The sequence below is a fragment of the Sphingomonas arenae genome, from assembly GCF_016924655.1.
GTDB classification, from domain to species: domain Bacteria; phylum Pseudomonadota; class Alphaproteobacteria; order Sphingomonadales; family Sphingomonadaceae; genus Sphingomicrobium; species Sphingomicrobium arenae.
This window is the reverse complement of record NZ_JAFFJU010000001.1, coordinates 1,113,622-1,169,195: the sequence shown is the minus strand read 5'-3', so window position 1 is coordinate 1,169,195 and position 55,574 is coordinate 1,113,622. Positions and strand designations below refer to the sequence as shown.

57 protein-coding genes (2 of these 57 only partly in view) are annotated in these 55,574 nt (G+C 66.2%); 32 read left to right on the top strand and 25 right to left on the bottom strand.

Annotated elements, in window-relative coordinates:
- Positions 1-100: the final stretch of an amidase gene (locus JT720_RS05920; RefSeq protein WP_237219663.1), read on the top strand. 1,475 nt of this gene lie to the left of the window's left edge; only the last 100 of its 1,575 coding nucleotides appear in the window; the start codon falls outside the window, past its left edge; it ends in the stop codon at positions 98-100.
- On the opposite strand, the gene JT720_RS05915 is transcribed toward JT720_RS05920, so the two are convergent.
- Genes JT720_RS05915 through ispG form a run of 4 tightly spaced genes read right to left on the bottom strand, consistent with a single transcriptional unit; the run spans position 97 to position 3,118 of the window.
- A complete protein-coding gene (locus JT720_RS05915; RefSeq protein ID WP_205480016.1) occupies positions 97-411 on the bottom strand; it encodes a DMT family transporter in 315 nt (104 codons plus the stop codon). The genes JT720_RS05920 and JT720_RS05915 overlap by 4 nt on opposite strands.
- 9 nt (positions 412-420) lie before the next feature.
- A complete protein-coding gene (locus tag JT720_RS05910) occupies positions 421-1,326 on the bottom strand; it encodes a DMT family transporter (protein WP_205480015.1) in 906 nt (301 codons plus the stop codon).
- 39 nt (positions 1,327-1,365) lie between these two features.
- Positions 1,366-1,935: a retropepsin-like aspartic protease family protein gene (locus JT720_RS05905; protein ID WP_205480013.1), complete on the bottom strand. Its 570-nt coding sequence runs from the start codon at positions 1,933-1,935 to the stop codon at positions 1,366-1,368.
- Positions 1,936-1,981: 46 nt separating this feature from the next.
- Complete coding sequence (gene ispG / locus JT720_RS05900; protein WP_205480011.1) at positions 1,982-3,118, bottom strand: flavodoxin-dependent (E)-4-hydroxy-3-methylbut-2-enyl-diphosphate synthase; 1,137 nt, start codon at positions 3,116-3,118, stop codon at positions 1,982-1,984.
- Between the two features lie 124 nt (positions 3,119-3,242).
- Between ispG and JT720_RS05895 the strand changes: the two genes are divergently transcribed.
- From JT720_RS05895 to JT720_RS05875, 5 genes are read left to right on the top strand one after another with little or no spacing between them, the layout of a single operon-like run.
- Positions 3,243-5,414, top strand: coding sequence for a toll/interleukin-1 receptor domain-containing protein (locus JT720_RS05895; RefSeq protein WP_205480010.1), 2,172 nt, complete (start codon positions 3,243-3,245; stop codon positions 5,412-5,414).
- 3 nt (positions 5,415-5,417) lie between these two features.
- Positions 5,418-5,849: a hypothetical protein gene (locus tag JT720_RS05890; protein WP_205480009.1), complete on the top strand. Its 432-nt coding sequence runs from the start codon at positions 5,418-5,420 to the stop codon at positions 5,847-5,849.
- An 18-nt stretch (positions 5,850-5,867) separates the two neighbouring features.
- Positions 5,868-6,350 (top strand): hypothetical protein, encoded by a 483-nt coding sequence (locus tag JT720_RS05885; RefSeq protein ID WP_205480008.1) that lies wholly within the window; start codon positions 5,868-5,870, stop codon positions 6,348-6,350.
- A gap of 10 nt (positions 6,351-6,360) precedes the next feature.
- Positions 6,361-8,199 carry a DUF4231 domain-containing protein gene (locus tag JT720_RS05880; RefSeq protein ID WP_205480007.1) on the top strand — a complete coding sequence of 613 codons (1,839 nt, stop codon included), beginning with the start codon at positions 6,361-6,363 and terminating at the stop codon, positions 8,197-8,199.
- A gap of 57 nt (positions 8,200-8,256) precedes the next feature.
- Positions 8,257-9,105: a S1/P1 nuclease gene (locus tag JT720_RS05875; RefSeq protein ID WP_237219786.1), complete on the top strand. Its 849-nt coding sequence runs from the start codon at positions 8,257-8,259 to the stop codon at positions 9,103-9,105.
- Positions 9,106-9,158: 53 nt separating this feature from the next.
- Here the strand turns inward: JT720_RS05875 and JT720_RS05870 are convergent, their stop codons facing one another.
- Complete coding sequence (locus JT720_RS05870; RefSeq protein ID WP_205480006.1) at positions 9,159-9,362, bottom strand: type II toxin-antitoxin system antitoxin; 204 nt, start codon at positions 9,360-9,362, stop codon at positions 9,159-9,161.
- Between the two features lie 5 nt (positions 9,363-9,367).
- Entirely contained in the window at positions 9,368-10,270 is a 903-nt protein-coding gene (locus JT720_RS05865) for an SPFH domain-containing protein (protein ID WP_237219662.1), read from the bottom strand.
- A gap of 102 nt (positions 10,271-10,372) precedes the next feature.
- Between JT720_RS05865 and JT720_RS05860 the strand changes: the two genes are divergently transcribed.
- A complete protein-coding gene (locus JT720_RS05860) occupies positions 10,373-11,281 on the top strand; it encodes an isoaspartyl peptidase/L-asparaginase family protein (protein WP_205480005.1) in 909 nt (302 codons plus the stop codon).
- Here JT720_RS05860 and JT720_RS05855 read toward each other — a convergent pair.
- Both JT720_RS05855 and JT720_RS05850 read right to left on the bottom strand, forming a co-directional pair.
- Positions 11,278-12,876, bottom strand: a complete 1,599-nt coding sequence (locus JT720_RS05855; RefSeq protein WP_205480004.1) for a cisplatin damage response ATP-dependent DNA ligase — start codon at positions 12,874-12,876, stop codon at positions 11,278-11,280. The genes JT720_RS05860 and JT720_RS05855 overlap by 4 nt on opposite strands.
- 41 nt (positions 12,877-12,917) lie before the next feature.
- On the bottom strand, positions 12,918-13,223 hold the full coding sequence (locus JT720_RS05850; protein ID WP_205480002.1) for a hypothetical protein: 306 nt from the start codon (positions 13,221-13,223) through the stop codon (positions 12,918-12,920).
- Between the two features lie 195 nt (positions 13,224-13,418).
- On the opposite strand from JT720_RS05850, the gene rpmG reads away from it, so the two are divergent.
- Positions 13,419-13,586 (top strand): 50S ribosomal protein L33, encoded by a 168-nt coding sequence (gene rpmG, locus JT720_RS05845; RefSeq protein WP_192585310.1) that lies wholly within the window; start codon positions 13,419-13,421, stop codon positions 13,584-13,586.
- Positions 13,587-13,692: 106 nt separating this feature from the next.
- Here rpmG and JT720_RS05840 read toward each other — a convergent pair whose 3' ends face one another.
- On the bottom strand, positions 13,693-14,073 hold the full coding sequence (locus tag JT720_RS05840) for a response regulator (RefSeq protein WP_205480214.1): 381 nt from the start codon (positions 14,071-14,073) through the stop codon (positions 13,693-13,695).
- Between the two features lie 45 nt (positions 14,074-14,118).
- Between JT720_RS05840 and JT720_RS05835 the strand changes: the two genes are divergently transcribed.
- The 7 genes from JT720_RS05835 (at position 14,119) to JT720_RS05805 (ending at position 19,062) form a co-directional block, all read left to right on the top strand.
- The gene (locus tag JT720_RS05835) at positions 14,119-14,391 is read left to right on the top strand and encodes a DUF3572 family protein (protein WP_205480000.1); all 273 of its coding nucleotides are present in this window, start codon (positions 14,119-14,121) and stop codon (positions 14,389-14,391) included.
- Positions 14,388-15,005, top strand: coding sequence for an HAD family hydrolase (locus tag JT720_RS05830; RefSeq protein ID WP_205479999.1), 618 nt, complete (start codon positions 14,388-14,390; stop codon positions 15,003-15,005). The genes JT720_RS05835 and JT720_RS05830 overlap by 4 nt, the downstream gene beginning before the upstream one ends.
- Positions 15,002-15,748: an SDR family NAD(P)-dependent oxidoreductase gene (locus tag JT720_RS05825; RefSeq protein WP_205479997.1), complete on the top strand. Its 747-nt coding sequence runs from the start codon at positions 15,002-15,004 to the stop codon at positions 15,746-15,748. The genes JT720_RS05830 and JT720_RS05825 overlap by 4 nt, the downstream gene beginning before the upstream one ends.
- A gap of 111 nt (positions 15,749-15,859) precedes the next feature.
- Positions 15,860-16,321, top strand: coding sequence for a RidA family protein (locus JT720_RS05820; protein ID WP_205479995.1), 462 nt, complete (start codon positions 15,860-15,862; stop codon positions 16,319-16,321).
- Complete coding sequence (locus JT720_RS05815; RefSeq protein WP_205479994.1) at positions 16,296-17,006, top strand: glycerophosphodiester phosphodiesterase family protein; 711 nt, start codon at positions 16,296-16,298, stop codon at positions 17,004-17,006. The genes JT720_RS05820 and JT720_RS05815 overlap by 26 nt, the downstream gene beginning before the upstream one ends.
- The gene (locus tag JT720_RS05810; protein WP_205479992.1) at positions 16,993-18,123 is read left to right on the top strand and encodes a GNAT family N-acetyltransferase; all 1,131 of its coding nucleotides are present in this window, start codon (positions 16,993-16,995) and stop codon (positions 18,121-18,123) included. Before JT720_RS05815 ends, JT720_RS05810 begins: the two co-directional genes overlap by 14 nt.
- A gap of 126 nt (positions 18,124-18,249) precedes the next feature.
- The gene (locus JT720_RS05805) at positions 18,250-19,062 is read left to right on the top strand and encodes a class I SAM-dependent methyltransferase (protein WP_205479991.1); all 813 of its coding nucleotides are present in this window, start codon (positions 18,250-18,252) and stop codon (positions 19,060-19,062) included.
- Between the two features lie 70 nt (positions 19,063-19,132).
- Here JT720_RS05805 and JT720_RS14005 read toward each other — a convergent pair whose 3' ends face one another.
- On the bottom strand, positions 19,133-19,990 hold the full coding sequence (locus tag JT720_RS14005) for a cold-shock protein (protein WP_205479990.1): 858 nt from the start codon (positions 19,988-19,990) through the stop codon (positions 19,133-19,135).
- 220 nt (positions 19,991-20,210) lie between these two features.
- Between JT720_RS14005 and JT720_RS05795 the strand changes: the two genes are divergently transcribed.
- The 5 genes from JT720_RS05795 to rpoN are packed head-to-tail and all read left to right on the top strand — an operon-like array spanning position 20,211 to position 24,332.
- Positions 20,211-20,831: a ribonuclease D gene (locus JT720_RS05795; RefSeq protein ID WP_205479989.1), complete on the top strand. Its 621-nt coding sequence runs from the start codon at positions 20,211-20,213 to the stop codon at positions 20,829-20,831.
- Positions 20,824-21,549 (top strand): LPS export ABC transporter periplasmic protein LptC, encoded by a 726-nt coding sequence (gene lptC / locus JT720_RS05790; RefSeq protein ID WP_205479988.1) that lies wholly within the window; start codon positions 20,824-20,826, stop codon positions 21,547-21,549. Before JT720_RS05795 ends, lptC begins: the two co-directional genes overlap by 8 nt.
- A gap of 5 nt (positions 21,550-21,554) precedes the next feature.
- Positions 21,555-22,094 carry an LptA/OstA family protein gene (locus tag JT720_RS05785; protein WP_205480213.1) on the top strand — a complete coding sequence of 180 codons (540 nt, stop codon included), beginning with the start codon at positions 21,555-21,557 and terminating at the stop codon, positions 22,092-22,094.
- A 4-nt stretch (positions 22,095-22,098) separates the two neighbouring features.
- A complete protein-coding gene (lptB, locus tag JT720_RS05780; RefSeq protein ID WP_205479987.1) occupies positions 22,099-22,872 on the top strand; it encodes an LPS export ABC transporter ATP-binding protein in 774 nt (257 codons plus the stop codon).
- 11 nt (positions 22,873-22,883) lie between these two features.
- The gene (gene rpoN / locus JT720_RS05775; RefSeq protein ID WP_205479986.1) at positions 22,884-24,332 is read left to right on the top strand and encodes an RNA polymerase factor sigma-54; all 1,449 of its coding nucleotides are present in this window, start codon (positions 22,884-22,886) and stop codon (positions 24,330-24,332) included.
- A 77-nt stretch (positions 24,333-24,409) separates the two neighbouring features.
- On the opposite strand, the gene JT720_RS05770 is transcribed toward rpoN, so the two are convergent.
- The 3 genes from JT720_RS05770 to JT720_RS05760 all read right to left on the bottom strand — a co-directional run bounded on the left by JT720_RS05770 (position 24,410) and on the right by JT720_RS05760 (position 26,583).
- Positions 24,410-25,216 (bottom strand): endonuclease/exonuclease/phosphatase family protein, encoded by an 807-nt coding sequence (locus JT720_RS05770; RefSeq protein WP_336511945.1) that lies wholly within the window; start codon positions 25,214-25,216, stop codon positions 24,410-24,412.
- 101 nt (positions 25,217-25,317) lie between these two features.
- Complete coding sequence (locus JT720_RS05765; RefSeq protein ID WP_205479985.1) at positions 25,318-26,214, bottom strand: methionyl-tRNA formyltransferase; 897 nt, start codon at positions 26,212-26,214, stop codon at positions 25,318-25,320.
- A 132-nt stretch (positions 26,215-26,346) separates the two neighbouring features.
- The gene (locus tag JT720_RS05760) at positions 26,347-26,583 is read right to left on the bottom strand and encodes a DUF6894 family protein (protein WP_205479983.1); all 237 of its coding nucleotides are present in this window, start codon (positions 26,581-26,583) and stop codon (positions 26,347-26,349) included.
- 301 nt (positions 26,584-26,884) lie between these two features.
- Between JT720_RS05760 and JT720_RS05755 the strand changes: the two genes are divergently transcribed.
- The gene (locus JT720_RS05755) at positions 26,885-29,170 is read left to right on the top strand and encodes a GumC family protein (RefSeq protein ID WP_205479981.1); all 2,286 of its coding nucleotides are present in this window, start codon (positions 26,885-26,887) and stop codon (positions 29,168-29,170) included.
- Between the two features lie 141 nt (positions 29,171-29,311).
- Here JT720_RS05755 and JT720_RS05750 read toward each other — a convergent pair whose 3' ends face one another.
- The 7 genes from JT720_RS05750 to JT720_RS05720 all read right to left on the bottom strand — a co-directional run bounded on the left by JT720_RS05750 (position 29,312) and on the right by JT720_RS05720 (position 36,316).
- On the bottom strand, positions 29,312-30,049 hold the full coding sequence (locus tag JT720_RS05750) for a LuxR C-terminal-related transcriptional regulator (protein ID WP_205479979.1): 738 nt from the start codon (positions 30,047-30,049) through the stop codon (positions 29,312-29,314).
- 168 nt (positions 30,050-30,217) lie between these two features.
- On the bottom strand, positions 30,218-30,901 hold the full coding sequence (locus tag JT720_RS05745) for a PIG-L deacetylase family protein (RefSeq protein WP_336511944.1): 684 nt from the start codon (positions 30,899-30,901) through the stop codon (positions 30,218-30,220).
- Positions 30,898-31,470, bottom strand: coding sequence for a sugar transferase (locus JT720_RS05740; RefSeq protein WP_205479977.1), 573 nt, complete (start codon positions 31,468-31,470; stop codon positions 30,898-30,900). Before JT720_RS05740 ends, JT720_RS05745 begins: the two co-directional genes overlap by 4 nt.
- A 2-nt stretch (positions 31,471-31,472) precedes the next feature.
- Entirely contained in the window at positions 31,473-32,648 is a 1,176-nt protein-coding gene (locus JT720_RS05735; protein WP_205479975.1) for a glycosyltransferase, read from the bottom strand.
- Positions 32,649-32,703: 55 nt separating this feature from the next.
- Positions 32,704-34,032, bottom strand: coding sequence for a lipopolysaccharide biosynthesis protein (locus tag JT720_RS05730; RefSeq protein WP_205504672.1), 1,329 nt, complete (start codon positions 34,030-34,032; stop codon positions 32,704-32,706).
- A 57-nt stretch (positions 34,033-34,089) separates the two neighbouring features.
- A complete protein-coding gene (locus JT720_RS05725) occupies positions 34,090-35,406 on the bottom strand; it encodes an O-antigen ligase family protein (RefSeq protein WP_205479972.1) in 1,317 nt (438 codons plus the stop codon).
- Between the two features lie 148 nt (positions 35,407-35,554).
- Positions 35,555-36,316 carry a LuxR C-terminal-related transcriptional regulator gene (locus JT720_RS05720; protein ID WP_205479971.1) on the bottom strand — a complete coding sequence of 254 codons (762 nt, stop codon included), beginning with the start codon at positions 36,314-36,316 and terminating at the stop codon, positions 35,555-35,557.
- A 398-nt stretch (positions 36,317-36,714) separates the two neighbouring features.
- On the opposite strand from JT720_RS05720, the gene JT720_RS05715 reads away from it, so the two are divergent.
- The 10 genes from JT720_RS05715 (at position 36,715) to JT720_RS05670 (ending at position 48,022) form a co-directional block, all read left to right on the top strand.
- A complete protein-coding gene (locus tag JT720_RS05715) occupies positions 36,715-38,841 on the top strand; it encodes a polysaccharide biosynthesis protein (protein ID WP_205479970.1) in 2,127 nt (708 codons plus the stop codon).
- Positions 38,838-40,088 (top strand): DegT/DnrJ/EryC1/StrS family aminotransferase, encoded by a 1,251-nt coding sequence (locus JT720_RS05710; RefSeq protein ID WP_237219660.1) that lies wholly within the window; start codon positions 38,838-38,840, stop codon positions 40,086-40,088. The genes JT720_RS05715 and JT720_RS05710 overlap by 4 nt, the downstream gene beginning before the upstream one ends.
- A complete protein-coding gene (locus tag JT720_RS05705) occupies positions 40,085-40,927 on the top strand; it encodes a sulfotransferase family protein (RefSeq protein ID WP_205479969.1) in 843 nt (280 codons plus the stop codon). Before JT720_RS05710 ends, JT720_RS05705 begins: the two co-directional genes overlap by 4 nt.
- 50 nt (positions 40,928-40,977) lie before the next feature.
- Positions 40,978-41,553 (top strand): polysaccharide biosynthesis/export family protein, encoded by a 576-nt coding sequence (locus tag JT720_RS05700; RefSeq protein WP_205479968.1) that lies wholly within the window; start codon positions 40,978-40,980, stop codon positions 41,551-41,553.
- A gap of 14 nt (positions 41,554-41,567) precedes the next feature.
- Positions 41,568-42,773, top strand: a complete 1,206-nt coding sequence (locus JT720_RS05695; protein ID WP_205479967.1) for an outer membrane beta-barrel protein — start codon at positions 41,568-41,570, stop codon at positions 42,771-42,773.
- Between the two features lie 107 nt (positions 42,774-42,880).
- Positions 42,881-43,708: a glucose-1-phosphate cytidylyltransferase gene (gene rfbF / locus JT720_RS05690; protein ID WP_205479965.1), complete on the top strand. Its 828-nt coding sequence runs from the start codon at positions 42,881-42,883 to the stop codon at positions 43,706-43,708.
- Complete coding sequence (rfbG, locus tag JT720_RS05685) at positions 43,701-44,834, top strand: CDP-glucose 4,6-dehydratase (RefSeq protein ID WP_205479963.1); 1,134 nt, start codon at positions 43,701-43,703, stop codon at positions 44,832-44,834. The genes rfbF and rfbG overlap by 8 nt, the downstream gene beginning before the upstream one ends.
- Positions 44,825-46,060: a DegT/DnrJ/EryC1/StrS family aminotransferase gene (locus JT720_RS05680; RefSeq protein ID WP_205479961.1), complete on the top strand. Its 1,236-nt coding sequence runs from the start codon at positions 44,825-44,827 to the stop codon at positions 46,058-46,060. Before rfbG ends, JT720_RS05680 begins: the two co-directional genes overlap by 10 nt.
- 13 nt (positions 46,061-46,073) lie before the next feature.
- Positions 46,074-47,006, top strand: coding sequence for an NAD-dependent epimerase/dehydratase family protein (locus JT720_RS05675; RefSeq protein WP_205479959.1), 933 nt, complete (start codon positions 46,074-46,076; stop codon positions 47,004-47,006).
- On the top strand, positions 47,006-48,022 hold the full coding sequence (locus tag JT720_RS05670; RefSeq protein WP_205479957.1) for a glycosyltransferase: 1,017 nt from the start codon (positions 47,006-47,008) through the stop codon (positions 48,020-48,022). Before JT720_RS05675 ends, JT720_RS05670 begins: the two co-directional genes overlap by 1 nt.
- Here JT720_RS05670 and JT720_RS05665 read toward each other — a convergent pair.
- On the bottom strand, positions 47,973-49,556 hold the full coding sequence (locus JT720_RS05665; protein WP_205479956.1) for a hypothetical protein: 1,584 nt from the start codon (positions 49,554-49,556) through the stop codon (positions 47,973-47,975). The genes JT720_RS05670 and JT720_RS05665 overlap by 50 nt on opposite strands.
- A gap of 169 nt (positions 49,557-49,725) precedes the next feature.
- On the opposite strand from JT720_RS05665, the gene JT720_RS05660 reads away from it, so the two are divergent.
- Entirely contained in the window at positions 49,726-50,889 is a 1,164-nt protein-coding gene (locus tag JT720_RS05660) for a glycosyltransferase family 4 protein (RefSeq protein ID WP_205479955.1), read from the top strand.
- Here JT720_RS05660 and JT720_RS05655 read toward each other — a convergent pair.
- The 4 genes from JT720_RS05655 to JT720_RS05640 all read right to left on the bottom strand — a co-directional run.
- The gene (locus tag JT720_RS05655) at positions 50,881-52,296 is read right to left on the bottom strand and encodes a pectate lyase (protein WP_205479954.1); all 1,416 of its coding nucleotides are present in this window, start codon (positions 52,294-52,296) and stop codon (positions 50,881-50,883) included. The two genes, JT720_RS05660 and JT720_RS05655, sit on opposite strands and share 9 nt — an antisense overlap.
- Before the next feature lie 10 nt (positions 52,297-52,306).
- Positions 52,307-53,497, bottom strand: a complete 1,191-nt coding sequence (locus JT720_RS05650; protein WP_205479953.1) for a glycosyltransferase — start codon at positions 53,495-53,497, stop codon at positions 52,307-52,309.
- A 23-nt stretch (positions 53,498-53,520) separates the two neighbouring features.
- On the bottom strand, positions 53,521-54,879 hold the full coding sequence (locus JT720_RS05645; protein ID WP_205479952.1) for a UDP-glucose dehydrogenase family protein: 1,359 nt from the start codon (positions 54,877-54,879) through the stop codon (positions 53,521-53,523).
- Between the two features lie 100 nt (positions 54,880-54,979).
- A protein-coding gene (locus JT720_RS05640) for a hypothetical protein (protein WP_205479951.1) crosses the window boundary here: on the bottom strand, positions 54,980-55,574 show its 3' portion. The gene runs 239 nt beyond the window's last position; only the last 595 of its 834 coding nucleotides appear in the window; the start codon falls outside the window, past its right edge; its stop codon occupies positions 54,980-54,982.

Sequence of the window (55,574 nt, the reverse complement as noted above, 5' to 3'; positions counted from 1 at the left end):
TGCGTATGAGAAGGCCCGCGGGCCGCTTGCCCCACCACAATTCTACCGCTCGATCGAGGAGAGCCCGGCTATTGCGCCAGCGCTGCAGCCGCAGCGCTAAGCGGTCATTCTCAATCCGGCGATGGCGCCGACGATTACCAGAATGAGCAGCAGGCGGACGGTGGTGGTCGGCTCGTTGAAGAAGGCCATGCCGACGATCACCGTCCCGACCGCGCCGATGCCGCCCCAAACGGCATAAGCGGTGCCCATGGGGATTGAGCGGGCAGCAACTTCCAGCAGGCCCATGGAGAGGGTAACGGAGGCCAGGAACCCGGCAGTCCAGGGCAGGTTGCGGAAGCCCTCGACGAAGCGGAGGCAGGTGGTGAAGCCGACCTCGAACAGGCCGCCGAGGATAAGAAGGAACCAGGCCATGCGCGTCTCCTAGGCGGTGGTGGCTTCAAGGGCCGGGCTCGCCTCCTGCGGGCGGCGGGCGGCAAGGATGCAGCCGATGACAATCAGCACGGCTCCCGCCATGGTGTAGGGTGACAGCTGCTCGCCGAAGAACAGCCAGCCGAACAATGCCGCCCACAGGAAGGCGGTGTACTCGGTGGTTGCGAGATAGCTCGCCTCTGCCCGAGCGTAGGCCCAGCTCAGCAGCAGCATGGAACAGGTCGATAGCGCGGCGGCGATCGCGAGGAACGACCATTGGGTGTCGGGCGGAACGCTGGTGCCGATCAGCGGCAGGACCGCCAGCAGGACCAGGCCAACGGTCATGTTCTGGAAGAATGCGATCTCGACCGGTCCGGCCGCGAGGCTCTGTCGCCGCATCATGATGATGTTGACAGCATAGCAGACGGCAGAGGCAAGCACCGCCGCCGAGCCGGTGAGGGCACGCGGGCCAAGGTCGGTCTGCGCCTGGCCGAGCAGGATGACGAGAACCCCGGCAAAGGCGAGGAAAGACGCGCTGATCGTGCGAGGGCCGACCTTCTCGTGAAGCCAGATCGCGGCCAGGTAGAGCGCGATCAGGGGCGCGATGAAGGCCAGGGCGACGGCCTGCGCCAGGGGCACCCGGCCGATGCCCCAGAAAAACAGCACGCCCATGATCGTCGACAGCACGCCGCGGGCGATGTGCAGGCGGAGCACAGGCCCGCTCGGCCACCCGTTACGCCAAGGAAGATAGAGTGCGCCCGCCAGGCTGACGCTGAACAGACTGCGCCAGAGCATGGTGGAGTAGGCGCCGATTGCGAGTACCAGGCTCTTCATCACCGCGTCCATCGCCGAGAACAAGGCGATGCCGACGGTGCCGACCAGGAAAGCAATCAGCGGGGAGTGGCGGGGAGGGTGCATGGCTGCCCGCCGGTAGCCGGACGGGCCGCGGAAGTCAGCCTACCGCAGTGTCATTGTGTCACCCCGGATCTCGACCGACCCGAAACGCTCAAGGAAGCTCTGGCCGAGCAGCGATTGCGTGCCCCCGTCCATCACGATGCCGGACACTCCCGTGGCCGTTTCGTGGCCGAGCTTCACTTCGTCCATCCGGACGACCTGCCCCCTTACGGGTCCCGATGCCCCTTCGCCGACCGTGTAGAAGTTGGCGCGGTTGACCTCGATCCCGGCGCGTTGCGCATCCCTGTAGGAGAGCGCAATGCCGCTGGCTCCCGTGTCGACGAGGAACTCGATTGCTCGGCCGTTCACCTTTGCGTTGGCGTAGAAATGGCCGTCGGGTCGGCGGGTCAGCCGAACGGTGCCGCCACTTGTCGATGTGCCATCACTGCTGCTGCTCGCTGTTCGGCTGCTGTAGCTCGGGCTGGCCGACGTCACCTCGGGCTCGCCGCTGCCCCAGTCGTCAGGCGCCGTGGACGTGTTGGCCCCGCCGTCCTCCGGGGCAACGTGTCGTGAAGGCATCATCGCCCCCACGAATGTCGCCACGAACAGGATGATGACAATGCCCCGCCACATAGGGCGCCGTTAGCATCGTCGCGGTGAAACAATCGTTAGCGGCTGCTCACTCGGCGGCGTGGAGCACCTCAGGCTCGGCGGCGCCAGCGGCCTCGATTTCGGCCGCCTTTGCTTCGACGAGCTTGACGATGTGGTCGATCATGCCCTCGTCCGAAACGTGGTGGTCAGTCACTCCGGACAAATAGACCATGTGCTTGCCATTGCCCCCTCCGGTGATGCCGATGTCCGTCTCGCGCGCTTCGCCTGGCCCATTCACGACGCAGCCGAGCACCGACAGCGACATGGGCGTGCGGATGTGCTGCAGCCGCTCCTCCAGCTTCTCCACCGTGCGGATCACATCGAAGCCCTGGCGAGCACAGCTTGGGCACGAGATGACCCGCACACCGCGATTGCGAATGCCGAGGCTTTTGAGGATCTCGTAGCCGACCCGGACTTCCTCCTCAGGCTCGGCCGACAGGGACACACGGATGGTGTCGCCAATGCCGCTCCACAGCAGCATGCCGAGACCGATCGAGCTCTTCACCGTGCCGCCGATGAGCCCGCCGGCTTCGGTGATCCCGAGGTGAAGCGGGCAGTCGAGCTCGCTGGCGAGCTGCGTATAGGCGGCTACTGCGAGGAAGACGTCGGACGCCTTCACGCTGATCTTATATTCGCGGAAGCCATGGTCCTCGAGAATGCGGACGTGATCCATCGCGCTTTCGACCAGCGCCTCGGGGCAAGGCTCCCCGTACTTTTCGAGCAGGTGCTTCTCAAGACTGCCGGCATTGACGCCGATCCGAATGGCGCAGCCGTTCGCCTTCGCCGCGCGGACGACCTCCGCAACACGCTCGTTGGAGCCGATGTTGCCCGGATTGATGCGCAGGCACGCCGCGCCGGCATCCGCCGCCTCGAGCGCTCGCTTGTAGTGGAAATGGATGTCCGCGACGATCGGCACACTGGCCGCGCGCACGATCTCCTTGAGCGCCGCAGTGCTGTCCACGTCGGGACAGGACACGCGGATGATATCCACGCCCACCTCTTCGCAGCGGCGGATCTGGTCAATGGTTGCAGCCGCATCAGACGTCGGGGTGTTGGTCATGGTCTGCACGGTGATGGGCGCGTCGCCGCCCACCGGCACATTACCAACCATGATCTGGCGGGACGGACGGCGATCGATGGTGCGCCAGGGGCGGATTGCAGACATGCCGCCGATATAGAGCCGACCGGTGACAGCGCCAAGGCAAGCCTTGGAGGCGAGCGGCCGGGTGCTGCTTTCCGCATAAATCTGTTATTGATGCAGGCTTGGACTCGGCTCGGGGGTCACGGGCATGGAAGGTTCGGTCGTCCTTCAGCAGCGCCCCAATGCCGCGCGCAATCGGCGTGCCGGCAGCCGGTTGTCCTCGTCGCAGCGCTACTGGGCGTTCATCAGCTACGCTCACGAGGACGCGGAAACGGCCGAGTGGCTGCAGGAGGCGCTCGAGCAATATCGAGTCCCCGACGGGCTGGTGGGAAAGCTGACCGATGTGGGCCCGGTTCCACGGCGCCTCAGCCCCATCTTTCGCGATCGCAGCGAATTGCCTGCAGCCGGAAGCCTCAGCGACGAAATCGAGGAAGCGGTCCAGGGCTCGCGCTTCCTGATCGTCCTGTGCTCGCCCGCCGCTGCCCAGTCCCGCTGGACCAACGAAGAGATCACCTGCTTTAAGAAGCACCATTCCGAAGACCAGGTGCTGGCCGCGATTCTTTCGGGTGAACCGTTCGCGAGCGAAGTCCCCGGCCGCGAGCATGAGGAATGCTTCCCCCCGGCCCTGCGTACGCACTTCAATCGCCGGGGACTGCCGACTTCCCGACGGGCGGAGCCCGTGGCCGCCGACCTCAGGGAGGGCGGAGACGGTCGCCGCGCGGGCTTCCTCAAGATCGTGGCGGGCATGTTGGGCGTCGGCCTGGACGACGTGGTTCAGCGTGAGATCGTCCGAAGGCAGCGGCGGACCAACCTGATCGTCGGCGGTTCGGTGCTGGGGATGCTGGTCACCAGCAGCCTGGCCGTTGCGGCGATCCAGGCCCGTGACGCGGCCCGCGATCAGCGCCGGGAGGCGGAAGGACTGATCGGGTTCATGCTCGGCGACCTGCGCGAGAAGCTGGAACCGATCGGACGCCTCGACGCCCTCGACGCCGTCGGCGCGCGAGCGCTCAGCTACTATGCCAAGCAGGACGCCGGCGGGCTCGGCGACGAAAGCCTGGCGCAGCGGGCACGGGCGCTCACCCTGATGGGGGACATCGCACAGCGTCGCGGCGACCTGGACGGAGCCCTCAGCCGGTACCGGCAGGCCGCGGCCAGCACGTCGGAACTCTTGCGTCGCCACTCCGACGAACCGCAACGCATGTACGACCACGCGCAGAACCTCTTCTACTTCGGCTATGTTGCCTGGCAGCGCGGGCGGACAGCTGAGAGCCTGGCCAGCTTTCGCCAGTACAAGCAGCTCGCCGAACGTATGATCGCGCTGGACCCGCGGGAGCAGAAGTGGCGACTGGAGGGCATCTACGCCGATACCGTCCTCGGCACCGTGCTGCTGGAGCAGCAGAAGTACGACGAGGCTTTGCCGCTTTTCTCGTCCACGCTCGGGAACACGGATCGCCTGCTCGCCGGCGACGCGAACAACGCCGAATACCAGTATCAACTCCTGGAAACACAGGCCTACCTGGCCGACGCTTACCGCGGGGCGGGACGCCTGGCCGAAGCCTTGATGACGCGCCAGAGCCAGCTTGCCCTGCTTGATCGGCTGCAGCGCGAGCGGCCCGACGACATGGCTCTGCAGCGCAAGGCGGCACGCGCACACGAGTCACTGGCCACCCTTCTGCTCATGCGGGGCGCAACCGAAGCTGCGAATGACGAAGCCTCCAAGTCGCTGGCGCTCGGCGAGCGGTTGCTTCGTACCGAACCCGACAACACCGAATGGGTGGATCGGATCAGCCAGGCCTATCTCACGGCGGCCAGCGCCCGGCTCGCGGCGGATCAGCTCGACGACGCGCGCCGGTTTGCGGACGCCGGCTGCGCACTGGTGAACCGACTGATCGCCCGCGACGACAGTGTCGTTTTCTGGAGTGAGACCCTGCGCCGCCGCTGCCTGCTGCAAAAAGCGGCCATCGATCTGCGCGCTGGCCAGCCGATGCAGGCGTTCGCCTGGACGGAACAGGCTGCCGGCAATGTCTTGAGCGCAAGAGCCCGGACTCCCGGGGGGAGCAGCGATCTTGCTCGTGCGCGCTTGCTCGGCGGAGATGCGCTGAAAGCCATGGGTCGCCCCGCCGACGCCCAGCGACAATGGACCCTTGCCCTGCGGGAGTGGCCAGCAGGAGCGACGAGAAGTCCGGAGAACCTCGCCACCTGGGCACTTCTGTTGCGCCGCACAGGCAGCGACGATCAGGCTGCGGCTCTGGCCGGCAAGCTGCGGGAGATGGGCTATCGGGAGCCCGATTATACCCGGGGCATGCGGCAGGGAGGTTGAGACATGAGTGGTCCCGTTCAAACCACGGTCAAGGTCAAGATTCTGGCTAGACTGGTCGCCGGGATTCTCACGTGGAGCTACACTGCAGGCTTCATCCCGCCGGCCAACGGGTTCAACCAGGGCAACGGCCATGAGGGGCGGATCCACATCATCGCGCCCGGAGAAGCGGAGATCGTCTTCGATCTCGACGACCGGACCGGATGGCGACTGCGGTTCATCCCGAACGAGTCAGAGGCAATTTGGATCTCACGGGGGAGCGTCTGCCCAATAGGCCCCGGTGATGGAGACGGTCAGTTCATCATCAATCGGCCGCAGAACATGCGCCTGACCATCACCAACCTGAACACCGTCCAGGGGGAATATTGCTACGCCCTCCGCTTCGATAGCGATCAGGGCGTCCAGACATTCGATCCGATCATCAAGAACGGACCATAGCGTGGAAGGGGACGTGAAATGGACAGCATCCTGCCTAATCAAGCCGGCGATCTTGGAAGCACAGGAGGAGAAATCAGTCTTGCTCCCAAAACAAGGGTAGACGTCGAGATACGCGCTTCATGGAGTTCGAGATTGGGAACTGTGGTGTTTGGGTTGGGCGGAACCGTTGATCCCTCCACCAACGGGGACATCAAAGGCTCCACCATCCGAATTGATAAGGGAAAGAGCCCTACCGAGATCAGATTCAAGCTGAAGGACGACACGCAACGTGATCTCGAGTTCGTCGAATCTGATCCAATTTGGGTAGGCTTGAGAAAGGATTGCGAAGAAGAAGGTTGTCCGTCGAGCGGTCTGTCGGGCTTTCAGTTAGTTAGGGTGTCTGAGCGTAAGCTGACGGTATCCCGAGCTGATATTGATGATGAGTATGTATACATGCTCCGATTCATTGACGAGACCGGCAAGCCCTTCGAGTACGATCCAATCATCAAGAATCGACTCTGATAGAAGCGGCATGTTGGGAGCGGAACGTGGGGGCTGGGGGCAGCACGTGCGAGGCGCGAACGCCCATCCCCCCAGTCCCCGCTTCGGCCTGACGGTCGGCATCACGGGTCACCGGGCGGAGGCCCTGCCGGCGGAGTTGCTCGGAAGCATCGAGGGGCGCCTCGCGCTTGGACTCGACCTCCTGAAGGACCAAGCACTCGCGGTGTTCGAGCGTGAAGCTGCGTTCTTCACCGACGAGGAGCCCGTGTTCACCCTTGTGTCGCCCCTGGCCAGCGGGATCGACCAGATGGCAGCCGCGATCGCGCATGAACGCGGGTGGGGTCTCCAGGCCGTGCTCCCCTTCGAGGCGCGTCCCTACCGTACGGACCAGCGCCACTCGGACGACGAGCTCTTCGACCGCCTGCTTTCCGAAGCCCGCTGCCTGCTGGAACTGCCGGGCGATCCCCAAGACCCGGTGGACGCCTACGTCATGGCCGGGCGGGCAACGGTGGCGCACTGCGATCTGCTGGTCGCCGTGTGGGACGGGCTTCCGGCCCGCGGACGAGGCGGAACGGCCGAAACGGTGGACCTTGCGCTGCTTCGGGGAACGCCGATCCTCCATATCCCCGTCGACCCCCAGCAGGAGCCCGCCTTCCTTTGGGCGGCGTTCGACCCGACAGTCATCACCCATGTCGGCAATCGCGGCGCCGGACGGCCTGCGAACGCGGCGGAACTCCAGCGGGTACTCGGCGCGCTGCTGGCTCCACCGCCCTCCGAGCAGGAGCGCAAGTTCGTTCGTCGTTTTCTCAGCGAGCGGGAGCGCCGTGGCCGGCTGCGGATCGAATATCCGCTGATGATGATGCTGGCCGGCGCGCACCGACTGACAAGGCAGGACGTTAGTGCCCGTCCCGCGCTCGAGGCGATCCGCTCCGAATGGCAGGGCTACCGCGAAGACTGCGTCGAGCGCCACGGGGTCAGTGCTCCGCTGGAGACGCTGGAGGAGGCGTACGGGTGGGCCGACCGGCTCGCTACGCACTTCGCGCAGACTTATCGCAGCGGCCACGTGTTCAACTTTATCCTAGCGGCTGTCGGGGTCCTGATCGGCCTGTCGAGCCTGGTGCTCGACACGGCGCCCTTGCCATTCGCGGTGGCCGAGTTCGTGACGGTGCTGGCCGTGGTCGTGAATACGCTGGTGGGCTCCAGGCGGTGCTGGCACCAGCGCTGGCTGGACTACCGGCAACTCGCCGAGCGCTTGCGGCCCATGCGCAGCCTGAAACTCCTGGGAATCGCTGGTCCCGATCCGCCGGGCGACGCGGCGGAGCCCGTCGCGCGTCGCTGGGTGGACTGGTATGCGGCTTGCATCTGGCGGACGCTCGGCTGCCCTGCCGGGCGCCTGTCACGCCCTTCCGTCAACGCGCTCGCACAAGCGGTCTCGGCGCGGGAGTTCGAGCCGCAGATCGCCTACAACCTGCGGGCCGCTCAGCAGGCCGAGCGCTTCGACGGCCGCCTCGAGGTTTTTGGCCTCGGCTTGTTCATGGCCACGGTGCTGATCACCTTGGCGACCATCGTCGCACTGATCACGGGTGCCGACTGGGTGAACACCTATTCAAACCTGACGCTGTTCCTTTCTGCCGGCCTTCCGGCCGTCGGCACCGCGATCTTCGGGATTCGGGTTCAGGGCGATTATGGCGCGCTGGCCGCTCGGTCCCGGAACACTGCGAGCCTCCTCGAACGCATCTCCGCAGAGCTTCGCTCGACCGACGACCTCCCCCGGGCGGCAGACCTCGCCGAGCACGCCACCCGGGTCATGCTGGCGGATCTTGGCGAATGGCGGCTGGTGAACGAACTGCACGAGCTTTCGCTAGGCTGACGTCAACGCTAAAGCGCAGCTGTGCCGATCTTCCGACTGTTTCTCGCGCTTGCCGCGATGGTGATTGCCGCGCCTGCAACGGCTTACTGGGACTATGGTCACCGCAGCGTCGCCACGATCGCGTGGGAAGCCGTCCGTCCGGAAACTCGCGTCCAGATCCGCAGCCTGTTGCGCTACGAAGCGTTACTGGACACGCCCGATTGTCCGGTCCGTAGCCTCGAGGATGCCAGCGTCTGGCCGGACTGCATCAAGCCGCTCGGTGATCGGTTCAACTACGCGAGCAGCTGGCATTATCAGAATGTCGACATCTGCAAGCCATTCGACCTGAAGAATGCCTGCAAGGACGGGAACTGTGTCTCCGCGCAGATCGAGCGCTCCGCACGTCTGCTGGCGGACAGGACCGTGCCGCGGCGCGAGCGGCTGCAGGCTCTAGCCTTCCTTGCCCACCTGGTCGGCGACCTGTCCAATCCGATGCACGCCGGGGACCGCGGGGACCGGGGTGGCAACGACGTGGCCGCCAATTACGGCCTCATCGGCGGACGAACAAACCTCCACAGCATCTGGGACGGTTACCTGGCGGAACGGGCGATCACCACTCCGCCCGGTGGCGCACGCGGTCTCCTTGGCGGCGTTTCAGCAGCGGAGCGGACGGCGCTCGCCGGGGGAACGGTTGAAGACTGGAGCCGCCAAAGCTGGGCGGCTGCCCGGGATCTCGCCTACACGTCGCTCATCGGGGATCCTTGCGGCCCGCTTCCCAAGGAACGACCGACCCTGACCGAAGCAGATGTCCGGGCTCTGATCCCGCATGTCCGCCGGCAGGTGATCGTCGGCGGCTTGCGGCTGGCACGCCTGCTCGACGAAGCTCTGGTCCAAGGCAAAGCTCCCGGCCAGCGCGAGCGCCGCTAGCTGTTTTAAGAGCCGACCCGTCCTGGTGGTCGCCGGCACGCCACCTCGGACGATCATCCATCGGATTTCTCCTTGGGCGGCCGTCCGCGCTTGACCGGCCGGGGCGGGTCGAGCCGGATACCCCGCTTCTGCAAGGCCTCACGCAGGAGGCACTCGATCTCGGCATTGGCGGAGCGCAGGTTGGTGGTGGCGCAGCGCTCCACGGCCGCCCACAAAGCGGGATCGATGCGTAGCGGAAAGGCCTTGCGCTCCGCCATGGCTCTTACTGGTAGAGGCTGCCCGTATTCACCACCGGCTGAGTGTCGCGCTCGCCGCAGAGCACGACCATCAGGTTCGACACCATTGCGGCCCGGCGCTCGTCATCAAGATGGACCACGTCCTTCTCCGACAATTGCTCCAGCGCCATCTCGACCATGCCGACCGCGCCTTCCACGAGCGTCTTGCGGGCCGCAACGACCGCCTGCGCCTGCTGGCGGCGAAGCATCGCCCCGGCAATCTCCTGAGCATAGGCCAGATGGGTGAAGCCGCATTCGTCCACGGTAATCCCCGCCACGGCAAGCCGGGCATTGAGTTCGGTGCGCAACTCCAGGCCGACCTCGTCGTGGTTGCCGCGCAGCGTGACTTCGAGATGTTCGAAGTCGTCGTACGGGTAGCGCGAGCCAATCGTCCGGATGGCAGCTTCGACCTGGACGGTGACGAACGCCTTGTAGTCGTCGACGTCGAACAGCGCCTGGGCCGTGTCCACGACGCGCCAAACGATCTGCGCCGCCATCTCGATGGGGTTTCCGCGCAGGTCGTTCACCTTGATCCGGTCGGAGATGAAGTTGTTGGCCCGCACCGACACCTTCTGCCGCATCAGCCACGGCAGAACCCAGCGCAGGCCGGTAACCCGATCCGTTCCCCGATAATCGCCGAACAGGGTTATCGCCGCCGCCTGGTTGGGCTGGAGCATGTAGAAACCGCACAGGATGAACACGAGCAGGAACGGCGCAACCACGACGGCCGCGATCTGCAGCGCACCATGATTGTCGCGAACCAGGCTGACGATCCCGTATACCTGCAGCGCGACCGCCAGCACGAGAAGGAGCAGCATGATGTAGCCGCTCGAAGTTGCCGCGCCCCGCTCCCGGCTCGCATTCAGGTGAACCATGCCCCTGTCGTCCATCTTTGCCTCCATAATCTGATATCATAGTTATATGGTGTGCGCGGGTGATGCAACTGGATTCAGCGGTGGCGAAAGAAGCCGACGACGGCTAGGGCGCCGGCCATGACAAGCTGGCGCCTGGTGATCCATGGGGGCTGCGGCGCGATGCGCCTGCGGCCGGAAGAAGAACGGGCTGGCCTCGCGGGCCTCAACGATGCACTCGATGCGGGCAGCCGGCTCCTGCATCGCGGAGGGTCGGCAATCGATGCCGTTGAAGCTGCGGCGCGGGTGCTGGAGGACGATCCGGCCTTCAATGCCGGCCGGGGAAGCGTCCTGGCCCACGACGGGCATATCGAGCTCGATGCCGCGATCATGGACGGGCGCTCGCGCTCGGCAGGCGCGGTAGCTGGCCTCCGCAGGGTGCGCTCACCGATCTCCGCGGCGCGCGCGGTCATGGAGAATAGCCCACACGTCCTGCTGTCCTTTGGCGGAGCCGAGGAGTTCGCGCGCGAACAGGGGCTGGAATCGGTGGACCCTAGCTGGTTCGAGATCCCGGAGCGCCGTGGTCAGCTGGAGCGCGTACTGAAATCCGGCGGCGGCTTCGACGCGGACGTGAAATTCGGAACGATCGGCGCAGTGGCCGTGGACGTCCACGGGCATGTCGCCGCCGCCACCTCGACGGGCGGGCTGACGGCCAAGCGCTGGGGCCGAATCGGCGACTCGCCCCTGATCGGCGCTGGAACCTACGCGGACGACCGTGCGGCCGCAGTGAGTGCAACTGGAAGCGGCGAGTATTTCATTCGCGCAGCCGCGGCCCACGAGGTGGCCGCCCGGATCCGAATGCTTGGCGAATCGCTTCAACAGGCGATTGATGCCGTTCTGCAGGACATACAGTCGCTCGGCGGCACGGGGGGGCTTATCGGCGTGTCACCGGATGGCGACGCTGCCTGGGGCTTTACCACGGCCGGGATGTACCGTGGCCGCGCCGATGCAGAGGGACGCGAAGTCGCAGTTCACGGAGCGGCAACCTAGGTCACCATCGACTGCAGCGTCTCGACACGGTCGGCTTCGTGCGCGGGCTTGTCGCGGCGGATGCGGCTGATCCGGGGAAAGCGCATCGCCAGGCCCGAGCGATGGCGCTTCGACAGGTGGATCGAATCGAACGCCACCTCAAACACCAGGCTCTTCTCCACTTCACGGACGGGCCCGAAGCGCTGCACCGTATTGTTGCGGACCCAACGATCGAGCCAGCGGAGCTCCTCGTCGGTGAAGCCCATATAGGCCTTGCCGACCGGCAGCAGCTCGCCGTCGTCGGCCCAGCAGCCGAACGTGTAGTCGCTATAGAAGCTGGACCGTTTGCCTGACCCGCGTTGCGCATACATGACCACGCAATCCGCAATCAGCGGATCGCGCTTCCACTTGTACCAGTGGCCGACGCGCCGCCCTGCAACGTAGGAGGAGTCGCGCCGCTTCAGCATCATGCCTTCGATGGATGCATCGCGCGCTCCGGCCCGGATCTCCTCCAGCTGCTCAAAGCTGTCGGCTTCGATCAGCTGGGACAGGTCGAAGCGCGATGAATCCAGGGTCGGAACGAACGCTTCCAGTCGCGCCCGCCGCTCTGTCCAGGGCCGCTCCCGCAGGTCTTCGTCGCCCTCGAACAGCATGTCATACAGCCGCACGAATGCCGGATATTGCTCCTGATGCCTGGCGCTGACGACCTTGCGCCCTAGCCGTTGCTGGAGCGCGTTGAAGCTTGCCGCAGCCCCGCCATGTTCGTCTGCGCCTTGCCCTGCGCCGCGCACGAGCAATTCCCCGTCTAGCACTCCCGCGCTGGCGAAGGCTGCGGCGATCTCGGGAAAGCTGCGGGTGATGTCGTCCCCGGTTCGGCTGTAGAGTCGGGTCTCGCCGCCGGCCCGAACCAGCTGCACGCGGATGCCGTCCCACTTCCACTCCGCCGCATAGTCCGAAAGCTCGACGGCGCCATTCTCCAACGGGTGGGCGAGCATGAAAGGCCGGAACACCGGCACATCGCGAGCCGTGGGCTGGCCCGCGCGCCCCTCGCCCCAGTCGAACAGGGGGATGTAAGGCGGAGCGAGCCCGTGCCAAACCTCCTCCACCGCTTCCACATCGACGCCGAACGCATCCGCAAACGCCTGTTTGGCGAGCCGAGCGCTGACGCCGACCCGAAGTTCACCGGTGGCGAGCTTCAGCAGGGCGAACCGGCCCGACGCGTCGAGATGGTCGAGCATGCCCGCCAGCACCGCGGGCGCATCGGAACGACTGGCGGAACGCAGTCGCGCCACGGCTTCCGCGATGCCGATGGTGCCGTCGTCCACTTCCGGGGGTTCGCCTTCCGGAACCGGCCACAGCAGCGACACCGTCTCCGCCAAGTCGCCGACGTAATTGTGACTCATGCGAAGGAGCAGGGGATCGACCCGTTCTTCGGCGAGGCCCCTGATCACCGCGCTCTTCACAGCCGGGATGTCCAGCGCGCCTGTCAGTGCCGCAAGGGCGATACCGCGATCGGGATCGGGCGTGCGCTTGAGGTAATCGCCGATCAGCTTCAGCTTGGCGTTGCGCGACCGGGTGTAGACCAGCGCATCGAGGAGCTGCGAAAAGTCGCGCATGCCCGCTTAATGCCCGAGATTGGGCAGCGGGTCCGTAACGATCAGTGCATCCGCACTGCAATGGCCGCGAGGATCGTCTGACGGTCCGCGGACGACCCGCTTGCCACTGCATCGGCAGCATGAGCGAGGCATCCAGGCACCGTTACCCGGCAGCCGGGGAGAAGCGCCATCTGCGCCGTCCGGCCGGCCAACCCTTCCAGCGCAGAGAGCCCCGCGCGGCCTGCTTCGTCGCGGATCGCATCCATGCGGCGGTGCATGTCGAGCGGCGAGAGGCGGTCCGCGCGGGTGCGAATCTCCGCGAGGCGGGCACCAAGATCGTGGCGGAGCTGATCGAGCGACTCGGGCATGTTCACCCTCCGTTGACTTGCCGATGGTCAGCCAGGAGCCTTAACGAAGGCCTAAGGCCTTGAGGTGACTTCGCGATGAGAGCGGAATGACGATCCCGCGACCTTGACAGCGCAGCTCGTGCGCGTCATTGGGGCGGCCGACCTGAGCGGCGCTTTTGCCGCTCTTTTGTTTTGCAGATATTCGGGACTGGAACGATGGCCAAGCCGGCAACCGTCAAGATCAAGCTCGTCAGCACGGCCGACACCGGCTTCTTCTATGTGACCAAGAAGAACCCGCGCAACCAGACCGAGAAGCTGACCTTCCGCAAGTATGATCCCGTCGCGCGCAAGCACGTCGAGTTCAAGGAAGCCAAGATCAAGTGACCTCACGCCCCTGAAGTCCACGCCGGGCTCCGGCCCGGGATCCAGCACGGATCGCCGCGGGAGCGGCACACGGGCGCTTCGGCGCCCGTTTCCGTTGCAGCCGAGCCTAAACCCCGGCCCTTGCCGGCTCCTTGCGCTCCAGCAGCGCGGTGACCTCTTCGACGAACCGCACGACCGAGATCGGCTTCGAGACATAGGCCTGGGCGCCCGCGTCCCGGACCCGCTCCTCATCTCCCGCACCAGCGTAGGCGGTCACGGCCATGATGGGCACATCGGCGAGGTTCGCGTCTCCCCGCACCTGCTGAATCAGCTCCAGTCCCGTAACGTGTGGCAATTGGATGTCGGTAATGATCAGCTCCGGCCTGAACGCCTGCGCCCGCTCCAGTGCGATACGGCTGTCGGTCACCGCTTCGGGCTCATGGCCGTGCGCGGCGAGCAGGTCGCAGAACAGCTTGATGTTCAGCGCATTGTCCTCGACAACCAGGATCCTGGCCAAGCAACTGCTCCCCGATACACGATAACAACATAGGCGATGATGCGAGCCGTCACAAACGAGCCCGAGGCACTGGTGGTTGCGTTGCAGGCGCTGGGTGCCACATTATCGGACGATCGGCGTGCCCAGCGCCTCCTCGACATGAGCGGGATTGATCCTTCGGACCTGCGCCAGAGAGCCAGCGATCCGACCCTCCTCGCCGCCGTCCTGCGCTTCCTGGAGGCGCACGAGCCAGATCTCGTGGCGGTCGCGGAAGAGATTGGGCGAAAGCCGGAGGAACTGGTGGCGGTCAGGACCGCTCTCGAGGCATGAACCGTCCCCTGCTGATTTCCGACTGCGATGAAGTGTTGCTGCACATGGTCAGCCACTTCGCAGACTGGCTTGGCGAAGAACACCGGATCACATTCAGTCTCGACCAACCGGATTTCAGCAGGGCGCTGACCTTTGCCGAGGACGGCGCCCCGGTACCAGCCGAGCGGGTCTGGCCCCTGCTGGAAGGCTTTTTCCGCTCCGAGATGCACCGTCAGACCCTCGTACCGGGAGCTGTCGAGGCGCTCGGCCGGATTGGAGAGGTGGCGGACATCGTCATTCTGACCAACCTTGGCGACGAGGCCCACGCCTGGCGGGTCGATCAGCTGAGTCGCCATGGCATCCGCCACGAAGTGGTCTGTAACCGGGGCGGCAAGGGCGAGCCGCTCAAGTCCATCGTCGAGCGGCATGGGGCCACGGCGAGCCTGTTCGTCGACGACCTCGCCGCGCATCACGCCTCGGTCGCCAAGCACAGCCCGGAGACGTATCGACTGCACATGATTGCGGAGCCGAGGCTCGCTGCGGTCATTCCGCCAGCTGAACATGCGCATGCGCGGATCGACGACTGGCCGACCGCGACCGAATGGATCCTCGACCGCTTCAAGGACGCAGCATGAACAAGACCGCACTTATAACCGGGGCAACGGCGGGCATCGGCGCCGCTTGCACCCGCCTGTTCATCCGCAACGGATGGCGGGTCGTCGGCACCGGCCGAAGGGGCGACCGGCTTCGCCAGCTCCAGGAGGAGCTTGGGAGCGCTTTCCTGCCGTTGGAGCTGGACATGCGGGACATTCCCGGGGTGCGGGAGCTCGCCCGATTGGACGCGCCCTGGGGTGACATCGACCTGCTGATCAACAATGCGGGGCTCGCCCCACCGATGGCCGACCTGCAGGATGCGGAGTGGGAGCAACTCGAGACGGTGCTGCAGACCAACATCAGCGGCCTCGTCGCGCTGACCAATGCGCTGCTGCCGAAGCTGATCGCGCGCAAGGGGGGCATCGTGAACCTGTCGTCCGTCGCAGGCAGCTATCCCTACCGCGGCGGTGCCGTGTACGGCGGGACCAAGGCTTTCGTCCGACAATTCTCCCTCGCGCTTCGGTGCGATCTCGCCGGGACGGGCGTGCGGGTCACGTCCATCGAACCCGGCATGGCGGAGACGGAGTTCACGCTGGTCCGCACGGGGGGTGACCAGGCGGCTTCCGACAAGCTCTACTCCAACATGGACCCGATGACGGCGGAGGATCTGGCGGAAACGATCTGGTGGGTGGCGACTTTGCCCCCCCATCTCAACATCAACGCGCTGGAGCTGATGCCCACGACCCAGAGCTTCGCCGGGTTCACGGTGACCCGGAAAGACTAGGCAGTTGCGCTCACGCTGAGCTTGTCGAAGCGTGGTCCCAACACCTTCAACGTGCTCAAGGTGAGCGCTGAAGGGTTGACCGCGCGCACGGCAGCGTATTCAGCAACCCCCATGAGCATCGACAATCGCCTTGCCGAAATTGGCATCACCCTTCCCGAACCCGCCGCCCCTGTCGCGGCGTATGTCCCCGCCGTAGAGGTGAACGGCCTCCTCCACATCTCAGGCCAGATCAGCTTTGCCGAGGATGGTAGTCTGATCAAAGGGCGGCTAGGCGAGGACGTGGACCTGGACGGCGGCTACCAGGCCGCACGGCGCTGCGGGATCATGCTGCTGGCACAGATGAAGGCGGCGCTCGGCTCGCTTGATCGGGTCGAGCGAATCGTGAAGCTCGGCGTATTCGTGAACTCGGCTGGGTCCTTCACCGACCAGCCCAAGGTCGCCAACGGCGCCTCCGAGCTGATGCAGGAGGTCTTCGGGGAAGCCGGGCGCCACGCCCGCTCGGCCGTCGGCGTGCCAGTCTTGCCGCTCGGCGTCGCCGTCGAGGTGGATGCGGTCGTCGCCGTCCGGCGCTGATCCGCTCGACCCCGGACCCAAGGGGTTCGCGCACCGGGGGCTGCATGCCGGCCCGCCGTTCCCGGAGAACAGCCTCCTCGCCTTTGCCGTCGCGCTGGAGCTCGGCGCCGGGATCGAGTGCGACCTGAGGCTGACTGCGGACCGCCGGGTGCTGGTGTTCCATGACGCAGACGCGTGGCGGATGTGCGGCAGCCCGATGGAGATTGGCCGGTCGACCTACGCTGAGCTGGCTCGCCTCCATGTCGGCGAACACCCGATCCCGGCGCTCGAAAGCCTGCTCCACCTCGTTGGGGGCCGCGTGCCGCTACTGCTCGAGGTCAAGGTCGAGCGCGATCTGTGGCGGTGGGTGCCTGCCCTTCGGCGGGCGCTGGCCGGTTACGAAGGCGCGTTCGGGATCATGAGCTTCGATCCCCGACTGATGCGGCTGATGAAGACCAACCTTCCAGCGGTGCGGCGCGGATTGGTAATGCCCGATGGGTGGACCCGGTGGAAGCGCCGCGTGGCGCTGTGGCTCGCCGACCCGGACTTCCTGGCGGTGGAGACCAGCGCTGCCGCTCGGCCGTGGGCGCAGCGAGAGCGACGCCGGCGGCCGGTCTACAGCTGGACCGTGCGCACGCCGGATCAGCGGAAAGCACTGGCGGATCAGGTGGATGCGCTTATCTGGGAAGGCGATGGCCGACCGTGAGTCCGAGATCATTGCCCGCCTCGCTCCCGGAGTCGGCTCTGTGCCCACAGCCGAGTGGGATGCATTGGCAGGTCCAGCTGACCCTTTCCTCAGCCACGCTTTCCTGACCGCCCTGGAGGAATCCGGCAGCGTCGGGGACGGGACAGGCTGGTCGCCGCTGCCGATCCTGATCGAGGAAGACGGGCGGGCTGTTGCCGCTGCCCCGGCCTATCTCAAGAGCCACAGCCAGGGCGAATATGTGTTCGATCACGGCTGGGCCGACGCGTGGCAGCGTGCCGGGGGTGAGTATTACCCCAAACTACAGATCGCCGTGCCGTTCACGCCCGTTCCTGGACGCCGACTGCTGGGAGAGCGGCCGCAGGCGGTGCTGGCCGCGGCGGAGGCGGTCGTCGAACAGAACGGCCTCTCCTCAGCGCATGCGACCTTCATCGCAGAGGACGAGGTCGCGGTGTTCGAGGATCGCCGCTGGCTGATCCGCGACGGGATCCAGTACCATTGGCGCAACCGCGACTACGGCAGTTACGAGGACTTCCTCGGCGCCCTGTCGAGTCGCAAACGCAAGGCCCTACGCAAGGAGCGCGCAACCGCCCGCGAAGGACTGGAGTTCGTGGCCCTGCGCGGCGGCGAGATCCGGCCCCGCCACTGGGACGCGATGTGGACCTTTTATCAGGACACTGGCAGCCGAAAGTGGGGTCGCCCTTACCTGAAGCGCGCGTTCTTCGACCGGATCGGCGAGACCATGGGCGACCGCGTCCTGCTGTTCCTGGCCCTGCGCGACTCACAACCGATCGCGGGCGCGCTGAACCTGATTGGCACCCATGCCCTGTACGGTCGCTACTGGGGCTGCACCGAGGACGTGCCGTTCCTCCACTTCGAACTCTGTTATCATCAAGCGATTGACTGGGCGATCGCGCACGGCCTGGCCGAGGTCCAGGCCGGCGCGCAAGGCGAGCACAAGCTTGCCCGAGGGTACGAGCCGGTCCTGACCCGATCCGCCCACTTCATCCCCAACCCGAGCTTCCGCGAAGCCGTGGCGCGCTACTTGGCAGGCGAGCGGCTCGCCATCGCCCAGGAGATCGACGCGATGCGGGACGACCTCCCCTATCGAAGGGGCTGACGTTCCGGCTGTCGGGTCAAGACTTCCGGTGCACCGGTCATTTTGACGCTCTAACGCCCGCTTTAGGAGTGCTCATTCGCTTGGCCACTCCAGGCCGAGGGCAGGTCAGGAACCGGGAGAGCTTCGATGAACGCGAACAAAGCCTTATGGGAAAAGGGCGACTTCACCCGCCTTGCCGCAACCATGCGGGAGAGCGGGGATGAATTGATCGAGTCAGTTGGCGTCGCGAAGGGCATGGAAGTGCTGGACCTTGGATGTGGTGACGGCACGACGGCTGTTCCGTCCGCCCGGCGCGGCGCCAACGTGCTGGGCGTCGACATTGCCGAGAACCTTGTAGCGGCAGGCAACGCCCGGGCGCGGGAAGCTGGCCTCGACAATCTTCGCTTCATCGAAGGTGATGCCAGTCGCCTCGACGACCTCGCCGACAGCCGCTTCGACCTGGTGGTCAGCATCTTTGGCGCCATGTTCGCGCCGCGCCCCTTCGATGTTGCCAAGGAGATGGTGCGGGTGACACGTCCGGGCGGACGAATCGTCATGGGCAACTGGATCCCCGCCGACCCGACGCTGGTCGCACAGATTCTGAAGATCAGTGCAGCCTACGCTCCACCGCCTCCCGAAGGCTTCATAAGTCCGGTCACCTGGGGCTTGGAAGAGAATGTGCGCGAGCGATTCGGTGCTGCCGGCATCCCGCCCGCGCAGATCTCGTGTGAGCGCGCGACCTATGTCTTTCGTCACCCCGGCCCACCCTCGGAGTTCCTGTCGACCTTTCGGCGATTTTATGGCCCTACGATGAATGCCTTCGAGGCAGCGGCGAAGGATGGCCGGGATGGACAGCTGCAATCCGAGCTCGAGGCATTGTTCGAGAGCCAGAACCAGGGTGGACCGGAGCGAACGGTCATTCCTGCCACTTATCTGAAGGTGACGGTCCGCAAGAGCTAGGATCGGGCGCAAACGAAAAGGCTCGCCGGATCGCTCCGGCGAGCCTTTCCGCCCTCGCGTATTCGCGAGCTTATTCGGGCTGGAGCGGCGACAGGTTCACTGCCGCCGTCTTGCCGCGACGATCGACTTCGAGTTCGAACTCGAGCCGGTCGCCTTCGTTGAGGCTGGGCATGCCCGCGCGCTCAACCGCCGAGATATGGACAAACGCGTCCGGCTGGCCGTCATCACGCTGGATGAAGCCGAAGCCCTTCATGGCGTTGAAGAACTTCACCGTACCACTGGCCTTTTCGCCGGTCAGCTGACGCTGCGGGCCGCCGCGGTCGCCGCCGGCACCGGCGCCTGCGCCACCGCCACCACGCTCCACCGCCATCGGCTCGCCGTCGATCTTGAGGTTGGTCGCCGAGATGCGCCCGCCGCGGTCCACCAGCGTGAACTCGAGCGGCTGACCATCGGCCAGGTCGGTGAGACCGGCCTGCTCGACCGCCGAAATGTGGACGAACACGTCTTCGCCGCCATCATCGCGGACGATGAAGCCGAAACCCTTTTGCGGATTGAAGAACTTCACGACGCCCTTGCCCTCGCCAACGACCTGGGGAGGCATGCCGCCACCACCACCGCCGCCGCCGCGGAACCCGCCGCCGCCACCGCCGAAGCCGCCTCCGCCGCCACGGAAGCCACCGCCTCCGCCGCCACCGTAGCCGCCACCACCGCCGCCGCCGAAGCCGCCACCACGGTTGTATCCGCCGCCGCCGCCGAAGCGATCGCCGCCACCACCAAATCCGCCGCGGTCACCGAAGCCGCCGCCACCGCCGAAGCGGTCGCCGCCTCCACCACCGCCGCCGTAGAAATCGTCGCCGCCGCCGAAACCGTCGCGCTTGTCCCGACCGCGCCCACCGCGATCACCCTTACGCCCTCGATCGTAACCCATGCCCGTCCAAACTTCCTCGGCCCAAAACTACAAATCCAAACCAACGCGCTGGGCTCAACGGCGCAACCGGTCATGGCGCGAAGGACGCACCGGCGGCGGAGAATACAGGAAAATTCTCCGACTCACCAGCCGATTCCATGGCGTCACCGGCAAGCAGGGGTTAAGCGGGTCCCGTGCAAGGGCGGGCGAGAGCCTGCCAAAGGCTGTCGCAAGGAGCAAAATGGCGATCCATTTCCATGAAGAAGACTTGCCCTCGGCCGACCTGTTCGGGCCGGGTCCGATCGCCGTTGACACGGAGGCCATGGGCCTGGATCCGCACCGCGACCGGCTCTGCCTGGTCCAGTTGAGCGACGGCCGGGGCGACGAGCACCTGGTCCGATTCTCCCCCGGCAGCGACTATGCCGCGCCCACCCTTAAGGCACTCCTCGGCGATCCGGGACGGCTCAAGATCTATCATTTCGCGCGCTTCGACATCGCGATCGTGCAGCATTATCTCGGCATCATGGCGGCGCCGTTGTTCTGCACCCGTACCGCGTCCCGCCTGGTTCGGACCTACACCGATCGGCATGGCCTGAAGGAACTGGTGAAGGAGATGCTCGGCCAGGAAATCTCCAAGCAGCAGCAGTCCAGCGACTGGGGCGCGCCGGAGATCAGCGACGCGCAGCGTGATTATGCAGCCAGCGACGTGCGCTACCTTCATGCCCTGATGGAAAAGTTCGAGGAGCGGCTGGCCCGGGAGAACCGGCGCGAGCTAGCGCAGGCCTGCTTCGACTTCCTCCCGCACCGCGCACGCCTGGATCTCGCCGGCTGGCCGGAGCAGGACATCTTCGCCCATGTCTGAAGCGGCGATCCGTGAGCGTGAAACCAAGCGGCACTGGGCCGAGCCCGGGAGCAAGCACGACGCGCTGGTGAAGGCTGCCAAGATCGGCCTGCCCAGCGCAGTCGGCGTGCTGGCCGCCTTTCTGCTGACGGCGCCGCTTACCAAGAACACGGAAGTCAGCTTCATCCTCGACAAGAATGAGGTCGAGACCGCACCCGAACGCATGCGCGTCGAAGCTGCCCGCTATCAGGGGCGTGACGACAAGGGGCAGCCCTTCGAGATCAGCGCCACCCAGGCGATACAGCAGAGCAGTGACGAGCCGATCGTCAACATCCGCGGAATGCTGGCCAGGATGGGGCTGGCCAAGGGACCAACCGAGATCCGGGCGGGCCAGGGTCGGTACAACCTCGACCGGCAGAGCGTCACCGTAGTCGGGCCGGTCCGGGTCAGCGGTCCGGAAGGCGAGCAGCTGATCACTCGCGACGTCGATATTGACCTCAAGACCCGCACCGTCGCGAGCCGCGGCCCCGCCGTCGCGCGGATGCCGGTTGGGCAATTCCAGGCCGGTCGGATCCAGGCGGACCTAGGCGATAAGACCGTTGCGGCCGAAGGCGGGGTGCGCGGTCGCGTCGAACTCGGCACCTTCGCCGCGCCAAGGGCGCAGGCCAACCTCGAGGATCGCACCGTAACCCTCGATGGCGGCGTGCGGTTGAAAATCACGCAAGGGGCCGTCAGATGAGCCGCATGGGGCGCAAGTGGATCCTGTCGGCCGCGGTGACGGCATCTCTCGGGCTGGCCGGCATGGCCTATGCGCAGAATGCCGGCGTGTCGGCGCTGCAGGGGCACAATTCGGATGCGCCGATCGACGTCGCGGCAGATCGCATCGAGGTCCAGGACCGCGCCGACCGCGCGCTGTTCGTGGGCAATGTCAGGGTGAAGCAGGCCGAGCTTACCTTGGATACCGAGCGGCTGACGGTGGCCTACACCAACGAACAGGGCGTGCAGATCCAGCGGCTTGACGCGGCCGGGGGCGTCACGGTGCGCTCTCCGTCCGAAACCGCGCGCGGGAACTTCGGCATCTACGATCTCGACCGGCGGCTGATCACCCTGGTGGGCGACGTGCAGCTGGTGCGCGGCGGCAGCCAGGTGAACGGACAGCGGCTGGTGATTGATCTCGATAGCGGCCGCGCGGTGATCGACGGCGGTCCTCGGGGCGTGAACCAGGCCGGCGGACGCGTGACCGGCCGCTTCCTGCCGCCGCAGCGCAACAAGACCGGCAGCTAGATTCGTGAACGACGTCAGCACCATCGGTCTTCCTTCCGGCACCGTCGGAACCGCCGTTCGTGGCCTTGACGTTCATAATATTGCCAAGTCGTATGACAAGCGTGCGGTCCTTCATGACGTCAGCCTGAGCGTCAGCCGCGGCGAGGTGGTGGGGCTGCTTGGACCCAACGGAGCGGGCAAGACGACCTGCTTCTATTCGGTCATGGGCCTGGTGAAGCCCGATGCCGGGCGCATCCTGCTCGACGGCCGCGACATCACCAGCCTGCCCATGTACCGGCGCGCAATCCTGGGGCTCGGCTACCTGCCGCAGGAAACCAGCATCTTCCGCGGCCTGACCGTCGAGCAGAACATCATGGCCGTGCTGGAAGTCGCGGAGCCGGACAAGGTGATGCGCAGGGAGCGCCTGGAGCAGCTGCTGGGCGAGTTCGGGCTGACGGGCTTGCGGGAATCGGCGGCGATGGCGCTGTCGGGCGGCGAACGGCGGCGCTGCGAGATCGCGCGAGCGCTGGCCGCCGATCCGTCGATCATGCTGCTGGACGAGCCGTTCGCCGGCATCGACCCCATCTCCATCGCCGACATCCGGGACCTGGTGAAGGAATTGAAGGGCCGCGACATCGGCGTGCTCATCACCGATCACAACGTCCGGGAAACACTCGATATCGTCGACCGTGCCTGCATCATCTATGACGGGCAGGTCCTGTTCCAGGGTACTCCTGAGGCCTTGGTCGCGGACGCGGACGTCCGACGGCTGTACCTCGGCGAGAGCTTCGCGCTGTAGGAGACGGCGCAATGGGCCTGGGACCCGGCCTTCAGCTTCGTCAGTCCCAGTCGCTGGTGATGACCCAGCAGCTCCAGCAGGCCATCAAGCTGCTGGCGCTCTCCAATCTCGAGGTCGAAGCGGTGATCGCAGAAGAGGTCGCCAGGAACCCGCTGCTGGAGATGCGCTCGGGAGAGGGCGGCGACTCGGTGGTTGTCCGCGAGGACCGGGAAACCGGCGACGACGCCCCCGATCCGCAAGGCGCCGACGAGCTGGCGAGCCGGGGCGAGGAGGCGCTCGACACCGACTGGCAGGCTAGCGCACTGGAGACGGACAGCAGCTACGAGGTCGCTGGCGGCAGCGGGGGAGAGGACGCGTTCGACTTCGACCGGCTGGCGGCGTGCGAATCGGGGCTGTGCGAGCATCTGATGGCGCAGTTGCATGGTGCTGGCGGGGTGGAGGGGCGCGTGGCTGAAGCGATCGTCCACGAGCTTGAGGAGACGGGATACCTGTCCACGCCGCTCGGCGATATCGCAGAGGCGCTCGGCGTATCGCGCAAGGAAGCGGAAGCGGGGCTCCGCTTGGTGCAGTCGCTCGATCCGCCCGGGATCGGCGCGCGGAGCCTGTCCGAGTGCCTCGCGCTGCAGGCCAAGGCCGCCGACCGGCACGATCCGGCGATGGCGCGGCTGATCGACAACCTGGACCTGCTCGCCAAGGGACAGATGGCGGCCCTGAAGCGCATCTGCGGGGTTGATGACGAGGATCTTGCCGACATGGTTCGGGAACTGCGCGCCTATGATCCGAAGCCCGGCTGCCGCTTCGCGCCCGAGCCCGACAGTGCGCCGGAGCCGGACGTGATCGTGCGCCGGTCCGGAACCGGCTGGACGGTCGAGCTCAATCCCGCGACCCTGCCCAAGGTGCTTGTCAACCGCCGCTACTATGCCGAGCTCAAGTCCGGGCCGCAGGACAAGCAGAGCCGCGCCTGGCTCAGCGACTGCCTGGCCAGCGCCAACTGGCTGACCCGGGCGCTCGATCAGCGGGCCCGGACGATCATGAAGGTCACGACCGAAATTGTGAAGCAGCAGGAAGGCTTCTTCCGCGAGGGTGTGCGCGCCCTCAAGCCGCTGACCTTGGCGAAGGTCGCCGAAGCGATCGAGATGCACGAATCGACCGTTAGCCGGGTGACCTCGAACAAGTATCTTCTGTGCGATCGTGGCCTCATCGAGTTGAAGTACTTCTTCTCCTCGGGCGTCGCGGCAGATAGCGGCGACGGCGCCTCGGCGGAGGCGGTCAAGGCCGCCATCGGAAAGCTGGTTGCGGAAGAGACGGAAATCCTGTCGGACGATGCGCTGGTCGACCTGCTGAAGAGCCAGGGCTTCGATCTCGCCCGGCGGACTGTCGCCAAGTACCGCGAGGCGATGGGGATCGGTTCGAGCATCCAGCGGCGGCGGCAGCGTGCGATTGCGGGCAAGGCGGCCTGACCGACGCGCTCCCGCTGAGCTTGTCGAAGCGCGAGCACCAACCCTTCGACAGGCTCAGGGTGAGCGCCCCTTCGGACCTACCCCAGAACCAAACGCGCCCAGACCGGCAGATGATCGCTCGCCCGGCGGGCCGCTTCGCTGTGGTGCACACCCGCGGCTTCTATCCGCAGTTCCTTACCCACCATGATCCGGTCCAGCGGCGCGACGGGACGACGTGCATGGAAGCTGGGTCCGGTCGGGGCGATCCGGAACGCGCCGTCGAGATCCTTGAGGCAGCCGGCGGCGGATCGCCACTCGTTCGTGTCGCCCATCAGCACGGTCGGCATCTGCTGCGATCGCTTGCCGACCGCTTCGACGATGGCCTTCATCTGCCGTCGGCGCCACAGGCCGGACAGGTCGAGGTGCAGGCCGATCACGCGGAGCGGCCGGTCGTTGATCAGCAGTTCGGCCATCACCGCGCCCCGCGGTTCCAAGGTCGGCAGCTCGAGCGCCGCCACGTCGAGGATGCCCACGTGCGGCTTCACGAGGATGGCATTGCCATGCCAGCCCAGGCTGCGCGTATCGACCTTCAACAATTCGTCGACCCGGCGGCGAAGGGCCATGCCGTCCAGCATTCGTCGGTTCCTCACGCCGAGGGCCACCGGACGGTAGAGGCCATGGTCGTCGATCAGCTCGTGCGGCACCGCCGACCCGCGCCCCCCAAAGCGCTTGTCCGCTTCCTGCAGTGCGACCACATCGGCATTCACTTCGCGAAGCACATCGAGCACGCGCAGCGGATCCCGCCGCCGGTCCGTCCCGATCGCCTTGCGCATGTTGTAGCTGGCGACGGTGATGGAGCGGGGAGTCAAAGGACGGGAACCTGCCTCGGTGAGAGTGTCGGCCACTGAAGGGCGAAAGCGAGCATTCGTTCAGCAGCGGCCCTGCCAGCTTGCCCACCAAGGTTCAACCGGGAGGCGCAGGCACTCGCGGCGTGCCGTCACTTTCTCTATCGACCCAGGACCGAGTGGATTTTCGGAGGAGCACCGTCGAACGCGGTAACTCGGATCGCCTCGCCGTCCCCGCACATCACCGAGAACCACCCCTCCGCGCGCGCGACGACCTGTCCTGGCACCGCAACATGGCTGCGGCCCTCAGGCCAGGCTTCGGCGGCCCAGAGAATTGTGCGTTCCGTCCCATCCCCCGTGAAGGCTCCCGGATAGGGCACGCCAACCGCCCGGATCAGCCGCGCAATCGCTTTCGCAGGCTGGTTCCAGTCCACCCGGCCGTCCTCCTGCGTCCGTTTGGCGGCCCAGGTCGCGAAGCGCTCGTCCTGGGACTCGCGTGGTGCGGAGCCGCTCGCGATGGCCGGCAGGGACTCGTTCAGCATGTGTCGCAATATTCCCATATGGCGCGCGTACAGGCTTGCCGCGGTCTCCTCCCCGCCGACATGGAAGAAGCGTTGTGCGAGGATCGGACCGGTGTCCGTCCCCTCGTCGATCCAGAACAATGTACCGGCGGTGATCGGTTCCCCCAGCAGGATCGTCCAGGGGATGGCGGCGCGCCCTCGGAGGCGCGGCAAGGGCGCCGGGTGGAAACCCACGGCCCCTAGCGGCGCTGCGCCGAGCAGCGGCTCCCGGCAGATCTGCGACCATCCGATGACGAACAGCAAATCCGGCCGCAGGGCACGGACCTGCTCCACCACGGCGGGATCGTTGCAGTTCGGGGCGGGGATGACCTCGCATCCGGGGGGAGCCGCCTGCGCCACATCCACGAAATCGGAGTGGCGGCCAGCCAGTTCCGGCGGAAGCGTGACGAGACCGACCACGGCCCAGTCCCGGGCCGAGGCAATTGCTTCAAGCGCGACCCGGGTCCCCTCGACTGCACCCACCACGATTGCGCGCATGGCCCCTCCCGATCTTCAACACAGACTAAGGCGACGGCGGTCGTCAGGGCAAGGGCGGCAGGATTACGCTTCCGGAGCAGCCGTTGCGGTCGAGGCGGCGCTTGCGCGATCCGAATGCGGTTCACCTGGAAGCTAGTCGGCCGGATGCGTCTGGATCGGAACGGTCAGGCAAACCGTCCCCGATGCATCCCTCACCCGGACATGCGCCGTCCGCGGTCGGCGACCATCATGGTAGCCGGCGGCGATCCACTGGGCGCAGCGTCGCGCCTCCGACTGCACCTCCGCGGGCGAGTCGAGAACAAGGCCGGAGTCGTCCAGCACGATGCTGTCGTCCTCGATAAGGTCGTAGAAGTACCGAGCCGCCATCATCGAACCGTAAGCTTCCGATATTTAATGCAAAATGACTGGCCGGGGAGCATCGTGGCTCTGCCGACGAGCCGGCGCGGAGCATGCGCTGCATGGGCCTTCGCTCTCCCGCGAGCCTCTCCGCTTAACTCTCCGCTGCCGGTTCCGCCAGTGGCGCGCGCGTCTCCCCCGGAGGTGGCACGAACGGGTTAGCTCCGAATCCATGTGTTCGCGACCGAAGACCTTTTGCCCTGGGCGGAGCAGGTTCGCACAGTGCCGTTCTTGCGGCAGCGCACCCGCGCGCCGGCAACGGCAGGACGGCTTCATGACCAGGCATATGGCGATCGGCAGCCCCTCGGCAAACGGCGAACAGGCCGTCGTTCCGGCCATCTACACCGGTCAGGGGGGCCCCTACAGCGCGCGGCAGATCTGGAGCGTGATCCGGCGGTACGAGCTGCTGCTCGGGGCGATCGTCTGCCTGACGGTCCTCGCGGTGCTTCTCTCACAATGGTCGGCCACCCCCATCTACCGGGCCACCGCAACGATTCAGGTCGAACTCAATGACGAGAAGGGCACGCCCGAGGTGGCCGGCCGCAACCGGGAACGAGTCCTGAACGAAGCAGGCCTCTATGCGTCGCGCTCGGTGGCCGAGCGGGTCGCGAAGGACCTCAACCTGCCCAGCGATCCGCGCTTCACCAAACGCCCCCTCCCGCCGGGACAGCCGGTGACCCCGCAGCACCTTGCCAGCAGCGCCGGTACGCTCATGTCCATGGCGGACATCACGCCCGCATCCGACGGCGACTTCATCAAGATTGAAGTGACTTCGCCATCCGCCGACCTCGCGGCCGATGTTGCGAACCAATATGCCGCAAGCCTCGCGGCGCTCCGCACGGAAGATCGCGACCAGCGCCGCACCGGCGTCGTTCGTGACCTGGAGCAGCAGCGCAGTCGGCTGGCCAACGAGGCGCGCCAGGCCGAACAGGCGCTGGCCGACTTCCGCCGGGCCAACCAGATGCTGGTGGGCGCCGGCGGAGAAGCCGATCTGGCGCAGATCAATCAGATTTCCATCGAGGCCGCCTCCGCGCAGGCGATGCGCGCGGCACAGGGCGCGCGGGCGGCCGGAGTCAGCGCCGCCGTATCCAACCGGTCGGTGGCCGGCGCAAGCTCTCCACTCCTCGACCAGCAGCAGCGGCGCCTGGACGAACTCATCCGCGAGCGCTCCGATCTATCGGTCACCTACGGTCCGCAGCACCCCCGGATGCAGAGCGTGGACGCGCAGATCGGCGAGACCCGCAGGGCCATGCAGCAGGAGCAGGCCAACGTCATTGCGGCTGCCAACGCGCGCACTGCCGCCGAAGCGGCCCGGGAGCGGGGCATGGCGTCAAGCGAGGCAGCGGCGGCAAGCGCTCGCTCCAGCCAGCTTCAGGGCCAGCTGCGGAACATGATCAGCAAGGCTTATGCGAACACCGCCAACATGGTCGAGCTGAACGCGCTTGAGCGGCGCGCGATTGCCGCTCGCGAGGCTTATCTGGCCACCGCCAAGATGAGCCAGGAAGTGCAGTCCAGCCTCGATGCGGAAGGCGTGCATTCGACCTTGGTCTCGCCGGCGGCGGTGCCCGGCGAACCGATCAGCCCGCGTCCCAAGAGCGCCACCTTCGCGGCCTTCGCCGGATCGCTGATGCTGGGTCTCCTGTTGATCGCCGCCATCGAGCTGACGGACAATCGGCTCTGGAACGCGGACCAGATTGCGCGCCACTTCGGTCTCCCGACCTTTGCCATGCTCCCGGACCTTGGCAAGGAAAGCCGTCCATCGGCGGAGAACAACCCGGTCACCGAGGATCCGCAGTCGCTCTATGCGGAGGTCTGCCGAGGCCTTGCGGCGGAGGTGGCGGATCTTGCCCGGCATGGACGGACGCAAACGGTGCTGATCACCTCACCGGTCATGGGCGACGGCAAGTCCACCGTGGCGCTGTCGCTGGCCGCGGCCGCCGCTGCGTCCGGCCGCCGTGCGGTCGTGGTCGACCTCGATCTGCGGCGCCCGGTCGGAACGATCCTGCGCTCCGTGCAGGAACAGGCGGGCGGGAACGATATCGTCGCCTACCTGTCCGGGAACGCGGACATCGCCCGGCTCCTACCCAGCCCGACTTTGGTGGGGGAAGGCCCGGACGGCGATGTGCACCAGCCGGTGGTGCTGAGCGCCGCCGAGCCCGTGCGCAATCCATCGACCCTGATGCGGTTGCGGCGCGTGAACCGGCTGCTGGCCGAGCTGCACCAGCAGTTCGACCTGATCGTCATCAATGCGCCTGCCGCACTCGCAACCCGCGACGCGCGGATGCTGATCGAGGCCGCGGACCATACGCTGATGGTCGTCCGCTGGGGCCGCACCACCGTTGAACAGGTGCGGGCGACGCTCCAGGTCCTGCAGGAACAGGTCGACGGCGTGGTGCTCAACCGCGTCGATTATGCCGAGCATGCGCGGCGGGGCTACGGCGACTCCGTGCAGTTCTACATGGACTCGGCTGAATATTATTCCGGCTCGGTCCCGCAGCGGGCAAGCTTGCGGGAGCGGCTTGCCGTCTTCTGGCGCAGGAACCAGCAGCAGGACGCCTGAGGGCGGCTGCTTACCGTCGGCGCGCAACCCTGGTCCGCCATCGAGGACAAGTCGCAGTGATGGGTGACGGACCCTGCGGGATTGATTGCGTGCGAGCGACCCGCGTGCTCACGCGCCCCGCAGGGCCCGCCGTTCGAACGGTCAGGCGGCTTCGAGCGCCCGCTGCGCCGCCGTGGCGGCAATGACGGGGGCAGCCGGAGCGACCGGGGCCGCCGAGTTCACGTCCGGCAGATCCAGTGCCGTGATCCCGCGCTTGATCGCCCAGATCGCTGCCTGGGTGCGGTTCTTGACCGGAATCTTGCGCAGCACCGCCTTCACATGGACCTTGACCGCGGCCTCCGTGATCCCGAGCCGCTTGGCGATCAGCGTGTTTGGGCACCCCATGATCAGGCAGCGCAGGATCTCGATTTCGCGAGTGGACAGATTGGTGCGCTGAACGCTCTCATCGGGCTGCCACTGTACGTCGGCCACGAAGGACGACAACATGTCGGCCAGCTGCGACGGCAGGATCCGCTCACCCTTGGTGGCCAGCTGAAGCGACTGGACGAGGCCGGCGCAGCTGATGTCCGTCAGCAATAGGCCATGGGCACCAGCCCGCAGCGCAGCCACGACGCCGTTGAAGTCGAACTTGTCCATCAGCGCGATAATGCGCGCCTGGGGGAACGAGGCCTTCGTGCTGGCGATCTCGGCGCCTTCTGCCGTCCACGCGATTGGATCGACCACGATCAACTCGACGTTTTCGCCGGCTGCGTAGCTCAGCTCGTGCAGGCTTCCGACCGACTGCAGGACCTGGAAGCCGTTGTCCAAGAGAATTCGGGAAAGTCCCTCGCGAACGATGCCGTTCCGACCGACCAACAAGACTCCGACGGGATTCGCCATAACGCCTCCGCTCGTTAAGCTACCTTTCCCCCCCGGGACCCCGAACCGGAGCAAATCACGATCGCGCCGATTCTCATGGGATGTTAACATAGCGTTAAATTGAGTCTGTCCCCCGCATGGAGTAACTCTCAGTGGGTAGAGGCCGACCAAGGCGATGGTCAGCGTCGCCTACAGCACCCCGCGCACATGGACGAACGCTTCGGCCGCGGCTCGATACACCGTTGCGCCCCGACTCTGCGCCAGCGCGCGGATCGCCTCGGGCGAGCGCTCGTCGGGAAAGCGCTTCACCTGCGACTCATAGCAGCCGAAAGCCTCTAGCTTGGCGTCCAGATAGGGTGAGATATCGACGTAGAAGGTCGGGATGAAGGCGGGAGTCGCGGGTGGAGCGTACCAGTTTGTCTCGGACAATGTTTCATACGCCAGCACCGTCGAGGGCGCCTGCGCGTTCCTGGGACGGGCCCACACCATTGCCGCGGTGAAGGCAACCTGGTGATCACGATGAATGTCCCCGAAGAAGGGGAGAAACAGGGTGTCCGGCCCGATCTTGTCGAGCACCGCCGCCAGTCGGGCATTCACCTCTGCCTGGCCGACCGTGTCGAGACGTGCCGCCGGCAGGTCGACGAAATGGCTCTGCCCGACGCCAAGCCGCCGGTGCGCCTCCGCCGCTTCCCTTCGCACCTGGACCACGAAGGCGGCATCAAACGCGGGCGGCTCCCCCCGTGTCACGATGACCACGTGGACGTCCACTCCCTCGTCCGCCAGGCGCGCGATCGTCCCCCCGCATCCGAGCACCTCGTCATCCGGATGGGGCGCCACGACCACAACCCGGCGCATCCGCGACAAGTCGGTCACTGAACGTCCGCCAGGCGCTTGGAATGACGCCGCTCACCGAGCAGGAGAACGGCGGGCGTCCGGATCAGGATCTCGAGATCGAGCATCAAGCTGCGATGGCTCACGTACCACAGGTCCAGTGCGAGCTTCTCCCGATTGCTCAGCAGCGTGTTGCCGCTGACTTGCGCCCAGCCGGTCAGGCCGGGCCGCACCGTGCACCGCAGCGTCCCGCCCTCACCCATGGCGGAGATCGTGTCGAGCAGCAGCGGCCGTGGCCCCACGAACGCCATATCCCCCCGCGCGATGTTGATGAGTTCGGGCAGCTCGTCCAGCCGGCTCCTGCGAAGCACTCGGCCCAGTGCCGAAAGCCGCTGGTCGTCCGGCAACAGCTTGCCCGACCGATCGCGTTCCAGGCTCATGGTTCGGAACTTGATCATCTCGAATGGGCGCGCGTGCAGGCCCGCACGGTCCTGCCGGAAAAGGATGGGCCGCCCCAGCACCAGCATCAACAGTCCGGCGATCATCACCAGCAGCGGGGTCGAGAGGAGCAGCAGCAGCGCACCAACGACCCGGGTCGGCAGCGCCTGCATGATCAGTGACTGGCCGCAGGCACGGTCCTGCCCGTCACCGCGGCAGGCCGAACAGGATCACCATGGTTGACCATCGCGCTCAGCAGCATCCGGTTGACGTCGGCAACATCGAACCGCTCCTCCGCGAGCTGCCGCGCCCTGCGGCTCATCTGGCGCAGAGTCCGCGGGCATTTCACCGAGCGGACCATGGCATCGGCCAGCGCGTCGCTGTCGCGAGCAGGCACCAGCCAGCCATTCTCGCCTGGAACAACGGGTTCGCGGCACCCCGGCATGTCGGTCGTAATGACCGGCCGCCCGGTCGCGAGGGCCTCCAGGAGCGTTCGCGGCAGACCTTCGCGATAATAGGAGGGGAGCACGAAAACATGAGCACCGGTGAGATACGGGCGCACGTCCGTTGTCTCGGGAAGCAGCTCGACGATCCCTTCTTCCGTCCACCCGCGCACGACGTCCGGGCTGATCCCCGTCGGGTTGCGGTCCTCGACCTTGCCGAGCAGCTGGAACCTGGCGTCCGGCAATTCTCGGCGCACGGCGACGGCGGCTCGGACGAACTCAGCAACGCCCTTGTCCCGCATCAGCCGTCCGATCATGATGAATGTCGGCGGGCCGTCCGGCAGTTCGCGGTAGGCATAGTGCTGCAGGTCCACGCCCGATCCCGGGATCTGGACCACAGGCATCGTGGGCGCGATGATCGCATGCTCCAGCATGCAGCGCCGATCGTCACCGTTGAACACGAAGATGGTGCGGGCCTTGCGAACCGCCTCCCGGTACAAGGTCGCGACGATGCGGCGCAGCCATGGCCGGTGGTCGCAGGCGGCGCTGAAGACATAGCCGAGCCCACTCATCAGAACGACGAAGGGACTGCCGGTCAGCCGCGCGGCGAGGCCGCCATAGATGATCGGCTTCTGGGTATAGGCGAGCACCAGGTCGGGCCGTTCCCGCATCAACAGCCTGGCGTAGCCCGCCAGAGTGCGAGCGTCCTCCAATGGGCTTAGTCCGGCGCGGGACATGCGGGTCTGTTGGAACCGCACGCCCATTCGGCACAACGCAGTCATCACCTCTTCATTTTCGTCGGGAGCGCAGGCCAATACCTCGTGCCCTCCGGCGACCAGGTCCGCGATCAGCCGGCCGCGGAAGTTGGTCAGCGAGCTTGCGAGACTGCACAGGATCACGATCTTCACAAGGTGCCACCCATTTGCCGCGCGGCGGAGATGAAGGTGAGCCTAGCCGATGAGGTCACTTGGAGGGCTGCACTTCGGGACGATATACTTCCGGGACCCGACCAACGAAGGTCTCGGGAGGCGACCTGCGATAATGACGTCGCCACTGGCGATCGATCAGGATGGCGGTCGTGAAGGTCAGCACGACATGAGCGAAGGAGGCTCCGGCCGGCCCCTGCAGCAGCAGCCCCGGGATCAAAATGGCATAGAACAACAATGTCCCCAAGGCAGAGATGCCGAGCAGCGCGCGGTGGCGACCCATGGACAGCATCGCCGAGCGGCCGGGCGCGACCGTCAGCGTGAACAGCACGGCCACCACCTGGATCGCCAGCAGCGGATAGACAGGGAGATAGGCCTCGCCGAGGCCCAGCCGGATGGCCCAATGCCCCAGCACCCAAACCGTGACAACGATCAGCACGCCGATCCCGGTCAGCACCAGCTGGGTGTTGAGCACGGTGGTGCGGAATAGGTGGGCGTTCTTGTCGCTCCACATGCGGGCGAGCTCGGGATAGATCACCGTCTGTATCTGCGTGCCGATCTCCTGGCTGAACTTGGCGGCGCGTTTCGCCAAGTTGTACATGCTGGCGGCGGCTGGCCCGATTAGGGCTCCAACCACCAGTTCGTCCGCGGTGACCGTCAGCGTGCGGAGCATGGTCGACAGATTGATCGACCAGGCGAAGGACATGAAGCCCGGGAAGTCCTTGAGCAGTCCGCGCAAGGGAACATGGAGGGGATTGGGGATCCCGCGGTCCTGCAACGCCTTGAGCCCAAGCCACAGGGCCGCTGCCCGGTAGCCCACCTCGGCGATCGTCCAAGCCAGCATGAACCACAGCAGCCCGGCATCCAGCAGCAGGCACGCGCCCGCAAGCAGCGCGCGAATGATGTTTGCCGGCAACTGGACATAGGCCACGGTCCGGAACCGTCCGGCGAGCCGAAGCGCGGCGATCGGGGCTCCCAGGATGTTGAACAGCATGGCGACTGCGTAGATGGCGGCCGCTGCCGGGGAGATGCTGGTCCATCCGAACAGGTTGTGGAGCACGAGCGCGGCAATGACGGTCACCGCTGCGGCAAGAATCGCCGTCGTGACGTCCAGCATCAACCCGAGGCCGTACAGTCGGGCGAGCCGGACCGGACTCGCATGGGGCTCCTCGTCGGCGACGAACTTGATGAGCGGCTGCCAGGATTCGAACCGGACCAGCCGTTCCACGGTGCTGGCCAGCGCCAGGACGAGGACCATGGAGCCGAACACCTCCGGTCCGAGCGAGCGGGCGGCGAAGGCGACCGCCACCAGCATGATCCCGGCGTTGGCGAAGGTGCCGGTCAGCACGTGACCGACATTCATCATGCGCCGCACGGCTGCTCGGGATGGTCTCGGAAACGCGCTCGACACGACCGATTTCGCTCAGCCGACCGCGGCTCGGGGCCGGGCAGTTCGCGGGCGGGACCGCAGCCGCACGGGCATCATCGCCACCGGCCGAGGAACCTTGGCCACGGCAGGCCCCACCGCCAGCAGCAGCGAAATCCACCAGCAGCGGCCATAGACGTGGGCAATGCCGTTCAGCAGGTTCGCAAACACGACCAGAACGGTGAAGGTGGTCAGGGTCACCAGCGAGCCGAATGGACGCATGGACGAGGTGAGCACGGTCAGGAGTGCCGCGGCGAACAGGGCCAGCAGGCCGAACAGGGCCAGCGCTCCTCCCTCGGCGAGCAGGAGGAGGTAGGTGTTGTGAACGATGTGGCCAAGATCGCTCACGACCCGGTAGTGATCGGCGCCGAGACCGATGACGATATGGTCTTCAACCTTCGACCAGGCTTCTCGCGCGAGCTCCCGGCGGTAGGCGAAGGTTCCGGCCTGATCGATGTCTCCGGATGTCAACGCTCCCAGCACGCGGTGCTGAAACGTCAGCGGCATATATTGCTGGCCGATAAAGAACAGGGCTCCACCGACCACGGCCACCGACACCAGGGTCCGAAAGCTTCGACGCCCCACGAAGAAGACCAGCAAGGCCAGGGCGAGCCCGAGCAGCCCGGTGTTGGACGCTGTCAGCAGGAGCCCGGCGAGCAGCACGCCCATGGCGGCGAACCCGGCCAGTCGACCGATCTGCCGACTTGCGAGCAGGAACCATACCAAGGGGAAAGCGAGCACGACCAGAACCGCCATGCCGTTCGGATTTTCGACGAAGCCCGCCAGCCGGCCGTTCCCGGTGACGAACTCGACCTGCGATCCATCCGACCGGTAGCCGGTGAGGAAGATGGCGATCCCCAGGGCGCACATGATGGCCATGCCCCAGATCGCGCAGCGCATGAGTTGCACCACCTGGTCGACCGGACGGCCGAGCAGCGCCAGCGGGACGAGGATCAGTGCGAATCCGTACTGACCGAAGACCTCCAGTCCGCGGTTCATGTCGCCGTTCACGACCGTGCCCAGCATGAGCCCGCCGATCAGGAGCGCCGCTCCCGCGATCCATAGCCAGGTGAAGTCGCCAAAGGGACGGGACAGGCGTCCCGTGCAGAGCCGGAAGAAGAATACCAGCATCATCAGCATGTCGCTGACGGTGAGGTAGGCGCCAGGTGTTCGAAGGATCAGGTAGGGTGCAAGGAACACCGCCGCCTGGGCACACAGGAACTCCAGGCGTTCGAGCGGACTGGCCGGGGCGATCGCTCCCGCTGGCGAAGGGTTCGGACAGGTGGCGGACACGGAGTGCGCGCGTGGCTGCATCGCGACTGGACTTTCCCATGCTCCCGAGTGGCGGGAACAATGAATGCCGCGCCGCGCCGGTCAGCGTCCACTGCTCATAATTGCCGCGAATGGCGCACAAGGAGCACTCGAGCGGGCGGGACAGAGCGCCCGGCCGCAGGGTGGACCTTCACGCGGTCGGGAGCGGCTCCCGGGCCGGCGAGTTGCCATGGTCGAGACCCGACGTGGCTGCCAGCGCGGCATGCATCGCACTGGGCGGCAACGGTTCGTCGTTATCCAGTCCCCGCAGGCCGCGACTGGTCGCCCAGATGGCGGCCTGGGTGCGGTTCATCACCTGCAACTTGCGGAGTACCGCCTTCACATGGACCTTCACCGTCGCCTCGCTGATCGACAGGCGGCGGGAGATGACCTTGTTCGGCAGACCCATGATGAGGCAGCGCAGGATTTCCACCTCGCGACAGGACAGGTTGGCGGAGTTGATGGTCGGTGCCGTGGCCATCGGGTGGGAGGCCGCGGCATGATCGACCAGTTCGTCCGCGAGCTGCGACGGGAACACCTTTTCGCCGAGAGCAACGAGGTGCAGCAAGCCGAGTAGGCGGTCGCACGCGATTTCATCCACCAGGCACCCGCAAACACCGGCCTTGAAGGCGGTGCGAACCTGGGCGAAGTCGAACTCGCTGGCGAGCAGGACGATACGCGCGCTCGGAAAGCGGCGGTGCAGTTCGTGAATGGAGTCCCCGTCCCCCGCCGCGTCGTCGCTGTCCGCAAACAACAGGAGCAGCCACGGATCGTCACGTCGGATATCAGGAAGGTCGACCGTTCTCGCTGCCGACCAGCGAACTGAAAAGTCGTTCTCGGACAGGATGCGCTGCAGGCCTTCGCGAACAATCGTGTTTCGCCCGACCAGAGCCACATCGATCTGCAACGGCATTGGCACCCCCCGCTGTTACGCTCACTCCAACATCTTAGGCATTGAGCGAAACGTCAGAAACTAACCGAGGTTAGCTTTTGCGATTCTAGAATGATTAACAGAAAGTAAACCCGGAGTCCATGTAATCCCTTCCAGAAACGTGCGATCGTTGGCGGAATTCCGAAGTTTTCTGTCTGGTTTCGGGACTGCTCTGCGCGAACGCGCTGTCACCCCGACCAAGGGAATAGGGCGGCACGAAAAAGAGTTATACCACTCTGGCCCGGTGGTTCGGTCACCATCCTCTGTTAGCCTCCAACATCGTTCCAGAAGGCGAAGAGCCATGTGCCGAGCACGCACCCGGTGGTCGGTCACAAGCACACAGAGCCCGCTGGCGCTGCGGTTAAGTGGAGGCAACACGCATGGATGCTGACCGGGCTGCGTCCGCTTCCACGGAGCATGGCTCCTCCTTGCGAAAGCATGTTCGCTCCTGGCTGGCCTCGGTATCGATCAGCAACCTCGATGAAACGTTGATGACCCCCGCCCGGGTCGCTCCGAGCGCGCGGTTCGTGGTCGTGACCCTTCTCGACGGCGCGGCGGCGCTGGTGACTCTCCTGTTCGCAATGGCCTTGATCCGGGGCCCGGTTGCGCATGTCTTCGCGGAACAGGAGGGCGCAATCGCCCTGTTCACCGTTGCCACGATCATCGGTCTCGGCGTGATCGGGCTGAACTGGCGCAGCTGGCGGTGCATTTCCTTCCAGGATTGCCTGGCCTTGTCCGCCGCTCTCGGGATGAGCTTGGCGAGCGCGTGGGCTGCCTGCCTTCTGCTCTACCCACAATTGCGCAGCAACTGGCTGGGCCTGTTGCTGTTCGTGGGGACGCACGCGAACCTGCTGCTGCTGGCGATGCTCGGGATGCGAGCCCTGCGGCGGTCGATCGCCGACTATGCCCGGATCCGGGCACCGGATCTCCTCAGCCTGCCCCGGCAGAACATCCTGCTCCTGGGCTCACTCGAATGGATCAAGTCCATGGGTGAGTTGGTCAAGTCGGACCGCAATTGCCGCGTCCGAGTCGTCGCCGCACTGACGAGTGACCGGCGCGCCATCGGACTCCAGGTTGCCGGCATTCCCGTGCTCGGAGCACCCCTCGATCTTCCCGCCGTCGCCTCCGCGCTGTCGCGGCGCGGCACGCGCCCAGCGAGCATCATCGTCGAGGACGAGGACCTCGACCAGCCGGTCTTCACCCAGCTTCTCGCATTGGCCGGCCAGTGCGACATCGCAGTGACGCGGGGGCAGCATCCGCATCGGCGGGAACGCTCCCTCGGCGCTGCATTGTCCAACCTGCTGGAACGCCCCGAGGTCACCCTCCAGCGCGACATGGTTGAGCGGCTCATCCGCCGGCGCCGGGTACTCGTCACGGGCGCGGGTGGAACGATCGGCAGCGAACTGATCCGGCAACTCGCCACGTTCGGCCCGTCAGAGCTGATCCTGCTCGATCACTGCGAATACAACCTGTACGCCATCGACCTCCATGTCCGGGAGCATTGTCCCGACATCCTGTGCCACGGCGAACTCTGCTGCGTGCGCGACCGTGCGGCCGTCCGACGGGTCTTCGAGCGGCACCAGCCCGACATCGTCTTCCATGCGGCCGCGCTCAAGCACGTCCCCATGGTGGAAGTGAATCCGCAGGCCGGGGTGCATACCAACGTGCTCGGGACGCGGAACGTGGCCGACGCCGTCTGCGAGTTCGGCGCGCTCGCCATGATCCAGATCTCGACGGACAAAGCGGTGAACCCGGTCGGGCTGATGGGGGCGACCAAGCGGCTCGGGGAGCTCTACTGCCAGGCGCTGGACCTGATCGGCCAGTGCGACCCGCACAGCCCGCGGTTCATGACCGTCCGCTTCGGCAATGTCCTTGGCTCGAGCGGTTCGCTGATCCCGTTGTTCGAACAGCAGCTTGCTGCCGGGAAGCCGCTCACCGTCACCCATCCGGACATGGAGCGCTATTTCATGACGGTGGGGGAGGCGGTTCAGCTGATCCTGCAGAGCTGCGCCCGCGCGCTCGAGACCCGGGTCCATCGTGGAACCATCTTCGTTCTCGACATGGGAGACCCGATCAAGATCGTGGACATCGCCCGCAGGATGATCCGTCTCGCCGGCCTCCGCCCGGAACAGGACGTGCCCATCAAGTACATCGGCCTGAGGCCCGGCGAAAAGCTGTTCGAGGAGTTGTTCGATACGTCGGAGACCCGGCTCCGCTCGACCATCCCCGGCGTGATCGAGGCCAAGCCCGCGCCGGTTCCGCTGGAGCGGCTGGTCGCGGGCTTCGAGACACTGGAGCGGATGATCGCCGAAGGTCAGGACGAAAGCATCCGGGACTTGGTGCATCACCTCATCCGCGCGCCCGGCCATCCACTCTGGGCCGCCACCCTGCAGGAGATCGAGGCGGAAGATGAAGAGCGGCTGACGGTGTTTGCCGCTCGCGATTCGGCCGGGCCGGATATCTTCGGGTCCGCGCGGGGCGGCCCACGACCGGCAGCGCTGCAATGACCGGAGCGATGTTCGTCGATTGGCCCCGAAGGCTTCAGCATTCGGCCGAGCAGGGTGAAGCCGAAGTTCGGGGTTTTCCACCTCCGCACCTCCGCTGGCCGCAGCATGAGCAGGACGAAATCGATGCGGTGGTCGCCGTCCTCGCCGGCGGGCGAGTGAACTCGCTCGTGCACGGTGAGCAATGCCGAGCGTTCGAACAGGAATTCGCAAGCTACTGCGGGGCGCCGTTCGCCATTTCGCTGACCAACGGCACCGCTGCGCTCGAGCTGGCGTTGCGGGCGCTCGAGATCGGCAGTGGCGACGAAGTCATCGTGCCCGCCCGCTCCTTTTTTGCCACCACGTCAGCCGTTGTGGCCGTGGGAGCTCGACCCGTATTCGCGGACATCGACCCGAACACCCACACCATCGATCCCCAGAGCGCACGACGACTGGTCACCGCGAGAACGCGCGCGATCATCGCCGTCCACCTGGCCGGATGGCCGTGCGCGCTGGACGAACTCGATGCCCTGACCAGACGCCATGGACTGTGGCTGATCGAGGATTGTGCCCAGGCTCACGGCGCCCGCTATCGTGGCAAGACCGTGGGCTCTTTCGGTGACGCGGCGGCCTTCTCCTTCTGCACCGACAAGATCATGTCGACCGGCGGCGAAGGGGGTATGTTGCTGCTCAAGGATGCCGATCATTGGGCGCGGGCGTGGGCGTTTAAGGATCATGGCAAGGACCCCGCGAAGGTCGGGCAACCCAGTATCGGCCACGCCTACCGTTACCTGCACGACAGCTTCGGCAGCAACTTGCGCATGACCGAGATGCAGGCGGTGCTTGGGCGCGTTCAGCTGCGCAAGCTGCCCCACTGGCTGGAGGCACGGCGGCGCAACGCCGCGGCGCTGACCGCCAGGCTCGCTGGCCATCCGGCTCTTCTGCTGCCGGCCGTTCCCGCCGATGTGGAGCATGCGTTCTACAAATATTACCTGATGGTCGAGGGTTGGCCGAACGAGCGGGCGAGGCTGCGCGACCTCCTGCTTTCGGAGCTCAACCGGCGTGGCATTCCGGCAGGCGCAGGCTCGTGTCCCGACATGTCGCGGGAGTTGGCCGTGCGTGAGGCGTTCGGCCCTCCGGCCCAGCCGCTGAGCGTCGCCGCAAACGTAGGTGAGAGGAGCATCATGCTCCCTGTGGATCACCGGCTTGGCGAAGCGGAAATGGCGTTCATGGCGGATGCGCTGCTCGCCGCACTCGGGAAGCTCGCATGACCTTGACCTGCGGCCTGCCCTCGTTCCTGGTCATCGGCGCGGTCAAGGCCGCGACGACGTGGATCAACGTGCAGCTTCAGGATCACCCGGACATCTTCATGCCCAATCCGGAGCCGCATTTCTTCAGCACGGAGTTTGACCGCGGCCTCGACCATTATCGAAGCCTCTTCGCTCCCGCGGCTCCCGGGCAGCTGGTCGGGGAAAAGTCCGCCGACTATTTCGCGCATCGTGACGCTCCCGCGCGGGTTGCCGCGCTTCTCCCGTCGGCGCGACTGGTGGTTCAGCTGCGCAACCCTGTGGAGCGCGCCTATTCCGACTACAAGATGCTGTTCCGGAGAGGCACGATCCGCGGCCGCCCGGAAGAGTATCTGAGGCACGGCAGCGAACAGCCGCGGTTCCTGGAGGGCGGCCTTTATGGACGCCATCTGCACCGCTGGCTGGAGCATTTTCCGGCCGATCAGCTGCACGTGCTCTTGTACGAGGATGTCCGAGAGAACGCCGAGGAGGCGGTCACGGGTGTTTGCCGCCATATCGGGGCGGAGCCGCGCTACTCGGAACGGGTGGGGACCCGCCCCGTCAACGACGGCGCGGCGCAGTTGCTACCGCTCGGAATGCGCCAGCTGTTGGCGCCGCTGAAGCCGCTGGCTCAACCCCTGCGCGGCACAGCGGGCTTCGAGCGAATTCGCGGGCTCTTCGCCAAGCAAGTGGATTACCCCCCGCTACGGCCCGACACCCGGGCGTGGCTGGCGGATTATTATGCGCGCGACGTGGAGCAACTCCAGTCGCTGATCGGCCGGGATCTCGGCCATTGGCTTGAACTCCGCCGAGTGGCGGCTTGACGGGGGCTGGGGATGAAGCATCATCAACCCGCCTGTGCAGGGAGGCATACATGATCAGGCGACTTCTCCAGTTCTTCGGGATCCTGGTGCTGGGTGCCGCGCTTGCCGGGTGCAGCAATTCGCTGTCGGGCGTGCAGCCCCTTTCAACGGAGGGCGCGGGTCAGTATCGGCTCGCGGCCGGTGACGAGCTGCGAGTGGTGATCCCCGGCCTGACGACGGAGCTCAGCAATTCGACCTTCATGGTCAACGACCGGGGCGAGATCACGCTGCCGCTCGCCGGCGCGATCCCTGTTTCGGGCCGCACTGTCTCCCAGGCGGAGAGCGAGCTGGCGACGCTGCTGGTCCAGCGGCAAATCCTGGTGTCGCCGACCGTCAGCATCCAGCCCGTGCGCATGCGGCCGATCTACATCCTGGGTGAGGTGCGCAATCCGGGCGAGTATCCGTACCGGCCGAACATGACCGTGATCAACGCGGTGTCGCTGGCTGGCGGCTACACGTTCCGCGCGAACCAGAAGAAGGTGGCGATCATTCGCCAGGTCAATGGGCAGGCGGTCACCAACGCGGCGGCCGAGACCACCCCGATTCAGCCGGGCGACACCGTGCGGGTCCTCGAACGGTGGTTCTGAAGCGTCATCGCGCAGTGACCTTGATCGGTGCGGCGGCAGCGCTGGCCGCCGTGCCCGCCGAAGCACAGGAACTCGACCGCGCCGCGCCGCTGATCGAGGCGCCGCAGGAGTTCGCGCCGACCCCAATACGGATCGGAGCCGGAACCCTGGGCCTCGGACTGGACGCCAGGGGTGAGTATATCGACAATCTCTACTCCCTTCCCGACAACGAGATCGATGATTTCCGCTTCACCTTGGTCCCGCGTGCAACCTTCGTGATCGATCAGCAGCGCCTCCGGTTGGCGACGCGGGCGCAGGCTACCGTCCGGCGCCATGCCGACAACCAGACGGAAAACAGCGTTGCCGCTTTGGCCGACCTTGACGGGGCCTGGCGCTTGTCACAGGCCGACACCTTCAGCTTCGGCCTGCGCGCCAATCGCGCTGTCGAGGACCGCGGCGAGCCCGAGTCCTTAACCGACCCGGCGGTTAGCCCGCGCAAGTACAATCTTTTCAGCGGCAATCTCGGTTATCGACGGCAGGCGGGCCGTACCCTTCTTTCGGCGCGGCTGGGCATGCAGCGGACCGATGCGGTGCGGAAGTCGGACCGGGAACGGGACTCGCGTCAGTGGTCGGCGCAGGCGCGCTTCGGCGTGCGCGCCAGCGGCACGGCGACCGTCTTCGTGGATGGCTTCGTCACCACCCGCGACTTCGACCTTCGGCAGGACGTGTCCGGAGTGAACCGAGACTCGCGGACGATCGGCGCCCGAGGCGGCTTCATCATCGATCCGGGCGGACTGATTCGGGGGGAAGCGGCCATCGGCCTGTTCCGGTTCAACCCTGACGACCCCACCCTCAACTCCCGCACCGGCGTCTCGGCGAGCGCAAGTCTGATCTACCAGCCGCGAGAGCGCACGGCATTCACGCTCGATGCCTTCCATGGTGATGTGGCGACAGTGCGCACGGGTGCCCAGTCCCGCACCGACACGCGGGTGGCGTTCGGCATCCAGCAGGAGGCCCGCCACAACCTGAGGCTCCAGGCGGGCGTGATCTATCGTCGAACCCGGTTCATCGGGAACGGGCAGCGCGAGCGGACATTCGGCGGGATCGCGGAAGTCGAGTACCTCCTCAACCGGCGCATGGCCGTCGCTCTGCAGGGGCGTCTCGCCAACCGCGACGGCACCGACCCCGCGGACGACTCGCACCGCAGAAGCATCGGCCTGGAGCTGCGCTTCCAGTACTAATCGGCTCCACCTACCCCTTTGGGGCCGTGCTAATCCCCCTTGGCATGTGAAAGGGGAGCGGCCCTCTCGTATCCTTCCCTGAGCGTCCCCAAGGACTGGAGGGCACGATGAAGGTGGTCCTGTTGGCAGGTGGACTGGGCTCCCGCTTGGCGGAGGAGACGGTCCGGGTCCCCAAGCCGATGGTTGAGGTCGGCGGCAAGCCGATCATCCTCCACGTCATGGACATCTACGCCCACTGGGGCTTCACCGACTTCATCATCGCCTGCGGCTACAAGTGCATGCTGATGAAGAAGTTCTTCCACGACCTTCACTTCCTCCACAATGACTTCACCATCGCCGTCGACGACGGCGTCGTGGCGCTTCGCCCATCGCGCAAGATGAACTGGAACGTGTCGGTAGTGGACACGGGCGAGCACACCATGACCGGTGGGCGCCTGAAGCGACTGAAGGACTGGATCGGCGACGAGACCTTCATGGTCACCTATTCCGACGGGGTCGGGAACATCGACCTCCAGGCTCTGCTGAACCTGCATCGCAGCCATGGCCGGCTGGCCACGGTCACCGCCGTCCAGCCGCCCGCCCGCTTCGGCAACCTCGAACTCGCAGGCGACCAGGTGGTCGAGTTCACCGAGAAGGTCCAGAAGCACGAGACCTGGATCAACGGGGGCTTCTTCGTCTTCGAGCCCGGCGTGCTCGACTATCTCACCGGTGACGAGGAGCCGCTGGAGCAGGCACCTTTGACGCGGCTGGCCCAGGACGGCGAGCTGTTCGCCTTCAAGCACAAGGGCTTCTGGCACCCGATGGATACGGTGCGCGACCGCGATCACCTGAGCGCGCTCAGCGTGCCCGGCAAGATGCCCTGGATGGACTTCGGCAGCGCGCCCGCAGCGGCACCGCCTGCCCCGCCTGCGCGTGAGCTGGCGCTCAGTGCCTGAGCGGGTCCTGACCTCCGCTGAGCTCCTGCGAGTCTTCGCCGGCCGTCGCATCCTGCTGACCGGCCACACTGGTTTCAAGGGAGGCTGGCTCACCTTGTGGCTGAACCAGCTCGGTGCCGAAGTCCGGGGCGTGTCCCTCCCCGCCGAGTCCACCAGTTTCTTCGAAACCGTGCGGATCGCCGAACTGGTGCAGCACCGGATTGCCGACATCCGCGATCCCGCGGCACTGGCGGCGGCGGTGCGCGAGTTCGATCCCGAGCTGGTCATCCACATGGCCGCGCAGGCAATCGTCCGATCATCGTTTGACGCGCCGCTCGACACGCTTGCCACCAACGTCATGGGCACCGCAAACGTGCTCGAAGCCGTCCGCCGGATGCCTTCCTGCCGTGGGGTCGTCGTGGTCACCAGCGACAAGTGCTACCGCAACACGAGTCGCGGCCGGGATTATCGGGAGACCGATCCGCTCGGCGGCGACGACCCGTACAGCGCCTCCAAGGCCTGCACGGAGATCGTCGCGGCGGCGTGGCGTCAGTCCTTCTTCCGGGCAGAGGGCAGCCCTTTGCTCGCCACGGTGCGAGCCGGCAATGTGTTCGGCGGGGGCGATTGGGCCCGGGACCGGATCGTCCCCGACCTCGTGCGCGGCGCATTGACCGGCGAGCCTGTCCGAATCCGTTATCCACGCGCAATTCGGCCGTGGCAGCACGTGCTCGAACCGGTGTCGGGCTATCTCCAGGTGGCCGCCCGGCTGCTGGAGCATGAGCGCTCCGTGGAGGGCGCGTGGAATTTCGGCCCAGGCCGCGACGGCATGATCACTGTCGGGGCCTTGTCGGGACTGATCCGCGCCGCTTGGGGCCCGGGCGAGCCGCAGGTGGTGTTCGCACCGGAGCGCTCCGATCCACCCGAGAAGCCCGTGCTTCGCCTCGACAGCAGCAAGTCGAGGGATGGGCTCGGCTGGAAGCCGGCGCTCTCGATCGAGGAGGCGGTGGAACTTACCGTCGAATGGTACCGCGCCTTTGCGTGCGGTGACGAGGACATGCGGGCGCTCAGCGAGGCGCAGATCGAGCGCTACGTCGATCGGAGCGCCCGGCGAGAGCAAGTCATGAAAGGGGCAGCAGCATGCGTGTGAACTACGGCCAGACCGTGCATGGCGAGGAAGAGATCGCCGCGGTCGTCGACGTGCTGCGCTCCTCCACCCAGATGGGGGTGCGCGTGCGCGAGATGGAGCGCCGAGTGGCGGAGCGCTTCGCCAAGCGCCACGGCATCATGGTCAACAGCGGCTCGTCGGCCAACTATCTGGCGATGGAGTTGCTCGGCCTGGAGCGCGGAAGCGAGGTCATCACTCCCGTTCTGACCTTTGCGACCACCGTCGCGCCGATCGTGAAGAACGGCCTCGTCCCGGCGTTCGTCGATGTCCGTCCGGGCACCTACAACATCGACGAGGACGCGATCGAGGCGATGATCGGGCCGCGGACGCAAGCGATGATGATCCCGTCGCTCATCGGCAACCTTCCCGACTGGGACTGCCTGCGCCAGATCGCCGACCGACACGGTCTCAAGGTGGTCGAGGACAGCGCCGACACGCTCGGCGCGACTTTGCGCGGCCGCAGCACCGGGGAGCGCTCCGACATCAGCACGACAAGCTTCTATGGCTCGCACGTCATCAACTGCGCGGGCAATGGCGGCATGCTGTGCGTCAACGACGAGGCGCTGGCCAGGCGTGCATTGCTGCTGCGCTCCTGGGGGCGGTCTTCCTCACTGTTCGCCGACTCCGAGTCGATCGAGCGCCGCTTCAACGTCACGCTCGACGGCATCGATTATGATGCCAAGTTCGTGTTCGAGGAACTCGGCTACAATATCGAACCGTCCGAGATGGGCGCCGCTTTCGGGCTGGTGCAGCTGGCGAAGCTGGAACGCAATGTCGCCGCCCGGCAGCGCCGGTTCGATCAGCACCGCGCCTTCTTCGCCGCTTACGAAGACTGGTTCATCCTGCCCGAGCAATTGCCCGGGGCCGAGACGGGCTGGCTCGCCCTGCCGCTCACTATCCGCGACGAGGCCCCGTTCACCCGGCGCGAGCTGCAGATTTACCTGGAAGAGCGCGAGATCCAGACGCGCGTGGTCTTCACCGGCAACATCCTGCGCCAGCCCGCCATGGTCGGCGTCGAGGCACGCATAAGTCCGGCCGGCTACCCCGTCGCTGACCAGGTGATGCGCGGCGGCATGCTGCTCGCCTGCCATCATGGCCTGACGGATGAGCAGATGGAGCACATCCATGCGAGCTTCAGCGCCTTCGCCGACGAGGTGACCGCCCGCAGCCGGCCACCGACCGTGCGCGCTCCGGCCCTGGTGGCCTGAAGCGCCGGCCGTCGTGGTCCGCGCCCTGATCCTCGGCGGTGCCGGCTTCGTGGGATCCCACCTGGCCGCTCGCCACCTTCGCGCCGGGCACGAAGTCACCTGTGCGGTCCGGTCCAGCTGGAAGCGGCCCTCGTCCGACTTCCTCGCTGGCGCGTTGTTTCGCCCCACCGATCTCGGCGACGTCGAACAAGTCGAGGATTTGTTCGCCTCGGCCCGCCCGACCCTTGTCTATCATCTCGCAACGAGCACGCCCCAGAAGATCGGCGGCAGCCAGGACCCGTTCGATCCGGCGTGGATGGACGACCTCCGCAATTTCACCACAGTTCTCGGGGTCGCTCGCCGGTACCGACCGGAGCTCGAAGCCTTCATTCGGACGGGCTCCCTTGCCGAATACGGCCGGACGTCGACACCCTCCCGGGAAGACGATCACGAGGAGCCCGAGACATTGCATGGCACCGCCCTGCTGGCGGCAACTCACTATTTCCGCCTGGCCGCGCGGAACCTGCCGTTCCGCACGGCAACCGCCCGGCTCGCCTTGACTTACGGACCCGACCAGAAGCCCGGTTTCCTGGTGTCGGACCTCATCCGGCATTGTCTGGCACGGCAGCCGTTCCATGTCCGGGAGCCGTCGAGTCGGCGCGACATGATCCACGTGGACGATGTTGCTCGGGGTCTCATGGCGCTTGCGAACTCGTCCGTCTCTGCCGGCTCAATCGTCAACCTGTGCAGCGGGGTGGCGGTTTCGAACCGGCGCCTGGCGGAGATGGTCGTAAGCGTCACCAAGGCGGATCCCGCGTTGCTGACCTTTGGCCCCGAGGATCCCGATCCGTCGGTCCTCTGGTGCTCCACGACGAAGGCCCGCGAACTGCTCGGGTTCGAGGCCCGCATTGCGTTGGCGGACGGGATCGAGCGCGTCGTTCAGTCACTCACCGAACGGAGCACTTGATGGTCCGAGCCAAACTCGTGTCGGTGCTCGTGCCCTGCTTCAACGAGGAAGCGAACGTCACTCGTGCGCATGCGGCAATCCGGGACGTATTCGGAACGCTACCCGACTATGATTACGAGATCATCTTCACGGACAACCACTCGACGGACGGGACATTCGATCTTCTCGCGTCAATCGCGCTCAAGGACCCACGCGTCCGGGTTATCCGCTTTGCCAGAAACGAGGGCTACCAGCGTTCGGTGCTCGCTGCTTACCAGGCGGCGCGGGGCGACTGCGCCATCCAGCTCGATTGCGATCTGCAAGATCCTCCTTCGTTGATCCCGCAGATGCTCGAGCTCTGGCGCGAAGGTCACGAGGTTGTCTACGGCATTCGCCGCTCGCTCCCGGACGGCCCGCTGTTGTCCACCGTGCGTCGCGGGTTCTACCGTCTGGCCAACGCGATGAGCGAGGATGACCTGCCGGTCGACGCCGGCGAGTTCCGGCTGGTGGATGCCAGGCTCCTTGCCGAGCTGCGCCGGGTACAGGATGCGACGCCTTACGTTCGCGGTCTCGTCAGCAGCATGGGGTTCTCCCAGGTCGGCTTCGAATATGACCGGCAGGCCCGCATCGCCGGCACCAGCAAGTTTCCGCTCACGAAGATGATGGCTCTGGCGCTGGACGGCATCCTCAACCACTCGCTGGTGCCGCTCCGCATCGCGTCGCTGGTGGGAATGCTTGTCGGACTGACCACCGTCGTTCTGATCGTCGGTTATCTGGTCGGCCGAATGCTGTTCGGCCAGAACTGGCCCGCCGGCTTCGCGACGACCACCGTCCTGCTGCTGCTCGGAATTACCCTCAACGGCTTGTTCCTGGGTATCATCGGCGAATATCTCGGCCGCATCTTCCTGCAGCTGAAGGCCCGGGCGCGACCGATCGTGCAGGTCGAGATCGATAATCGCGGCGCTCAGCCGAAAGCGGACGAGCCCGTCACCGGCCCCGTGCCGACGCGGGTGGAAGATAAAGAGTCCGCGTTCTGACCTTTCCGCCGCTCCGGACCGAGATCTCCTGCGGCAGGTAGCCGTTCCGACGGGCGAAATCCGCCAGGGCATCATCGAGCTTGCCTTGTCCGCCGACCAGGACCGCTGCCGGCGGTCTCGCTCCAAGGACCGCACCGATCGTCGTGGGCGACGCAATATGGCGATACTGGCGCCGATGTTTCGGCTCGATCCAATCGGCGGCGCGATAGACAAACGGCCCCAGCGCGAGCTCCGGATAGATATTGTTCCTGACGACTAGCGGCGTCAGCGGCTCCAGCGTTGCCACCCGTCCAGCCGCGCCCGCCGCCTGCATGACATCGGCAAGCTGTCGACCGTCATTGCGCAGCTTGCTGCTGGCCCACTGGCTTGGCTGAACGATACCGGCTGCGGATGGCAACAAGGATGGAGCGCCGTTCACGACCGCCAGTGCCAGTGCAGCAGCCAGCACCGGCCTCGCCTGCACGCGTTGCGGAGGCGCGAGGCGACCGTGCAGAACCAGGAGCAGCAATGCTCCGAAGGGCAGCGGCAGGACATAATATTGCGGAAAAGCCGGTGTGGGCAGGAAGGACACGATCGCCGCGGTTCCGATCAGGACGGCCATGAGACCACTCTTCCAGCCGGCTCTGCGCACGGCCTGCCGCCAGCCGCCTTCCTGCTCCTTGATCAGCAGCAGGAGAACGGCCGTGGCCAGCAGCATCAGCAGGGCTGATCCGCCGAGCCAGAGCTCCCGCGCGAGGATCAGCTTGCCGGCCATTCCCATGACCTTGGGGTCCGCTGGATCCGGATTGGCGAGCCAGTAGGCGACCTGCGGTCCGCGGTGGGCATGGAACACGCTGGCGAGGACGCCCGCTGGGTCGGCTGCCAGATACAGAAGCGTCGGCAGACCTCCCAGCACCCCTCCAACGAGCATCGGGGCGGCAAGGCGCACGAGGCGGTCTCGCAGGCTCCATTCCGGTGGAACAATCATGGCCGCCAGCGCCACCGGCACGATGAAGGGGGCATAGTTCGCCTTGAACCCAGCCGCGAGCGCGAGCAGCAGCCCGCTCGACGCCGCAAGCAGCGGAGCGCGTGTCTTATGCCGGGTCGCGGCAAGGAAGCAGGCCACCCCGCCGACGGCGAAGGGGACGGGCACGAAGTTGTTGGTCGCGGCGATTCCCGCCTCCCCCAAGAGGTTGGTGTCGAGGAGCACGAAGCCCGTCGCCGCCGCGATCGCGAGCAGGCCGGCTCCCTCTGCCCGCCCTGTCCGGTACAGGATGGCCAGCACGGCCGCCCACGACGCGAGAACCACCAGGCGACCGATCATCAGGACGTCCGCCGAGCCTGTGATCTGCACCAAGGCAGCGAGCAGCAGCGGAAGGTTGGGCAGGTGAGTAAAGCCGAGATCGCGATACAGCTCGTACCGGTCCAGCAGCAGGGCCGGCGGCAGGTAGAATTGCTCGTCGGCCTGCAGCGGGTAAGTCAGGATCCGCCCGACGAGCCCCAGGAGCAGCAGTCCTGCAAGACCCACCAGCAGGACGCGCGCCGGTCGGCTCATGCCGACTCCAGCCTCACCAAGCAGGTTCCTCCTCCTGATCGCGTCCACCTGCCGCCACTCCGTGCTGCCTGCGACATGCTACCAGCCGAGCAGCCTCCCCCACCCTGCAATATCGGACTACCACCCGCGACGAGGCGCGCGCTCCGCGACATGCTGGTAGCCTCGGTCGATGCTCGACCAGGTCTCTACCTCGCGGCGCGTTGCCTTCGTGCTCTCGGGCCTTGGGCCCGGCGGAGCCGAAGGGGTCATCGCCAAGATCAGCGAGCGGCTGGTCCAGGCGGACTTCGACGTGACCGTGATTGCCTTCGATCGGCCCGACCAGCCGGTATTCCACGCCTTCCACGAGAACGTCCGGCTGATCCGACTCGCCTTGCCGCCGGTACGAAGCCGGCTGGGCGGGCCGGCCAACATCATCCGCCGTTTCCTGCGGCTACGGCGAACCCTCCGCCGGGAGCGGTTCGACGTGGTCATTTCCTTCCTGACGAAGATCAACGCGCTGACCCTTGCCGCATCCGCGGGTACGGGCACTCCAGTGATCGTGTCAGAGCGCAACAATCCGCTGCTGCAACCCAACAACCGGCTTTGGAGCCTGGTACTAAAGCCGCTCTACCCGCGCGCCCACGCGATCGTGCTCCTGACCGATGCCTCGCGCAGCTGCCTTCCCCCACGCGAGCGGACCCGCGCAGTGGTGATCCGCAATCCCGCGGCTCCGCTGCCCTTCGAACTGCTGGGCGCTGACGGCACGCGCTGCGTGGGCGTCGGACGACTGACCCGCCAGAAGGGCTTCGACCTGCTGATCACCGCCTTCTCACGGATCGCGGATCGTTTCCCCGACTGGGAGCTGGTGATCTGGGGCGAGGGTCCCGATCGCCCGCTGCTGGAGGCGCAGGTCCGGCAGCTTGGGCTCGAAGGCCGGGTGACACTTCCCGGCGTGACCGCGAAGCCCGGAGCTTGGGTGGAAAGCGCGGCCATGCTGGTCCTGTCATCCCGCTACGAGGGAGGCCCCAATGTCGTCATCGAAGCGATGGCGACCGGCCTTCCGGTGATTGCCACCCGCTGCGATTTTGGCCCATCCGAGTTGATCGACGATGGCCAGGACGGCCTGCTCGTTCCGCCCGAGGATCCTGAAGCCCTGGCATCCGCCATGGCGCGGATGATGGCGGACCGCCGCCTTCGTGCCGAACTGGCTTCCGCCGGACATCGCCGGATGATCGCGGACGCGTCGATCGACCGGGTCGTAGGCCAGTGGGTGGACGTGATCGGCTCCGCCCTGCGGAGCCGCGCGTCGGAGCATCACCGGTCGGAGCCGGCAGAGGCCATAGCGTCATCGTAGCGGGCGGTTCGCAAGCACCTCTCGATGCGCGAAGTCCAGGAACTCGTCGAGGTTCGCCCACCCATCCCGATCCGCATCAGCCCAGGGATCCGCGCGCCCGGGGTTCGTGCGGTTCGCGGTTTCCCAGCGGTCGGACATGCCGTCCCCATCCTGGTCCGCATAGGGCTGCCCCGGCCGGATCAGCGGCAACAGCCGTGGTCCGCGAATTGCGGAAGGGTCCTTTAGGATCCGCCCGCCTTGTTCGCGCACGTCGCGAACCGTCCGGATGTCGAGCGAGTCCCGCGGGTGCGCTCCGGCGTGCACCAGGACGTCGCGGTACGCTTGCTCGGCGGGAACTGCCCGGGTCTGCAGCGGGCACACGGGCTGGGCCGAGCGAACGAAGCTCACCGGAAAGGTGGTCAGCGTCCGCACGCCGTCGAGCCGGTTTCCCTCGACATGGATGCGCGATGCGCCGCGGCTCTCGACTAGGACTCGGTCGATCGCGGCGATGTCGCGGCGGCTGTTCGGGCCACGCCGGAAGATGTTGGCGACAAAGCTGACCGGCGTGCCGCCCGATGTCTCGTGCACCTCCGCAAACTGCGATTGCCCATTGTAGAAGATGTTGTTGACGACTTCGACGCACGAATGGGGCGGCAGGTTCAGGTCGGGATTGCGGTCGCCGTTGTGGGCGCACAGGTTGCGTAGGAAGCTGATCATCTGCGGATTGTCCGGGCTGGATGCGAACAGCACGCATTTGTCGTGCCGCGGGATTCCCTGGCTGAAGATCGAATTCGACACGGTGATCCGGTTGTTGAACCCCTCTCCGCTCATGATCTGGTCGAGCGCCCAGGCCCCGCTGACATGGTCGAAGATAACGTCGTGGCTGTCTTCGAACAGGAAAGAACCGTTGCTTCCTCGGCGTTCTCCGTTGAGGTCGGTGCGGACCCGAAGATGGCGGATGATGACGTCGTGGCTGCCCTTCACGATCACGGGGGTCAGTCCATCGAAGCCGCCGGCATGGGTGATGAGGATGCCGCCGCCGGGCGCCGTCTGCCCGGCGATGGTGAGGTAGGGGTTGCGGATGATCGGTCGCTCGGTGGTGAACCGGATGACCCCGGCGACGCGGAATACGCACACTCGCGGCATGCTCGCTTCGATGCACGCGCGAAGCGATCCGGGCCCACTGTCGGCAAGCGTGGTGACCGGGATGATGGCTCCGCCCCTGCCGCCGCGGGCAAAACGGCCAAAGCCCTCCGCACCTGGAAAGGCCTGCCGTCCGGGCGCCTCCTTGACCTCGGCCGAGAGTTCAGCCGGCTCGCTCTCCCCGGCAGCGACGTGGGGCAGCTTGGGGCTCGTCAGGACATAGGGGGCGGCCAGCATCGTGGCGGTCGCGAGCCCCAGTGACAGCAGAAGGCTGGAGTGGGCCATGACAGCGCCTCTAGCCGGCGAGCGCCGGATGGCTCGAGGCGGCCAGGGTCGTGGCCGGCGAGAAGCGGCCGCTTGCGACTTCCTCGAGCAGGCAGTGGTAGCGGCGCGTCACTTCCTCGATCGAGAACAAGGCTTGGACGCGGTCGCGCGCCTTCCGCCCGATCGCGTGCCGCCCGGCGGCGGAGAGCCGTTCCATCCGGATCAACGCCTCGGTCAGCGCGGGCAGGTTTTCCGGCGGAACGATGATCCCCGCTTCCCCGAGCACCTGCCGACTGTCCCCCACGTCGGTGGCGATGCAGGGCAGCCCGCAGGCCATGGCTTCGCCCAGGATGTTGGGGAAACCCTCACCCCATGCGGACGACAGGGCGAGCACGTCCAGCCCAGGCAGCAGTCCGGCGATATCCGGCTCATGGTCCTTCAGGCTGACCCGATCGGGCGCAAGGGTCCGAAGCGCGCTCATCAAGCTGTCCGATGGGGAAGTGAGCCCCTGCCCAACCAGCAGCAGATGGAGGTCTGCCCCGCGAGCGATCGCCTCGGCACAGGCGCGGACCAGGGCCCCATGATCCTTCATCGGGTGCTGCCGAGCCACCATGCCGACCAGCAGCGAAGTCGGGCGCGCGCCGATCGCTGCGCCGACCGTGCTCCGGAGTTCCGGTTGCGGCCGGAAGCGGGCACAGTCGAACCCGTTCGGAATGACGACCGTGCGGTCCGGCCTGTGGCCGAGACCTTCATATTGCCGCGCCGCGACAGCGGAGTTGTAGAGAATGGCGTCGGGCGCCCCGGACAGCCAGGCTCCCATTCGCAGCAGGCCGCGGGTGACCGGCCGCTCGCGCTTCAGGTCATGCAGGCTGTGCCGGACATTCCATACCACCGGGGCGCGGCACCGGCCGATCACCTTTGCTGCCGCCGCAGACAGGTGAGCGTGGTACATCCATGCGACCACCACGTCCGGCGATGCCCGGCGGATCTCCGCCACCAGGCGGCTCATGCCGCCGAGGGCGGTGGACCAGCCCACCAACCCGCAGTGCGAGACGCCAATTCCTGCCGCCTGGATTCGCTGCCCCGCCGGGCCAGGTGGAGTCAGCGACAGGACCTGGCTGTCCAGCCCCGGTCGCTGCCGCCGCTCCTCCTCCAGCAGCTTGGCCAGCATGGTCTCGGCACCCCCGACATTCAGGGCCGTGATGAGATGGAGGATCTTCATGGGCTTGCCGCGGTCGCGGCCTCCTACTCCGCGGGCTCGAGGACCGGCTCGACGGTCTCCCGTTGCACGGTGGTGTCTGGCTGCCGTCCAACGCCCACATGCTGGAAGTTCAGGCGGCGCAGTTCATCCGGCCGGTAGATGTTGTGGAAGTCGACGAGCACTCGTGCGCGCAGCTGGTCGCCGATGACGGACAGGTCGAGGGCGCGGAACTGATCCCAGGGAGTCAGGATCGCCAGCGCATCCGCACCGCGGGTGCAGGCGTAGGGGTCGTCAGCATAGGTGACCCCCTGCAAGCACAAGCGGGCCTGCTCCATGGCTTCCGGATCATAGGCCCGGATCGACGCACCCGCGTCCTGCAGGGCGGTGACGATATCGATGGCGGGTGAGGCCCGCATGTCGTCGGTATTGGGCTTGAAGGCGAGTCCCAGCAGCGCGATGGTCTTGCCCCGCACGGACCCTCCGCAGGCCGCGATGATGCGGCGCGCCATGGCCCGCTTGCGGGTCTCGTTCACTGCGGCCACCGTTTCGACGATCCGCACCGGGGAGTCATGATCCTGGGCCGTCTTGATCAGCGCCAGCGTGTCCTTCGGGAAGCAGGAGCCGCCATAGCCTGGACCCGCGTTGAGGAACTTCGACCCGATCCGGTTGTCGAGCCCGATCGCGCGAGCGACCTCCTGCACCTCCGCGCCGACGTGCTCGCACAGGTCCGCCACTTCGTTGATGAAGGTGATCTTGGTCGCGAGGAAAGCGTTGGCCGCATATTTGGCGAGCTCCGCGCTGCGTCGGGACGTGACCAAGATCGGAGCCTGGTTCAAGCGCAGCGGACGGTACAGCTCCTGCATCACCGAAGTAGCGCGCGGGTCGGATGACCCGACAACGATCCGGTCCGGGCGCTTGAAGTCTTCGATTGCCGAGCCCTCGCGCAGGAACTCGGGGTTGGAGACCACGGCGACATCCGCATCCGGCCGGCACTCTCGAAGGATGCGCTCGACCTCGTCCCCGGTTCCCACCGGAACCGTGGATTTGGTCACGACCACGGTGAACCCGGCAAGCGCACTTGCGATGTCGCGGGCGGCGGCGTGGACGTAGGAAAGATCGGCATGGCCATCGCCCCTGCGCGCGGGCGTGCCGACAGCGATGAACACCACGTCGGCGGATGGCACCGCCTCCGCCACGGAGGTGGTGAACGACAGCCGTCCTGCACGGACGTTGCGCTCGATCAGCGGCTCCAATCCGGGTTCGTAGATCGGGATCATGCCGGCGCTCAGCCGTGCGATCTTGGCGGCATCGGTATCGATGCAGACCACCTGATGGCCGAACTCGGCAAAACAGGTTCCCGAAACCAGGCCGACATAGCCCGAGCCGATCATCGCAACGCGCATGGCGATCTCCACCAAAGCCCTAGGTTGTCCGCGAGGGTGCTGGATGCGGCAATGTCGCACATGGGTATGCGCAGGCGAAAAAGGGTGAAGCTGCGACCGTTTAGCTGGCGAGCGCGAGTTGCTCGATCTCCGACCCGTCCCCGAAGCGCTGGCAAACCGACAGCTGGCCGTCATCTCCGAGCTCGAACAGCGATCCGTGCTGTTCCCCATTGTGCAGGGAGCGAACGATCAGCAGGAGCGATCCGGGTCCGGCAAGGTAGGCGCGCAGGTTCCGCACTGCAGCGCGCAGCTGGTCCTCATTGAAATAGTCGTGGTTGAGGATATTCGCCGCACGGACGAACTGAAACTTCGCCTCGAACTCCGGCCGGCGTTTCAGCACGTCATCCTCGACCACGCGAATCGACGGATGATCCCGCAGGCGGGGGCTGACCAGCAGCACCGGACGCCGGCTGTTGGAATTTTCTACTTGCCGCTGCGCCCATGAGAGCAGCAGCGGACGGATTGCCCACATGCCGGTGATCCAGTCGAGCCGGCGCCGCCACGGCCGCACCGACCAGCCGGCGAGCGCGATCTGGAGGACATGCCCGTCCGGGCTGACCAGGGCCGTGACGCCCTTGCCTAGCGAGACCAACTCCGCGTGGAGGGAGAGGTCAGTGGCCGTGATCCGTGGATCGTACCCCGCGGCCAGCAGCGCG

Excerpts from the sequence above, each read along its gene's own strand:
- lptC (WP_205479988.1), top strand. The coding sequence starts at position 20,824 with ATGTCTGAAGCGGCGATCCGTGAGCGTGAAACCAAGCGGCACTGGGCC.
- JT720_RS05765 (WP_205479985.1), bottom strand. The coding sequence starts at position 26,214 with ATGCGCGCAATCGTGGTGGGTGCAGTCGAGGGGACCCGGGTCGCGCTT.
- JT720_RS05645 (WP_205479952.1), bottom strand. The coding sequence starts at position 54,879 with ATGCGCGTTGCGATGATCGGCTCGGGCTATGTCGGCCTGGTTTCGGGA.
- JT720_RS05875 (WP_237219786.1), top strand. The coding sequence starts at position 8,257 with ATGGTGATTGCCGCGCCTGCAACGGCTTACTGGGACTATGGTCACCGC.
- JT720_RS05750 (WP_205479979.1), bottom strand. The coding sequence starts at position 30,049 with ATGGCGAATCCCGTCGGAGTCTTGTTGGTCGGTCGGAACGGCATCGTT.
- JT720_RS05855 (WP_205480004.1), bottom strand. The coding sequence starts at position 12,876 with ATGCGCGACTTTTCGCAGCTCCTCGATGCGCTGGTCTACACCCGGTCG.
- JT720_RS05905 (WP_205480013.1), bottom strand. The coding sequence starts at position 1,935 with ATGTGGCGGGGCATTGTCATCATCCTGTTCGTGGCGACATTCGTGGGG.
- JT720_RS05820 (WP_205479995.1), top strand. The coding sequence starts at position 15,860 with ATGAGCATCGACAATCGCCTTGCCGAAATTGGCATCACCCTTCCCGAA.
- JT720_RS05715 (WP_205479970.1), top strand. The coding sequence starts at position 36,715 with ATGGATGCTGACCGGGCTGCGTCCGCTTCCACGGAGCATGGCTCCTCC.
- rpmG (WP_192585310.1), top strand. The coding sequence starts at position 13,419 with ATGGCCAAGCCGGCAACCGTCAAGATCAAGCTCGTCAGCACGGCCGAC.
- JT720_RS05785 (WP_205480213.1), top strand. The coding sequence starts at position 21,555 with ATGGGGCGCAAGTGGATCCTGTCGGCCGCGGTGACGGCATCTCTCGGG.
- JT720_RS05725 (WP_205479972.1), bottom strand. The coding sequence starts at position 35,406 with ATGCAGCCACGCGCGCACTCCGTGTCCGCCACCTGTCCGAACCCTTCG.
- JT720_RS05650 (WP_205479953.1), bottom strand. The coding sequence starts at position 53,497 with ATGAAGATCCTCCATCTCATCACGGCCCTGAATGTCGGGGGTGCCGAG.
- JT720_RS05700 (WP_205479968.1), top strand. The coding sequence starts at position 40,978 with ATGATCAGGCGACTTCTCCAGTTCTTCGGGATCCTGGTGCTGGGTGCC.
- JT720_RS05755 (WP_205479981.1), top strand. The coding sequence starts at position 26,885 with ATGACCAGGCATATGGCGATCGGCAGCCCCTCGGCAAACGGCGAACAG.
- JT720_RS05890 (WP_205480009.1), top strand. The coding sequence starts at position 5,418 with ATGAGTGGTCCCGTTCAAACCACGGTCAAGGTCAAGATTCTGGCTAGA.
- JT720_RS05740 (WP_205479977.1), bottom strand. The coding sequence starts at position 31,470 with ATGCAGGCGCTGCCGACCCGGGTCGTTGGTGCGCTGCTGCTGCTCCTC.
- JT720_RS05880 (WP_205480007.1), top strand. The coding sequence starts at position 6,361 with ATGTTGGGAGCGGAACGTGGGGGCTGGGGGCAGCACGTGCGAGGCGCG.
- JT720_RS05805 (WP_205479991.1), top strand. The coding sequence starts at position 18,250 with ATGAACGCGAACAAAGCCTTATGGGAAAAGGGCGACTTCACCCGCCTT.
- JT720_RS14005 (WP_205479990.1), bottom strand. The coding sequence starts at position 19,990 with ATGGGTTACGATCGAGGGCGTAAGGGTGATCGCGGTGGGCGCGGTCGG.
- JT720_RS05870 (WP_205480006.1), bottom strand. The coding sequence starts at position 9,362 with ATGGCGGAGCGCAAGGCCTTTCCGCTACGCATCGATCCCGCTTTGTGG.
- JT720_RS05910 (WP_205480015.1), bottom strand. The coding sequence starts at position 1,326 with ATGCACCCTCCCCGCCACTCCCCGCTGATTGCTTTCCTGGTCGGCACC.
- JT720_RS05915 (WP_205480016.1), bottom strand. The coding sequence starts at position 411 with ATGGCCTGGTTCCTTCTTATCCTCGGCGGCCTGTTCGAGGTCGGCTTC.
- JT720_RS05670 (WP_205479957.1), top strand. The coding sequence starts at position 47,006 with ATGGTCCGAGCCAAACTCGTGTCGGTGCTCGTGCCCTGCTTCAACGAG.
- JT720_RS05830 (WP_205479999.1), top strand. The coding sequence starts at position 14,388 with ATGAACCGTCCCCTGCTGATTTCCGACTGCGATGAAGTGTTGCTGCAC.
- JT720_RS05860 (WP_205480005.1), top strand. The coding sequence starts at position 10,373 with ATGACAAGCTGGCGCCTGGTGATCCATGGGGGCTGCGGCGCGATGCGC.
- rpoN (WP_205479986.1), top strand. The coding sequence starts at position 22,884 with ATGGGCCTGGGACCCGGCCTTCAGCTTCGTCAGTCCCAGTCGCTGGTG.
- JT720_RS05885 (WP_205480008.1), top strand. The coding sequence starts at position 5,868 with ATGGACAGCATCCTGCCTAATCAAGCCGGCGATCTTGGAAGCACAGGA.
- JT720_RS05865 (WP_237219662.1), bottom strand. The coding sequence starts at position 10,270 with ATGGACGACAGGGGCATGGTTCACCTGAATGCGAGCCGGGAGCGGGGC.
- JT720_RS05665 (WP_205479956.1), bottom strand. The coding sequence starts at position 49,556 with ATGAGCCGACCGGCGCGCGTCCTGCTGGTGGGTCTTGCAGGACTGCTG.
- JT720_RS05850 (WP_205480002.1), bottom strand. The coding sequence starts at position 13,223 with ATGCCCGAGTCGCTCGATCAGCTCCGCCACGATCTTGGTGCCCGCCTC.
- JT720_RS05815 (WP_205479994.1), top strand. The coding sequence starts at position 16,296 with ATGCGGTCGTCGCCGTCCGGCGCTGATCCGCTCGACCCCGGACCCAAG.
- JT720_RS05730 (WP_205504672.1), bottom strand. The coding sequence starts at position 34,032 with ATGATGAATGTCGGTCACGTGCTGACCGGCACCTTCGCCAACGCCGGG.
- JT720_RS05655 (WP_205479954.1), bottom strand. The coding sequence starts at position 52,296 with ATGGCCCACTCCAGCCTTCTGCTGTCACTGGGGCTCGCGACCGCCACG.
- JT720_RS05705 (WP_205479969.1), top strand. The coding sequence starts at position 40,085 with ATGACCTTGACCTGCGGCCTGCCCTCGTTCCTGGTCATCGGCGCGGTC.
- JT720_RS05710 (WP_237219660.1), top strand. The coding sequence starts at position 38,838 with ATGACCGGAGCGATGTTCGTCGATTGGCCCCGAAGGCTTCAGCATTCG.
- JT720_RS05810 (WP_205479992.1), top strand. The coding sequence starts at position 16,993 with ATGGCCGACCGTGAGTCCGAGATCATTGCCCGCCTCGCTCCCGGAGTC.
- JT720_RS05835 (WP_205480000.1), top strand. The coding sequence starts at position 14,119 with ATGATGCGAGCCGTCACAAACGAGCCCGAGGCACTGGTGGTTGCGTTG.
- JT720_RS05720 (WP_205479971.1), bottom strand. The coding sequence starts at position 36,316 with ATGCCGTTGCAGATCGATGTGGCTCTGGTCGGGCGAAACACGATTGTT.
- rfbF (WP_205479965.1), top strand. The coding sequence starts at position 42,881 with ATGAAGGTGGTCCTGTTGGCAGGTGGACTGGGCTCCCGCTTGGCGGAG.
- JT720_RS05825 (WP_205479997.1), top strand. The coding sequence starts at position 15,002 with ATGAACAAGACCGCACTTATAACCGGGGCAACGGCGGGCATCGGCGCC.
- JT720_RS05895 (WP_205480010.1), top strand. The coding sequence starts at position 3,243 with ATGGAAGGTTCGGTCGTCCTTCAGCAGCGCCCCAATGCCGCGCGCAAT.
- JT720_RS05660 (WP_205479955.1), top strand. The coding sequence starts at position 49,726 with ATGCTCGACCAGGTCTCTACCTCGCGGCGCGTTGCCTTCGTGCTCTCG.
- JT720_RS05680 (WP_205479961.1), top strand. The coding sequence starts at position 44,825 with ATGCGTGTGAACTACGGCCAGACCGTGCATGGCGAGGAAGAGATCGCC.
- JT720_RS05795 (WP_205479989.1), top strand. The coding sequence starts at position 20,211 with ATGGCGATCCATTTCCATGAAGAAGACTTGCCCTCGGCCGACCTGTTC.
- ispG (WP_205480011.1), bottom strand. The coding sequence starts at position 3,118 with ATGTCTGCAATCCGCCCCTGGCGCACCATCGATCGCCGTCCGTCCCGC.
- JT720_RS05760 (WP_205479983.1), bottom strand. The coding sequence starts at position 26,583 with ATGATGGCGGCTCGGTACTTCTACGACCTTATCGAGGACGACAGCATC.